We start from the raw sequence: 54,747 nt of genomic DNA, 5'->3' as shown, positions 1-54,747 counted from the left end.
CGCCATCTCCGCCGGCTCCGCGATCTTCTCGATGATCCCGGCGGAGGGCGACGACGGCTCGACCGACTGGAGCGGGCCCATCTGGGCGCGGTCCTGGGTCTCCGCCTACGGCGACAACCCCAACACCGACTGGCTGGTCGAGCGCCAGGACTTCGTCGTGCCCGGGCAGTTCCACGTCCCCGCGGGCTTCCTCGCCGACCTCTACGGCTTCGAGCCGGTCCCCTGGACCTCGCAGGCCAGCCACCGCCTCGCCGGCCTGATCGGGCTCTACCTCTACTCCAACGAGGTCTGGCACGGCGACCCCTACCGCGGCCTGTGGGGCACCCCTGACCTCTACACCATGGTCTACGACTGCCTCAAGGCCGCGTCGTCGAACTACGACCCCGCCGCCCCCGGCGAGGGCTGGAACGAGGAGACCGGCTGGGGCGTGCCCGACCCCGCCAAGATCGTGGACCCGGACTTTGCGGCTTGCCACGGACGGTGAAGTTGCCCGGTGAGCGCAGCGCCGAGCAACCCGAAATTATTACATAAAATAAGTTAGGTAACCCATCGGGTACGATTCGGGTATGGCCAAGATCCTGGTGCTCGTCAACAGCGGACCGACGGAAAAGCTCAAGGTGCGTTCGGGCCTGACCTTCGCCCGGGTGGCCCACGACCAAGGGGCCGAGGTGCGGGTCGTGTTTCTTGCCGACGGAGTGCGGGTCCCGCTCGCGCAGGACCCTGATTTCGACGAAGCCCTGACCGTACTGTCGGAGCGCGGGATCGTTCCCCTCGTCTGCCGGCGGATCCTGGAGACCAGCGGCGCTCCGCTCGAGCTGCCGGGGTTCGAGGTGACCTACGTCGGCGCCGACCTGGTGCGCGCGGTGGACGAGGGCTTCCAAATCCTCAGCTTCTGAAGGGGCCTAACCCCTAGCCAGACAGACAATCAGCCGTACCAGGCGCTCTGCGCCTCCCACATCTCGGCGTAGACACCCCTTCGCTCCAGCAGCTCCTGATGGGTCCCCGATTCCACCACGCGCCCCTGGTCGAGGACCACGATCCGATCGGCGTGCCGCACCGACGCCAACCGGTGGCTGACCATGATCGCGGTGCGCCCCTGGGCGATCTTCGCGAACTGTTCGTAGAGCCGCACTTCGGCCAGGGGGTCCAGGGCGGCGGTGGGCTCGTCCAGCACGACCAGCGGTGCTTCGAACCGGAAAAAGCCGCGCGCGAGCGCCACCTTCTGCCACTCGCCCCCGGAAAGCTCCGTGCCGCCAAACTCCTTGGTGAGCTGCGTACGCAGACCCTGCGGGAGCTTTTCGAGCAGATCCTCGGCCTGCGCCTGCCGCAACGCCTGAAGGATGCCCGGCTCGTCCTCGAGCCGCTCGTGGTCGGCGATGGACACGTTCTTCCCGAGCTCCAGCGCGTACTTTCCGTAGTCCTGAAACACCGCCGCGATGTGACGCCGCCAGGACACCACCTCGATCTCGCTCAGGTCGGTACCGTTGACGGTTATGCGCCCCTCGCTAGGTTCGTAGAAGCGCAGAAGCAGCTTGACCAACGTGGTTTTGCCGGCTCCGTTTTCGCCAACCAGGCCAACGAGTTCGCCGGGCCGGATGTGCAGGTCGATGCCGTCGAGAGCGCGCCGGCCGTCCGGATAGCTAAAGCCCACCGACTCGAAGGAAAGCTCGGGCGGACCCGCGAGCTTGAGGACGCGGCCCTTCCCCGCTACGGTGCGCGGCGCTTCTTCGAGGAAGGCGCGCACCTCATCGAAATAGAGCAAGGACTCGTAGAGCATGCTCGCATCGGAGACCAGCAGGGTAAGGTTTTGCTGCATGTACCCGAGGGTGGCCAGGAACATCGCCATGTCCCCGGCGCTTAGCCGTCGCTGGAAGAGGCCCCACAGCGCCACCGCAACCCCGAGCAGGCTCACGGCGACGAAGGCCATGTTCCCCACGAGCTGCTTGCTCCGCTGGCGCCGCATGGCCGAGTGGAGCCGGTTGAACCGTTCCAGGTAGAACTCGATCCAGAAGTTGCCGCTCCTGAAGAGGCGGTGCTCCTTTGCGTACTGGGGGTCGAGCAGCAGGTTCGAAGCGTAGTCCATGCGCCGTGCTTCCGGGTTGGTGGCACTCAAGGTCTCCCATACCGCGCGTTGCAGTTTGAACGAGACCCAGGCGTGCGGTGTCACCGCAAGGAGGAGTAGCAAAGGCAACCACCAGGCAAGGCTCCCGGTTACGATCAGCAACGGGATCAGGGTGAGCCCTTCCCGCAGCGCCGCGGTCAGGAAGATGATCAGGTTGGTGGGCTGGTAGGAGGCTTGTTCCCGCAAAAGGTTGAGCCGGTCGTAGAAGGCTTCGTCCTCGAAGGGGAGCAGGTCCTCGAAGCGGTTCACCTTCGACATCAACCGCGTGTTCAGGGAGGCGGTCAGGCGCTCGTTCAGGTTGCCCTGCACCATGGCCGAAACCGGACCCATGACCTGATCGATCAGCAGCACCAGCAGCCAGAACGCCCCCCAGTAAATCCAGCTGTCGGGGCTGGAAGCGACGACCGCGTTCACCAGTCCCTTTACGGCCCAGACGCTGAGTCCGGGCACGAGGGCTTGAACGAGCACCACGGCGAACAAGGCCATGGCCAGCCCGGGGGCGGACCGGTAGACGAGTTTGAGGGCGTAGAGGACCTTGCAAACGGAGTCGCGCATAGTACGAACCCAACCTTTGACCCACTGGGAGCCCATGGGCTCCCAGTGGGAAGCGAGTTAGCTTAGATTGTACCAGATCGAGGGTTTAGAAAACTCATTGAGAATGCGGTTTAGTTCTTCGTCCGAAAATGGTTGCAAGGACGTTACGGAATAGCGGCTACGCATGGGTTTCTGCGGATCGTGGCGCAGTACAGCTACATGCCCCCTGGGTACAGTGACGATATCGAAGTACTGTCCGGCCTCGTCGTACTCGAAGATCAGCATGTCGTCGTAGAGAGCGTAAAAAGCATCATCACGCTCATTAAGGTTCTCGATATAAGCCGAGGAAATTTTCCGGATGTAGCAGCTTGTGCGGTACTTGCCGTTCGCGGTTACGATGAAGACCCTTCCGTAGTATAGGGGCTCGAATCCTACCTGGGGAACTGGCACCCACTCGAACTCCGAATTCGGCCCCAGCCGGTAGATCTCGCCGTCGGGCCCGCGCAGCTCAACGTAACTACCGTTGCTCTCAACTCGATCTCCACGCGCCAGCGGGTCACCAGCCGTGAGTGGTTTTTCATCGCCCATTGGAGTACGCACAATGGGCATGGCGGAACCTACTGTATGGACGATGGTGGCACGGTATTCCCCCTTCTGATCTTCTAGGTGCCGTTGAGCTCTTTTGCCTTGAACCTGCGCGTTGTTCCTGCCCATAAATACCTCCTTGCTGCTTTGTAGCCCGGCCGGGACTGGAAATAATATATCAAAAAAAAAAAAAAAAATATGCTTGTCAAGTTTAAGTTTAAAATACGTGTTCATGTGCGGTGCCTTAGCAATGTTTTGATGCGTGCTACAATTTTCACGCGGGCGCCCGTAGCTCAGTCGGATAGAGCAAGCGCCTCCTAAGCGCTAGGCCGCAGGTTCGATTCCTGCCGGGCGCACCAACGAGCGGGCTGCGGCCCGCTTATGTTTTTATTTTCTCCAAGCCGGTTCCGGCGCTTTCTCATGCCCTGGCTGCCTATAATTTTTTCGTGCTCCAGCGCTACCTGCTGCGCGAGATCCTGACGCCCTACCTGCTGGGAACCCTGCTCTTCATCGGGCTCGTGACCACCGACCTGCTCTCGTCGCTCTCGGGGGTCTTCCTCAGCCGCGGCACCACCTGGACCCAGGTCGGCGAGCTGGTGCTCTACCGCATGCCCTACACCCTGGGGGTGGCGCTGCCGCTGGGCCTCGTCTTCGCGGTGCTGGTGGCGCTGGCCCGCTGGATCCGCGACTCCGAGCTCAAGGCCGTCTACGCTGCGGGCATCGCGCCGGTGCGGCTGCTCTGGCCGGTGCTGGGTCTGGCCGTCTTCGTGGCGGGAATCGCCTGGGTCAACGCCGGCTGGGTCAAGCCCGAGGCCCAGGCACGCTACGATGATCTGATCTACGAGATCTACTACGGCCACGCCCCCAGCGGCGTGCTCACCAACGCAGCCTACGCCCCCCCGGGGCTCGGGGTCTACTACGCCCGCCGCGTCTACCCCGACGACGCCGGGGGCGGCCGCCTTCAGGGGGTGCGGGTGGTCACCCCCGACGGCACGGTCTGGAGCGCCGAAGAGGGCGTCTGGAAGGACGCCAACTGGGTGCTCAAGAACGCCTGGAAGACGTCTCCGGGGGCGCGCCCCGAGTTCTGGGACACCATCCCGCTCCCGTTCCCCTCGCGCTTCGTGGAGAAAAAGACCACCTACGAGTCGCTGCCCATGGCCGAGCTGCGCGAGCTGGCCAAGGTGGACCCCCAAGCGCGCTTCCCGCTGCAGCGCCGGCACGCCGACGCCGTGGGGGTGATCGCGCTGGCCTGGCTGGCGGCGGTGGTGGGGCTCTCGCTGCGGGAGGCCGCCTGGGCCTTCGTGGCCGTGGTGCTGCTGATCTTCGGCTACTACGTACTCTGGACGCTGGCGGCGCAGCTGGCGCGGTTCGCGGTGGTGGGGCCTTACGGCGCCTGGCTGGCCGACGTGGTCTACTTCGCGCTGGCCCTCGCGGGCACCCGGAGGCTTTTGTGAACACCCTGAGCCGCTACCTGCTGCGCGAGGTGGGGGCCTACCTGCTCGGGGGGCTGGCCGTCGTCGTCCTGCTGTTGCTCGGCGGGGTGCTCTTCGAGGTGCTGGCGCCGCTTTTGGCGCGCGGCGCCGACCCGCTCTCGATCGGGCAGTACCTGGCTCACCGGGTACCCGAGGCGCTGGTGCGGGGGCTGCCCATCGCCTACCTGTTCGCGTTGCTGCTGGCGCTCAGCCGCATGGCCGAGGACTCGGAGCTCAAGGTGCTGCTCGCCTCGGGGATCCCGCGGGAGCGGGTGCTCGGGGTGCTCGTCGGCTTCGGGGTGCTGCTGGCGCTCGTGGGCTTCGTGGCCGGCGAGAGCTGGGTGCCGCGCGAGCTGCAGCGGGCCAACCAGGTGCTGCGCCAGGCGATCCTGGCCAAGCCGCGGGCGCTTTTGCAGCCGGGGACCTTCTTCCGCGACGCCTACGGCCGCACGATCTACGTGGGCCAGGTGGACGGGCAGGGGTTCGGCGACGTGCGGGTGCTCTCGGAGGGCGAGGTGCTGACGGCCAAGCGCGGCCGCTTCGAGCCGGGGCGGCTGGTGCTCGACGCGGGGATGCGCGTGACCTTCGACGGCTCGCGGCCGCGCACGATCACCGAGTTCGAACGGGGGCTGCTGCCGCTCGAGGACCTGGCCGTGAGCCCGCCGACCAAGCCGGCAGACCTGCCGCTGGCCGAGCTGCGCCGCCGCATCGTCGAGTACAAGAAGTTCGGCCGGCCCTACCACGCCGAGGCCACGGCCTACTGGCGCAAGTGGGCCGAGCCCGCGGCCAGCGTGGCCTTCGCGCTCTTCGCGGTGGCCCTGGCGTTCTGGATGCTGGGTGGCAGCCGCAGCCTGGGCATGGTGGGCGTGGTGACGCTGACCTTCTTCTATTACGCGACCTGGAGCGTCTTCCGCATCATGGGCGAGCAGGGGGTGCTGGCCCCCTGGTTCGCCGCCTGGGGGCCGGACCTGCTGTATGCGGGGGTGGCGGGGTTGCTGCTGCTTGGGGGCAAGCGGTGAGAGCGGCCGTCTGGGTGCTGCTGGCGCTGCTGGCGGGGTGGGCGCTGGCGGGGCGGATCGAGGTGACCCAGGCCGACCGGCTCGAGCTGCGCAAGGTGGGCGACCGCGAGCTGGTGGTGCTGGTGGGTGCCCCGGTCGTCCTCAAGCTGGAAAAGGGCGAGGAGGTGCGGGCCGACCGGGTGGAGTACGACCGCGCCGCCCGCCGCCTGATCCTGATCGGCCAGGTCTATTACCAGGACGCCCAGGGGCGGGTCACCGAGGCCGACTACCTGGAGCTCTACCTCGACGACGAGAGCCTCGACGCCCTGGAGGTGCACATCCAAAGCGGCGGCATCGACCTGTGGGGCCCCGAGGCGACCCGGGTGATGGGCCAGATCCTGCTGACCCAGGGGGAGTTCACCCCCTGCGCGCGCTGCGGCCAGGACCCCTACGACTACAGCTTCAAGGCGCGCAAGGTGATCCTCTACCCCGGTGACCGTCTGGTGGCCTACGACGTGACCGTTTACACCCGCGGCGAGGTGACCTTTTACTGGCCGGTGCTGCTTTTGCACTTCTCCCAGCGCCGCCCGCGCCTGGAGGTGGGCACCGACCCCAGCGACGGCTGGTTCGTGAGCGCCGACCTGCCCTACGTGACGCGCGGCGGCCTCGGCTTTACCCTGCTGCGCTGGTTCCAAAACCGCGGCTGGGGCCTGGGGTTCGACCACTGGGGGGTGGGCGCGGCCTACGAGCACTACCGCACCCTCTACCTGCCGCCCGAGGTGGGCGCCGAGCGCGGCAGCCTGGAGGCCCAGCTCGACTACCGCACGGGCGACAAGAACCTGCGCGACCTGCCCTACTACCAGACCACCACCTTCAAGTGGAAGAACGCCGCTCAGGCCGCCGACCCGCCGCGTTGGAGCCTCAAGACCGAGTACCGGCTCAAGGAGGACGGCTGGCGGCACGAGCTCAGCCTCGAACGGCGCGAGAACACCACCTCGGGGCGGGTGCGCCTGAAGCTGAGCAGCCGCGCCTTGGGGCGGGAGGAGCCGCGCGCCGAGTTCCGGCTGCAGAGCTACCTCGACCTGGGCGAGGCGGGGCCGCCGGCGGCGCGGGTCGTGCCCGAGATGGTGCTGCGCTGGACGCGGGGCTGGAGCGGCGGCGGCTTCAGCGTCAAGGGCAGCCTCTACGCCGGCGGCTACTTCGATCGCACCAACGAGCTCAACCGCTCGGCGCGGGCCGCGGGGGTCTGGGCCAGCGCGGGGCGGATCTACGTGGACCACCTCGACACCTTCCGGCCCCGGCCGCCGTGGAAGGGGTTCAGCCTGATCGCGGAAAACCGCTTCAAGGGCTGGTACTACGACACCGGCGAGCGCCAGGTCGACTGGCGCAGCACCCTTCGCGCCTCGCAGACGCTGGGCGGGCTGCGGGTGGAGGCGCGGCTCGAGCGGCGGGTGGCCGAGGGCGAGGCCTTCTTCGCCCGCGACTACATCCGCCCCGAACGCAAGCTCGACTTCAAGGCCAGCTCACGCTGGAGCGTGCTGCCGGGGCTGGTGCTCACCGCCTCGGGGGGGCGCGACCTCGAACAGGCCGTCTACGCGCCGCTCAAGGCGGGGCTCGAGGCGCGGCCGGGGCCGCTGACCCTGAAGCTCGACCACCTCTACGACCCGCAGGCGGGGCAGCACCAGGCCACCACCGGCCGCCTCGGCCTGCGCCTGGGCGACCTGGCGGCCAGCGTCCAGAGCGGCTACCGCTACCCCGACGCCGCCTACGACGACCTGCTGCTGCGGGCGAGCTACGCGCTCCCCGGCGGCAACCTGAGCCTGACGCACAAGCGCGACCTCAACCAGGGGCGGCCGCGGGAGACCCGCGCCGCCTTCGAGCTGCGCCCCGGCGGCGCGCGCTACAGCCTCAGCGAGACCTACGACCACGACGGCCGCCGCCTCAAGGGGCAGATCGGCGCCGGCTGGGGCCCTTTCTCGTTGCGGCTCGACCACACCTCGTTCTTCACCGACGACCCGGGCGACCCCAACTACCGCGACCACCAGCTCACCCTCACCGCGGCCTGGAAGGAGCACCGCCTTACCCTGCTGGAGCGCTGGGACGGGACGCAGGGGCGCTTCGGCCCCGGCTCGCTGCGCTTCAGCTCGCGCTTCGCCGACCTGAAGAGCACCTGGAACGTGGGCGCCGCCTGGCACCTGCCCGAACCCGGCGACGAGGAGGTCTACCTCAACGAGGCCTCGATCAAGGGGGGGTTCGACGTCTGGTCCGGCGGCGAGTCCTGGCCGGCGCTGAGCGTGCAGGGCGGCTTCGAATACACCCGTTACGACCCGGACGACCGCAAGTTTTCCTTCAAGGACTTCGGCTTTACCCTGGGCTGGCAGGGCGAGGAGAACACCCGCCTCTACCTGAGCGCGCTGCTGACCCAGGAGGTGCGCACCTCGGAGGGCTGGCCGCCGCTCCAGCCCCGCTTCGTCGTCACCCTCGACCGCTGCTGCTGGGCGCTGCGCTTCACCCTGGACGCCGCGGCGCCCTCGGCGCGGATCGCCTTCCTCTACGGCGACCAGAGCGCGCGCTTCCTCTTCGACGAAAGCGGCATCCGCATGCCTTGGGAGGGAGGATTGTGAAGCGACTTTGGGGACTCGCCGCGTTGGTGTTGTTGATCGCCGCCTGCACCGGCACCCAGGAGCCCCCGCTCGAGCTGCTGCTCGCGGTGGGCGAGGGGGAGCAGGTCGTCTTCTACCCCGCGGGCACCGAGCCCGCCGCGGCCATGGGGTCGTGGGACCTGGGCGCGACGGTGCTGGACCTGGCGCGGCCGGCGGGGGAGACCCGGCTGTGGGTGCTGGCGCCCGACGCGCTGCGGGCCTACCCGCTCGCGGGGGTGGACGTGGACCAGGCCCCGCCGGCCGCCCCCCCGACGGTGGAGCTGCCGCTGGGGACCGTCTGCGGAGCGGGCACGCTGCAGGTGGGCGAAAACCAGCTCCTCGTCGACTGCGGAGCCGCAGGCGTCTGGACGGTGGAGCTGGCGAGCCCGGCGCTCGAGCCGGTGGACCGCAGCGGCGACCCCGAGGGCACCCGCTACCTGCTGGGCCCAGACGACCGGGTGGTGCGGCTGCGCCCCGGGCTGCAGAAGTTCACCCTCGTCTACCCCAACCCTCCGGGCGACCCCATCGAGCACGAGGTCGGCGGCCTGGTCACCGTCGAGGCGCTGGCGGCCGACTGGGACCGGCAGCAGCGCCTGGGCATCGCCGTCGACCGCCTTTCGGACGTCGTGCTCTACACCTGGGAGGCCGGCAGCAGCGACGCCCCGGTCTACCGCGGGCCGGCGCTTGCGCTTTCGGGCCTGCGCTGGATCCGGGCGATGCCTAACGGCTGGATCGTGTCCGCCGACTCGGGCTACGCGCTGCGGCGCAGCGGTAAGGACGACCTGCTGCGCAGCGGCGACTTTCGCGACGCGGTCGTTACCCCCGACGACTACGCCTACCTCGTCGGGCCGGGCCGGCTGCTGGTGCTGGACCTGCTGGACCCCAACCTGAGCGAGCACAACCGGCTCGCCGGCGGCCAGGCGCGCGCGGTCGCCTACCTGCCCGCGGGTCCCTGAGCCGGGGCCGCCTCCCGGAAGAAGCGCCACACCTCCTCCACCGCCTCGATGTCGTGGTTCTGGCGGCCGAAGTAGCGTTCGTAGAGCGCCGAGTAGCGCTCGCGCAGGCTGGGGGCGGCGTGGCCGCCGCCCTCGACGGTGTAGAGCCGCACCCACAAAGCTCCCTCCCGCCGGTAGCTGAGGTAGCGAACGGTGCTGCCGTCGTCGGGGTCCAGGTCGGGGAAGGTGTGGGTCTCGGCGGCCTCGGCGCCGGCGAGCTGGCTCCAGAAGGCGGCCGAGCCGGGGGTGGAAAGCGCGGTTCCGTGCGTGGGGTCGGGCGGGTTGCCGATCACGCCGCCGTCGTAGGGCAGGTTGGGGTCGGCGGTGCCGTTCATGAAGAGCACGGGGACGGGCCGCCGCGCCAGCGGGCACTTGCTGGCGGCCGGCATGGCGGCGCCGATGGCTGCGACCGCGGCGAAGGGGTCCGGGACCTCGACGGCCAGCCGCAGCGCCATGAAGCCGCCGTTGGACATCCCCGAGGCGTAGACCCGCCCCCGGTCCACCGGGTGAGCCGCGGCCACCCGCTCGAGCACCGCCAGCAGAAAACCCACGTCGTCGGCGCTCGAGCTTACCGTGCTGTCGGCCCGGCAGTCGTTCCAGGTGGGCTTGCCGTAGGCCCCCGGCAGCCCCTCGGGGTAGACCACGTAGAACCCCTCGCGCTCGGCCAGGTCCATCCACAGCTTGAAGGGGCTCTTGAAGCCGCTCTGCCCCGTCTGGTCCTCCAGGGCGACCCCGCCGCCGTGGAGCGAGAAGACCAGCGGCAGCGCTGCGTCGCCCACCTGCGCGGGCACGTAAAGCGCATAGCGCCGCGCCTGCCCGTCGTGATCCAGGCTGAAGGTGTGCAGCCCCGTTTCCGGCGGCGCCGTCCCCCCGTCCGGCGGCGAGGCCTGGGCGCAGGCCGTAAGCGCGCCCAGCCACAACGCCAGCCCCGCCGCACGGAGCAAAACCCCGGCGCGGAGACGCAGAAACGGAATCTGTTTCAACGACTCTAGCCTATCACTGGCCGCATCCGCGGGCCGACCGTCCCACCTGACCAAAGGGCATTCTCCGCAAATCGGCAGCTATCCGATGGAGGGTAGCGCGAGAAGGTTGCGGGAAATATAGGCGACGAAGCATACGCCACCTTTCGCGACAAGGTGCGCTGCTTCCCCTACTCGCCCTGCCTCACCCCGGCGGCTACGAGATCTTTGAGGGCAATCAAGAAGACGGCGGCTCCAACACCTTCCCGGTCTGCAGCTGCTGCCTTGGCCGCAGGGTCTGGTGCAGCGTACGTAGTCCTCTTGGCATAGGTGCAGCAACACTAGTTGGAGCTCCCGCACCAAGGCACCCCGGCAGCCAATCTGAATTCCGTCGTATCGGGTGCGAAACGACTTACGCGAGTTTGGATGGGCATGCAGTAGAAGCCGGACGAAAAGGCAACACGAACATAGATCAGTATGAGTGGAAACATACTCAAATGACAACATGGTTTACTATGTAGTTCTTACAACAGAGGAGTGGAGCGGATGCGAGATTTAGGTATAAACCCTGCTAGTATCGCACCATGGTTCTCTGAATGTCGCCAGTCGTCCTATGTTCTAGTTTGTGTCTCAGACGAGCACGCTGCTGCTTGGGCGAAGGTGCTTGGTGCCCCAGTTCGCCGCTGCTACATCGATGATGCGCTGCTGGATAAGCGGGCCGCGGAAACCGGTTGCCCTAAATCTGAACTCGTCGCTGCCAAGCTGCCGGATCGCGGCTCAACCATGGCGGGTGATTTTGGTGAGATCCTGGTCTTCCTGTACCACTCAGCAAGGGAGCCTGGAGTAGAATTCATAGGGCCGAAGAAGTGGAGGTTAAAGCAGGACCGGACGAAGCCAGCGCCATACTCCGATGTTATTCAGTTCGTGCTACCGCACTGGCCCAAGCCCTCAACCGACGACCGCATCCTATGCTCCGAAGTGAAGACCAAGTCTACTGCGGGCAATTCGTCACCGATTAACTCAGCTATCGCTGACTGCGAGAAGGACCGAACAAGTCGACTGGCAAAGACGCTGGTGTGGCTCAAGGAGCGAGCGCTTTACGAAGACCTGGGCACCACGACCCTTGCTCATCTTGAGCGCTTCACCAAAGCCACCGACTACCCCGAAGCCCAAAAGCAGTTTCGAGCGGTTGCGGTTGTATGTGCCAGTCTCGTCGGTGACGTGCTTGCGGACGCGCCCGAGGAAGAGCCCACCGACTACACTGTCGTCGTGATCTCCGTTCCTCAGTTGAAGCAGCGCTATGAGGATGTCTATAACGCTGTTCATGCCACCGTTGCTGAACCCGGAGGTGCTACATGAGAGAGACTCTGGCCAAATGGGTCAGTGATGCAGATGCTCTCTATCACGTGGAGCGGTTCGGCTTTTCGCAGCCGCCGGAATTAAGCCATCTTCGTTCGCGCGGTGACGACTACTTCATCTCGCTAGTTAGTGAGCTCTTCGACCGCCTCCATGAGCCGTACAGCGATTCTACGGATTGGTCGCGCTTGGGCAACGCGATCACTCAGGCCGGTGGTGTCGGTGATGATCAGTCGCCATCTTATCACGGCATCCTAGCACCGGAAGCAGCTGTTTTTGCAGCAGCAGCGTTTTACTTCGGAGGCTACCCTGCCTCAGCGTATCTCACACTCAAGGCGGCGGACCCAAGCGCTTTCAATGGTATTCAGCGCGCGTGCTACGAGTTACTTTCACGACCATCGACGATAAGTTCGGAATATGTTAGCGAACTCGTTAGTGCTGTGCAAAAGGGTGATTTAGCCTCAATTCGCGCACAGGTCGAGCATGCTGCGAGGCATGAGAAATTAGCGCTAGAGTCTGGCCCCGACGAATGGGTAGGATGGCGCCTTTACAGACAGATAGTCTCCAAGTTCGCGGAGACCAACATCCGTGCCGTCCTTCCAGACGGCGAGTCGGAGTATTGGAACCCCCTTGTTCAGTCATTACTCGATCGATCCCCACCGGTATGGGACTTCTTCGCTTCTCAAATCAACGCGATCGAGAGTGGGTTGCTTGAAGAAGAGAAAACTTTTTCTGTGCAGATGCCAACCGGCTCTGGCAAAACGGCACTTTCGGAAATACTCCTCTTTCATCATTTAACACAACACCCTCGGAATGCGGCCGTACTGCTTGTTCCATACCGATCGCTTGCGGCAGAACTCAGAGGTACCATCGTTAGACGCCTAGGTCGTATGGGACTACCTGCACGTAGCGTGTACGGAGGAACGGTACCCACGGGCGATGAGGTTCGAGACTTGGACAAAACACGGGCAATTGTCGCAACTCCCGAAGCGTTGTCAGGTTTACTAAGCGCCGAAAAGGGTTTTTTCGATCGCATTTCGCTGGTCATCTGTGATGAGGGACATCTCCTTGACGGTGGGGCTCGAGGTGTAAGCTTGGAACTACTGCTTGCCCGAATGCGAGTTCGTGAAATCGGATCACCAAAAGTTGTTTTCGTTTCGGCTATCGTCCCTAACATCGAAGAAATCAATGCGTGGCTCGGTGGTACGGAAGAAACGGTAGTCCGCAGCGATTACCGCCCTGCACTCGCGGACTTTGCGGTACTTAGAGACGTTGGAAAAGGCGCAGATGCGGCGGTCACCTTAGAGCTCCATCCACATCAGCGCGAATCCAAGTTTTCGATCAAGCACTTTCTGAGTCGTAATGACTTTCGATATCGTAACTACCAAACAGGCAGGATTAACACATACGCATTCCGCTCCGTGAAAACCAAAGCTATCGCGACGGCACGGAAGGCATTGCCGATGGGAGCTGTTGCTGTGTTCGCTGCCAACAAACGTGGCAACCAGGGCGTCGTTGTACTCGCTGAGGAGCTACTGAAGCAGCTGGAATACTCATTGCCAATGGCCGCTCCGATGCAGTTCGTCGAAGACTCAGCAAAGCTCCAGGCTGCAGTCGAGTATTTTACCCTTGAGTACGGTGATTCGTGGATCGGAACGCGCACACTCGCCGCGGGAGCTGTACTTCATCACGGGGACATCCCGCAGGAAAGCAGGGAGGTCCTCGAAGGCTTGGTCCGCAATGAAGATGTTCGGCTAACGATTTGTACAAATACATTGGCTGAGGGTGTAAATCTGCCAATTAGGACGCTGGTCCTATATTCCTTGAAACGTCGTCAGCCAGACGGGGATGCGGAGGACTTACTCGCGCGTGACATAAAGAACCTTGTTGGGCGCGCTGGAAGAGCGGGTGCAACCACTAAGGGTCTCGTTATCTGCGCTAACCCCAGACAGTGGCGATTGATAGCTCCCGTAGCTCAGCAGCAACCGGGTGAGAGCGTTTCCGGGGCACTCCTTGAGTTGATGCGTCGCCTGCGGGCAGAGCTGAGCCAACAAAGCCTACCCCTCACAAACGACATCTTGGAGGGGATGCCCGCTTATCACGCGTTGACCGACGGCATCGACGCTACGCTCATTGATCTTGCCGCCGAAGAGCTTGGAGAAGAAGAGCTGGTTCGGATCGCCGAGGAACTATCCAGCCAGACCTTTGCGGCTCAGCAGGCCGAGCCCGAGATCGCAGACCTGATGAAACAGGCGTTCAAACTGCGAGCTCAACGGGTCGCAGCGATCAAGAATGCTGGGCGTCTCAGCTGGATCCGAGAAACCGGTACACGGGTGCGGATGCTTGAGTCCGTGGAGGTGAAGCTGCTGCCCATGCGGGATCGATGGGATAATGTCGAGGCCGCAACGGATCCAGATTTGGTGGAGGCGCTGCTAACGTGGGCTTGGGAGCTACCAGAGGTGGCCGAAGCGGTCAAAGCAGCGTACCGGGACGCACCGCCGTCGCGCTCGGACTTTACTCGGGTACTGGCGGCATGGATCGAAGGCCAGCCGTTTATGGAATTGGCGTTGCGGGCGGGCACCGATATTGACACGATGCTGGGCGTTCATGCTCGGTTGATTAGCTATGCCCTTCAAGTCGCCGTCGAACAGGGCGTCGGTCTGCTCAAGAAGCTGCTTGAGGCGAGCGACCGCGAACTTTCGCAAGCGGTTGTCGACTTTCCTGATCACCTGCGTTTCGGTGTCCCTACACCGGCCGCAAAGGAGCTTGCGGCCGGCGGTGTCCGGCACCGCCGAGCTGCGGTTGCTTTTGGCCGGAGCCCTGAACTTGAGGGGATAGTTGATCGAAAAGAGGTTTTCCGGGTTGCTCTACGCCTTATTCAAGATACTGAGCGGTGGCGTCATATGGGGATATTGGTGTTTGAAAATACCAAATTTGACTTGGAACAAGCCATTAATAACTTCGATACTGTGTAGTCAAGGACCTCGCGAAAATGTCTTTGACTGCCATTCTGCTACAATCCGGTTTATCTATGTCATCGCAAGTGACCCTCGCCATTGAGCCAGAAAGAGCCTGTGCTGATATTAATAAGTCGTCACCGACTCCGCCGCAGCGCCCGCCAGGTGTCGGGGTGGAAGAGGAGCAGCACCGGGATCAGCTCGATGCGGCCGGCCCACATCTGGAAGATGCCCACCAGCTTGGCCAGCGGGTGCAGGTCGGCGAACGAGCCCATGGGTCCCACCGTTCCCAGGCCGGGGCCGACGTTGCCAATGAAGGCCGCTGAAGAGGTAAAGGCCACGACCAGGTCGCCCTCGGTGAAGACGATCACCATCGTGCCCAGCACGAAGACGAAGAGGTAGAGGATCACGAACGACGAGACCGAGCGCAGCACGTCCTCGCCCACGGCTTTGGTGCCCAGCCGCAGCGGCAGCACCGCGTTGGGGTGGAGGGTGCGCTTGAGCTCGCGCAGCACGTGGTTGGTCATCACCAGCCAGCGCACCGACTTGACGCCGCCGGCCGCCGAGCCGGCGCTGCCGCTGATGAACATCAGGAAGATCAAAAGCGCCTGCGCGGGGACGACCCACTGGGTGTAGTCGACCGAGGCGTAGCCGGTGCTGGTGAGCAGCGAGGCCACCTGGAAGAAGGCGTGGCGCAGCGCCGCCTCCACCCCGTAGTCGTGCAGGTAGACGTGGTAGACCGCCAGCACCAGCGAGCCCGCAAGGAAGGCGCCGCTGTAGACGCGGAACTCGGGGTCGCGCCAGGGCGTGCGCGAGGCGCGCCCGAAGAGGGCGCTGGCGATGAGCAGGAAGTTGGCTCCGGCGAAGAACATGAAGACGACGGCCACCCACTGGGCCGCCGCCGGGTAGCCGGCGAAGCTGAGCGGGTTGGGGGAGAAGCCGCCCGCGGGCATCGTGGTGAGGGCGTTGGCCAGGGCGTCGTAGAGGGGCATGCCGGCGAGCCAGTAGCCCAGCACCGCCAGCCCCGTGAGCAGCACGTAGACCCGCAGCACCATCTCCGCGGTGTGGCGCAGCCGCGGGGTCAGCTTTTCCTTCTGCACCCCGGTGGACTCGGCGAAGAAGAGCTGGCGGCCGGCCACCGCGAAGTGCGGCAGCACCGCGACGAACAGAACGATGATGCCGACCCCGCCGAACCACTGGGTCAGCCCCCGCCAGAGGAAGAGGCTCTGGTTGAACAGGCCGAAGTCGGGCAGGATCGTGGCCCCGGTGGTGGTGAAGCCGCTCATGGCCTCGAAGTAGGCGTCGAGCAGCCCCACGTGGCCGCTGACCCAGAAGGGCAGCGCCCCCAGCAGGGGGACGAGCAGCCAGATCACCGCGACGATGAACAGACCCTCGGCGCGTTTGGGCTCAGCCTTGGGCGTGCCGGTCATGCGCAGCAGCTGCCCCAGGGCCAGCCCCACCCCGGCCCCCAGCAGGAAGCCGCGCACGTCCTCGCCCCAGGCCCAGGCGACGAGGACGAAGGCGAGCATCACCAGCCCCACCGCGCGCAGCGCGGTGCCCAGGGCGTAACGGACGAAGCCTCCCATGGTCAGCTCGTCTTGAACAGCTCGGCCACGTGGGCGACCTCTTCGCGCGCGGCCATCAGGATGAGCTCGTCGCCGGCCTTGAGCTGCAGCTCGCTGGCCGCCAGGACCACGCGCCAGCCGCGCATCGCCGCCACCACGGTGGTGTGCGGCGGCAGCTCCAGCTCGGCGACGCGGCGGCCGTCGAGCTCGGGGGGAACGCGCACCTCGATGACCTCGACGCTGTCCTCGATCAGGGCGATACGTTCGACGCCCTCGGGGTTCAGGTGGGCCAGCACCTCACGCACCGCCGCCTGGCGCGGGGTGAGGGGGATGTCCACCCCCACGCGCTCGAAGAGGGTGCGGGTCTCGCTGCGGCTCACCCGGGTGACCACCTTCTCCACCCCCAGCTGCTTGGCGAGCAGCGAGACGAGCAGGTTCTTCTCGTCGTTGTCGGTGACCGCGATCATGGCGTCGGCGTCCTCGATGCCCTCCTGCTCGAGCAGCGAGAGGTCGGTACCGTCGCCCTGGATCACCAGCACCCCGCCCAGCTCTTCCGAGAGGAACTCGCAGCGCTCCGGGTCCTGCTCGATGAGCACGACCTCGACGCGCGTCTCGCGCAGCCCCTTGGCGATCATGTAGCCCACGGTGCCGCCGCCCACGATGAAGACGCGCCGCACCTGCTCGCGGCCGGCGAAGAGGGCGTGCAGCACCGGGAAGGCCTCGGGGGTGGTGACGAAGACCAGGTGGTCGCCGGGCTCGATGACCAGGTCGCGGAAGTCCTCGTCCAGCGGCGTGACGAACTGCCCCTCGCGCAGCACCCCCAGGAGCTTCACCCCGCGGGGCCAGTCGAGGTCGGGCACCAGCCGGTGGGCGTAGCTCGACTCGACGTCGATCATGTACTCGATCAGGCGCAGGCGGCCGCCGGCGAGCAGCTCGGTGTCGAGCGCCTTGGGGATGAGCACCACCTCGAGCACTTCCTTGGCGAGCGCCCGCTGGGGCCAGAAGACGCGGTCGATGCGGGTGCCCAGGATCTCCATGGTGCGGGGGTCGGTGAGCACCTCGACGTAGTAGGCCTTGCCCAGGAAGGTGAGCGACTGGGCCGCCCCCAGCCCCTTGGCCAGCATGGCGGCGATCAGGTTCACCTCGTCGGAGTTGGTGGTGGCGATGAAGGCGTCGGCGTGGTCCACCCCCGCCTCGCGCAGCGACTCGGGGTCGGTGGCGTTGCCGGCGAGGACGCGCACGTCGAGCACCGCCATGCGCTCGGCTACCGACGGGTTGCGGTCGATGACGACGACGTCGTGGTTTTCGTGCAGCGACTGGGCGATCAGGGTGCCGATGTCGCCGCCGCCGGCGATTACGATGTACATACCGCTCCCTTCATATCACCTCCCGGCCGGGACGCGGGCGGAGACCTCGCCCTCGAGGTCGTAGACGTCCGCGGCCGTGATGCGCACCGGCACGATCTCGCCGACCCGCACGGTGCCGTCGCTCGTCACCCGCACGGTGCCGTCGATGCCGGGGCTGTCGGCGTAGCTGCGCCCCACGAAGACGCCGGGCTCGTCTGTGGGCTCGTCGAGGATCACCTCCAGCACCTGGCCCACCTTGGCGCGGTTCTTCTCCAGCGAGAGGCGCTGGGCGAGCTCCATGACCTGTGCCTTGCGCTCGGCCTTCACCTCCTCGGGCACCGCCCCGGGCAGCTCGTTCGCCGTCGCCCCCTCGACCGGGGAGTAGGTGAAGACGCCCACGCGGTCGAGCCGCGCCTCTTCCAAAAACTCGAGCAGGAGCGCGAAGTCCTCCTCGGTTTCGCCGGGGAAGCCGACGATGAAGCTCGAGCGGATGGCCAGCTGGGGCACCGCGGCGCGCCACTCCCGGATCGTCTTCAGGTGGCTCTCCGCGCCTCCGGGCCGCCGCATGGCCCGCAGCACCCGCGGGCTGGCGTGCTGCAGCGGCACGTCCAGGTAGGGGAGCAGCTTCCCCTCGGCCATCAGCGGCAGCAGCTCGCGCACGTGGGGGTAGGGGTAGACGTAGTGGAGCCGTATCCAGGGCACGAGCTCGCTGAGCTCGCGCACCAGGTCGGTCAGGTGCGCGCGCACGCGCTTGCCGGCCCAGTCGCTTTCGCGGTGGCGCAGGTCGACGCCGTAGGCGCTCGAGTCCTGGGCGATGACCAGCAGCTCGCGGGTGCCGCCCGCCGCCAGCCGCGCGGCCTCGGCCAGCACGTCGGCGGCGTCGCGGCTGGTGAGCCGGCCGCGCAGCTGGGGGATGATGCAGAAGCTGCAGGCGTGGTCGCAGCCCTCGGCGATCTTCAGGTAGGCGTAGTGGCGCGGGGTCAGCTTGACCTGTGGCGGCACCAGGTCCAGGAAGGGGTCGCGCTCGGGCGGGGCCACGGTGGCCACCGCCGCCAGCACCCGTTCGGTCTCGGCCGGCCCGCTCACGTCGATCACCTGCGGGTACGTTTCGCGGATCACCTCGGGCCGCGCCCCCAGGCAGCCGGTGACCACCACCCGGCCGTTCGCGCCCAGCGCTTCGCCGATGGCCTCGAGGCTCTCCTCGATCGAAGGGGTGATGAAGCCGCAGGTGTTGACGACCACCACGTCGGCCTCCGCGTAGTCGGCGGCGAAGCCGTAGCCCGCGGCCTTGAGGCGCGAGAGGATTTGTTCCGAGTCCACCAGGGCCTTGGGGCAGCCCAGACTGACGAATCCGACTTTAGCGGCCATAGACCTCCAACCGCACCAGTATACGCACTAGGGCGCGGGCGCGTCGAAGCGGCGTTCCACCACCAGCCCCTCGCCGCCCATGGGGCCCAGGTCCTCGCCGCCCAGGACCGCGCGCACCCCCGCGGCGTTGCCGGTGCGCACCACCACCGGAAGCGGGAACTCGAGCTCGCTGCCCACCTTGGGGATGCCCTCGTAGAGCTTGGCGCCCTCGGGGGTGGTGATGCGCACCCAGGCGCGCTCGCTGAAACGCAGCACCAGCTTGGGCGGACCCGCGGGAACGGGGGTCTCGGCGGCGGGAAGGGGCTCGAGCGTGACCTTGAGGTGGCGGGTGCCGCCGGGCTCGAGCAGGAGCGGCGCTTCGTAAGGCACGTAACCCTCGGCCTCGACCCGCAGCGTGCGCTCACCGGCCGAGAAGCGGCCGCTCACCGGCGCCTCGCCCAGGCGGAAGCCGTCGAGCCAGACGGTGGCGCCCGGAGGAACGGTTTCCACCGACAGCTCGGCCTCGCTCGGGGGCGGCGGCGGGGGTGGGGGCGCTTCCAGCTCGATGGCGGCGGGTTCCTTGGGAGCCGGGTTTTTCAGCACCAGCCAGGCGCCGGCGGCAAGCGCCAGCAGCACCGCGAGGACGACGATCCAGAACCAAGGCCGGCCGCGCCGGCGTTCGGGGGTAATGACGTCCTCGGGGGTAAAGGTGGGCCGCACCGGGTACTGCGCGAGCAGGGGCTCGGGGTCGAGGCCCAGCGCCTCGGCGTAGCGGCGCAGGTGCCCCTTGGCCAGGACCGCCTCGGGCAGGTCCTCGAAGCGGCACTCCTCGAGGGCGCGCAGGTAGTCGCTCTTGATGCCCAGCTCGCGGGCCCAGTCGCGGACCGAGCGACCGCTCTCCTCGCGGGCCACGCGCAGCATCCCACCGATCTCGCACATACCCCTACATCTTACCGCTCTGGCCGGCGGGTCGTTTTCCGTCCCGGCGCGCGGGCTAGCCCCTGTCGGGTGGGGATCGCCGCGAGCGCCACGCGCAGACCAGGAAGAGCACCCCCGGAACGGTTATCCAGAGCCAGACCCCGTAGGGCGCCAGCAGGTGGCGCGGAAACCCCTGCCAGGGGGGCCAGCGGACCAGCAGGAGCGGCAGCGTGGCCAGCTGCAGGGCGGTGGCCGCCAGCCCGCCGACCCATTCCCTGCGCCAGGCGGCGAGGAGGGCCGCGGCGCTGGCGAGGGTGAGGAGGGGCGGCAGAAACTCGACGGCCGGCGTCCCCGCGACCAAGCGGGGGTCGAACCGCCCGATCGCGATGCGGTTCCACAGGGCCAGCATCGCGGCGGCGAAGACGAACACGATCACCGTAAGGGCCCATGCCCGGGCCGTACGCCGCAGGCGCTCGGTTCCCGGGTCGGCGGCGCGGTCGGTTTCGGGCATCCATACCACCTCCGCACCGGAGTTTCCGGTTACCCCCATCGTAGCGCGAAGGTTCCCGGGCTAGGCGGACAACTTCCGGGCGATGCGCGCAGCCAGGCGGGCGTTCTCTTCGAGCAGGCGCAGGTTCACCGCGTCGGTACGCCCCTCCGAGAGCTCGCTGAGGCGGCGCAGCAGGTAGGGGGTCAGGTCCTTGCCACCGATCCCCGCGGCGCGGGCCTCCTCGTTCGCCTGGTCCACCCAGGCCTTGACCTGGCGGTAGGGGAGGCCCTCGCTCACCGGATGGAAGACCAGCGTCGCCGATTCGAGCCCCAGCGCCCGGGCGGCGCGCCAGGTCGCGGCGGCCTCGGCCTCGCTCCAGACGGTGGCGGGCAGCTCGAAGGGCGAGTCGGGCGCATGGAAGGCGGGCAGATGCTTCGTCCGGTAGCCGACCACGCCCACGCCGTAGCTCTCGAGCCGTTCCAGGGTGGCCGCCAGGTCGAGGATGCTCTTGGGGCCTGACGACACCACCACCACCGGGGTGCGCGAAAGTCCCAGCAGGTCGCCCGATTCGTCGAAGGGGACGGGGTGCACCCCGCCGATGCCGCCGGTGGCGAAGACGCGGATCCCGGCCCGGGCGGCCAGGTGCGCGGTGGTGGCCACGGTGGTGCCGGCCCACTGCCGGCGCGCCACGACCGCGGCCAGGTTCCAGAGGCTGGCCTTCTCCACGGCGTTGCGGGTGGCCAGGGCCTCGAGCTCGTCCGGGGCCAGCCCCACCCGCACCTCACCTTCGAGAACCCCGATCGTGGCGGGCACCGCGCCTTCTTCGCGCACCGCCGCCTCGAGCCTTCGGGCGGTTTCCAGGTTGACGGGCGCGGGCAGGCCGTGGGTGATGACGGTGGACTCGAGGGCGACGACGGGGCCGCCCGACTGCAAAGCGGTGTGAACCTCTCGAGACGTGCGCACGCGACAAGTCTACAACCTCAGGAATATGGAATGACACCTAAGTCACTATAAATACTGATCCCAACGGGAAAACCTAGGAGCATTGTCCCGGTTTTCCCGTCCTAGACTGTGCCTGTGGCCATCGTCGTGAATTCGGTCGTGCGGCTACCAAGGAGGAATTTATGCATAACCAACGAAGGATGTTCTTAGGTGCGTTGGCGGCGGGTCTGCTGCTGGTGGCCGGCTGCAGCACCCAGCAGGCCCAAGGCCCCGTAGGCGTCGAGGTTCAGGGCACGCTGGTCGACCTCTGCGGCCAGCCGGTTCCCTACAACACGGTCTACGTGCCCGGCAGCGACCCGGTGTTAACCGACGCCGAGGGGCACTTCACCATCACCGGGGTGCAGACCCCCTACGACCTGGTGATCAACAACGTCTACCTCTCCGAATTCGCGGGTGAAGGCGATGCCTCGCTGCTCGTCGTCCGCGGCCTCACCAGGACCGACCCCTACCTCGCGGTTAACCCCAGGAACGGCTCGAGCTGCGCCTCGGCCTCGGTAGCGGGCACCCTTACCCCGGCCTCGCCTTCCGACATCACGACCAAGGAGGCGGTCGCGCTGCTGCTGCCGCCGTACCGGAACCGCGATTTCTCCTACGACGACACCTTCTTCACGTCGCTGCGCTTCGACCCTGCGCTCGCGGGTGACGCCACGCTGCTGGGGCTGCGCTGGCAGACCGACGCCGACGACAACGCCGTCGCCTTTAGCGACCCGGCTCGCAGCGACCTGGGGGCCGCTGTCGCTAGCGTGACCCTGCAGGACGGTGGCGACGTCACCGGCCAGACGCTGGCCCTGAGCCCTGAGGGGATCTCCACCCGCACCGTGACCGCCTCGACGGAGCTGTCGGCGGTGATGAGCCTGGCGGAGGTAGGCCATTACGTGACTTACCAGGGCGAGGACACCCGTATCCGCACGGGCCGGTTCTCGATCGATGGAGGCACCGCTGAAACGTCGTTCAGCTTCGCCGCCCCCACCGGGTCCGACCTCGGTTCCCTGATCAGCGCCGAGGCTTACTACGGCGAGGGTAGGGGCATCTTTAAGTCGCTGGGCAACACCACCCCGCTCGACCTGAGCAGCATCGACGGCAGCGTCGTGGTCTGGCGGCAGGTGCCCTCCGAAGGCGACGCGGTCACCCTCAGCTTCCCTGATCCCGTGGTCCCCTACGCTCCCGTTTCCGGCAGCGTCGTCAAACCCTGCGAGACGGTCTTCCGCTGGACGGGCCCCGAAGGGGCGCTCTACGACGTGGTGTTCGGCCTCTGGTTCCCTTCGACCGACCAAAGTCTGGCCGTCGAGGTCCTTACCGCGGATACCGAACTTGCGATTCCGAGTTATGCCGACCTGGGCGGCGTTCCCGATGCCAACGCCTACGTTTGGTGGTTCCTCCAGGCTGCGGCGGGCGAGGCGCTCCCCACCAGCGTCGACGAGGTGGCCAGCGCCGCGGGGGCGCAGACGGCCGCCGCCATGAACATGGGCTACGCTCTGCCGGGGGCGTCGGGGTACCGCTTCTGGGTCGACGCCGGCCAGTTCTCCTTCCCTGACACCCAGGCACCCGGCTACTTCTAGTCGTATCGTGGAGGCCTACCCCGGGGCCCCGGCCCCGGGGTCTTACAATGGGGGCGTGTCCGTACCCGTCGTTTCCGTCTTCGGCTCCTCGCGCACCGCGCCCGGCACGCCCGCCTGGAAGCAGGCCGAGGCCTGGGGGCGGGCGCTCGCCGAGGCCGGCTTCGCCGTGGCCAGCGGGGGGTACGGAGGCAGCATGGAGGCGGTGAGCCGCGGCGCGAAGGCCGCGGGCGGGTTGGTGATCGGGGTGACCGCTCCCGACCTCTTCAAGTCGCGCAGCGGGGCCAACGCCCATGTGGACCTCGAGCTGCCGGCCCCCACCCTGACGGGGCGGATCGAGCGCATGCTCGAGCTGAGCCGCGCCGCACTGGCCCTTCCCGGCGGCCTGGGCACGCTGACCGAGATCCTGGTGGCCTGGAACCGGGCCTACATTCAGCGGCTCCAGGGCGAGCCCCCCTTCCCGGTCGGGGTGCACGCAGCCTGGCGGCCGCTGCTGCAGCCGCACCTGGAGCTCTCCACCCGGGAGCTCGACCTCCTCACCTTCCTGGAAGACTCCGCCGACGTCGCGGCCTTCCTGGTGCGGCTACATGCGGCCGAGTAGCAGCCACACGACTTCCAGCGCGATCAACGCCAGGATGGCCACCTCCACCGCCTGGCTGCGGCGGAACTGCATCTCCTCGCTGACCATCTGGTAGATGGCGCTGAGCGCCTGCAGCTTGGCCTGCACCGATGCAGCCAGCTCGGCGGCGCCGTAGACCTCGGTGGCGTCGCGGTAGATGCGGGCGTAGAAGAGGTCCTCGGTGATACGCAGCGCCCCGGCCAGCCGCGTCTGCACCTCGGTGATCTCGGCGCGGCGCTCCATCAGGTTGCGCCGCAGCCGCGCCAGCCGCCCGTAGCGCCCCCAGCCGAGCTCGCGCAGCACCTGCGGCGCCCCCTCGAGCGCCCGCGCCAGCACGTTGTCGTAGTAGTCGAGCTCCAGCAGCTCCGCGTGCACCCACTCAACCAGGTCGGCCACGTCCCAGATGCCTTCCTGGTCGTAGATGAAGACGCCGTCGAAGCCCAACAGCGCCAGGTCGCCGCTCGAGTAGCTGAAGGCGTGGCGGACCAGGTCGGCGCGCAGCTGCTGTGAGGCGGCTACCCGCTCCCCCAGCACCAGCGGGGCCAGGTCGAGCTCCTCGAGCAGGACGTCGGCTGAGCGCTCGGGATCGAACCCCTGAACGTGGACGGCGTAGAAACCCTCCTCACCCGGAGCCGCGAGCGGGCGGGCCAGGGCGGGGGCCAGCTCCCGGCGCAGCGGCGCCAGCCGCTCACGCATCCAGGCGTCGAGGCCGGGAGCGCCCACCAGCTCGAGCGCCGCGGACTCGAGCCCGTCCCAGGGCAGCCGCTCGCCGAGGCGCACCCGCCAGGCCAGCGCGACGACGCCGAAGGGGTAGACGCGGGCGCGCAGCCGCCCCGTGCGCCCCGCGAAGCCGTGGTCGCCCAGGTCGAGCTCCACCGGCGGTTCTTCCAGGCGTACCGCGCCGCTGCGGCTGCGCCGAAGCGCGAAACGCGTTCCCGCGACCCGGTCGGTGTCGATCTCGTCGGCCAGGTCGAAGAGGCGCCAGACCGCGACGTGCGGCTCGCGAACGGTGGGCACGGGGTTTACTCCAGGGGCCAGATTTCCCGCGGGGGCGGGCCGTTCTTCCAGGCCTCGAGCAGCTTCGCCAGCGCCCGGGCGCGGTGGGAGTGCTGCGCCTTCTCGTCGGGGGCCATCTCGGCGAAGGTCCGCTCCAGCTCGGGCAGGTAGAAGAGCGGGTCGTAGCCGAAGCCGCCCTCGCCGCGCGGGGCCTCGAGGATCACGCCCTCGACCTCGCCGCGGTAGCTCTCCACGTGGCCGTCGGGGTAGGCGAGCGCCAGCACCGCCACGAAGCGGGCGGTGCGCTGCTCGGGGGGCACCCCGCGCAGGCGCTCGAGCAGGTAGACGTTGCGGTCGCGGTCGTTCGTGCGCCCGCCGTAGCGCGCGGAGTAGATGCCGGGCTCGCCGCCCAGGGCGTCCACGACCAGCCCCGAGTCGTCGGCGAGCGCCGGCAGCCGCGTCTTCTGCGCCACCGTGGCCGCCTTCATGAGGGCGTTGTCCTCGAAGGTGGTGCCCGTTTCCTCGGGGAGCTCCACGCCGAAGTCGGGCAGGGGGCGCAGCTCCCAGCCCAGCGGTTCCAGACCCCGAGCCAGCTCGCGGTACTTGCCCGGGTTGGAGGTGGCGATCACGACCTGCATCATTCCTACGATACCCCTTCCGCCAGCTGCTTGTGCACCTCGGCGACGAGTCCAGGAATCTGCCGCAGCCCCTCGTCCACCATGCGGTCGTAGACCGCCCGCGGCACCGGCCGGCCCTCGCCGCCGCCGTGGATCTCGATCAACTCGCCCTCGGCGGTGCCCACCACGGTCAGGTCGGCGTGCACGCGGTCGTCCTCCTCGGCGTTCAGGTCCACCAGCACCGCGTCGCCGCCGGCCCAGCCGAGGCTGATCGCGGCGAACTCGGTGAGCGGCCAGTCGTCGAGCTTGCCCGCGCGAACCAGCGCGTCGAAGGCCTGCACCAGCGCCGCGTAGCCTCCCAGGATGGCGGCCACCCGGGTGCCGCCGTCGGCCTGGATCACGTCGGCGTCGACGACGATCGTCCGGTTCGGCAGCAGGTCCAGGTCCACCGCCGCGCGGAAGGCGCGGCCCAGGAAGCGCTGCACTTCCTGGGTGCGGCCGCCCAGCTTGAAGCGCTCGCGCTGGGTGCGGCTCTCGGTGCTGCGGGGCAGCAGGTTGTACTCGGCCATCAGCCAGCCGCTGCGCTTGCCCTGCATGTGCCGGGGGACCCCTGGGGTGAGGCTCACGGCCACGAGGACGCGCGTGCGCCCCAGCTCGACGAGGGCCGACCCCTCGGCGTAGTCGAGGTAGCGGGGGGTGATCTTGAGGGGGCGGCGCCCGGTGGGGCCGCGGCCGTCGGCTCGGTTCATAACGCTCCTAACTCTACTTTATGCACCTCGCCGGCGTGCACGCCCAGGCGCGCCGCCAGGGCGCGGTAGGCCTCGGGGTCGCCGGTGACGAAGTGCACCACCCGCCCCGAGCCGGGGCCCGCGGGCAGGCTGCCGGCCACGGCGCGCGCCGTGGGCTCGGCCGAGTCGATGAGCGTCAGCTCCGGGCGCAGGCGCTCGAGCAGGGGTTTCAGGTAGGGGTAGTGGGTGCAGCCGAGGATCAGGGCCTCGAGATCCTCCGGGGCCCCCTCCAGGTAGTGCCGCGCCACCAGCTCGGCCACCCCGTCGCTCCACAGCCCCTCCTCGACGATGGGGACGAAGAGCGGCGTGGCCAGCGACCAGACCCGCTTGCCCTCGGCCTCGAGCCGGGACTGGTAGGCCCCGCTGGCCACGGTGGCGCGGGTGCCGATCACCCCCACGTGGCCGTAGCGCCCGGCCTCGGCCACCGCGGGATCGATCACGCCGGTGACGGGCACCCCCAGGCGCGAGAGGTCGTCCAGGGCCACGCTCGAGGCGGTGTTGCAGGCCACCACCAGCGCCACCGCCCCCTGACGCAGCAGGAAGCCGCTGATCTCCCAGGCGAAGCGGCGCACCAGCTCGGGGGGTTTGGAGCCGTAGGGCACCCGCGCGGTGTCGCCGAAGTAGAGGAAGTCGCGGCCGGGCAGGGCCCGGCGCAGGGCTTCGAGGACGGTCAGACCGCCGACGCCGGAGTCGAAGACTCCGATGGGTTGTTCGAGGGGGGCGGGCGCATCTGGGCTCATCGTTGCGGCTTCCATCCTACCGCGCCGGTCGGATCAGCAGGGCCGCGCCCGAGAGCGCCAGCCCCGCCGCCAGCCCGAAGGCGATCACGGGGCCGTGCACCTGCCAGAGCCAGCCGAAGACGGCGCTGGCGGGGAAGAGCAGCACCCCTTCCACGGTGTGGAAGAGGCCGATCGCCCCCGCGCGCTCGCGTTCGGGCGCGACCTGCGCCAGGTAGGCCCGCCGCGCCGGCTCGAACAGCGCGATGAAGGCCGCGTAGGCGGCAAAGAGCACCAGCCCCGCCGCCACCCCCGGGGCGACGGCCCAGCCGAGGAAGACGAGGGCGTAGACGGCCATGGCCAGCGCGGTGGCGACGCGGGGGCTCAGCCGGTCGGCGAGGGTGCCCATCGGGTAGGCGAGCGCCGCGTAGAGCAGGTTGTACCCGGCGTAGGCGAGCGTCGTCTGCCGCGGCGAGAGCCCCAGCTCCCCCAGGCGCAGCAGCAGGAAGGCGACGGAGACGTAGCCCAGGGTGAAGACGGCCGAGGCCAGCAGGAAGCGCAGGTAGCGCGGCTGCCGCACCGCCGCCAGCAGCGGCTCGCGGGCCAGCGGAACGCGGCGCTCGCGTACGAAGAAGACGACGGCGCCCGCGGCCGCGGCCGCGGGGAGGAGCGAGAGCCAGAAGACGCCGCGGTAGCCGAGCCGCGGCAGCAGGGCGAAGGCGAGCAGCGGCCCGATTGCGGCCCCCAGGGTGTCGAGGGCGCGGTGCAGCCCGTAGGCCTTGCCGTAGTCGGCCTCGCGGCTGACGTCGGCGATCAGGGCGTCGCGCGGGGCGGTGCGCAGCCCCTTTCCGGTGCGGTCGAGCAGGCGGAAGCCCAGCACCTGTTCGGGGTGCACGGCCAGCGCCAGCAGCGGCCGCACCAGCGCCGGCAGGCCGTAACCGGCGATCAGGAAGGGCTTGCGCACCCCCAGGCGGTCGGAGAGGCGGCCGCCCACCACCTTGAGCAGGCTGGCCGTGCCCTCGGCCAGGCCTTCGATGAGGCCCACGGTCTCCTTGCCCGCGCCCAGCACCACGGTGAGGAAGAAGGGGAGAAGCGGGTAGACCATCTCCGAGGCGACGTCCATGAAGAAGCTGACGAGCCCGAGAACGACCACCGAACGGGGTACCCGCACGTCTCCAGAGTAATCCGGGGCTAAGCTTGGAGCATGAAGATGCGCGCGGCGTGGGTCGCCGGGTGGCTTACGCTCCTCCTTCTGGGGGGCTGCCGCGAAGCGCCTGTGGAGCGCGAGGTGCGCGTCGTCGTCTCCGGCCCCGGCCGGATGGCGCGCGCCCAGGCGTTCGCGGAGCGGTTGCGCGGCTACGGGCTCGCGGGCGTGCGCGTGCGGGTCTGCGACGCGGAAGGCGAGGCGGCGCGGCTCGCCGACTGCCTGGGCGACCCCGTGGCCCTCTACGTGACCGTCGGCGGGGTGGAGACCCGCACTGCGGTGGAGGGAGGCGGCGAGGCGCCGGTGCTCTACGTCGGCCTCGCCGCCTCGCTGGACTGGGGCTTCGTCGAGCGGCTCAGCCGGCCCGGCGGCCGCGTCAGCGGGGTGGACAACAACTACGCCGAGCTCTCGGGCAAGCGGCTGCAGCTCTTGCGGCTCGCGCTGCCGCAGGTGCGGCGGGTGCTGGTGCTCTACCAGCCGGGGGTGGTGCCCACCGCGCGGGGCCTCGCCTCGGTGCGCGGGGCCGCGGAGGCGCTGGGGCTCGAGCTGACCTACCACCCGGTGCGCGCGGTGGGCGACCTGGAAGGCCTGGAGGCGCGGATCGCGCAGACGGGGGCCGGGTCCGTGCTGCTCCTGCCCAGCTACGTGCTGGAGAACCACCTGGACGACGTGCTGGCGCGTACGAACGCCGCCGGCGTGCCCCTGGTGGGGCTGGACGCCGCCCAGGTACGGGCGGGCGCGCTGCTGGCCTACGGGGCGACGGGCGCGGCCATGGGCCGCCAGGCCGCGCGGATGGCGCGCCAGCTGCTGGAGGGCTACCCCGTATCCGAGATGCCGGTGGAGCGGCCCCAGCAGATGAGCCTCGCGCTCAACCGGGGGGTGGCGCGGCGTTTGGGGCTGGAGCTGGACCCGCGGCTGCTGGACCTTGCGGACGAGGTGGTCCCGTGAGGCGTGCTTCCTGGTTTTCCCGGCTCGAGGGGCGGTTCACCCTGGCCGCCGCGGCGGCGGGACTGCTGCCGCTGGTGCTGGTGGGCGCGGTGGCCTGGTACGGCCTCAGCCGCAGCTACCTGGGCCTGGCGGGGGCACGGATCGAGAGCGAGGCGGCGCGCTTGCAGGGCAGCCTCGACGGCCGCCTGGAAGCGATCGCGGGCGTGCTGGGCGAGGCGCTGGACGCCTCCGGGGACGGGGCGTGGCCGCTGCGCTTCGCCGCGGCGCGGCTGCCCGAGGTGGTGGTTTTGCAGGTGCGCGAGGCGGGTGGCGTGCGGGCGCGCTGGTCGCGGTTCGAGGTGGATCCCGCCCCGCTTGCGCCGCTGGCCCGCGCCGGCGCGCCGGAGACCTGGGGGGCGGTGCGCCGCGACGACTGGGGCGAGCCGCAGCTGACGCTGGGGCTGGCGCGGCCGAGCGGGCGCTTCCTGGAAGCCGTGCTGCGCGCCCCGGTGCTCTGGGACGCGCTGGTGGAGCTGCGCGACCCGGAACTGCACGCCTACCTGACCGACGGTTCCGGGCGCATCCTCGCCAGTTCCGACCGCGTCGAGGTGCTGCGCGGTGAGCGGGCCCCGCGGGAGGCGCAACACGGCGTGGCCGGGCGGGTCTTCCGCTACCGCGACGACCGCGGCGCCTGGCGTCTGGCGGTCGCGCGCGACGTGGACCGCCTCGGCGGGCGGCTCGTGGTGGAGGCCCCGGTGCAGGGGCTGCTGGCGCCGCTTTCGGGGCCGTTGCTGACGCTGCTTGCGGCGCTGCTGCTGGCGATGACGGCCAGCTACCTTCCGGGCTGGCGGCTGGCGCGTTCGGTGACGCGGCCGCTCGACGAGCTGGCCCGGGGAGCGCGCGAGCTCGAGCAGGGCCGGCTCGAGCGGCCGCTGGCCGAGTCGGGCCCGCCGGAGGCGCGGGCCGCGGTGCGCGCCTTCAACCGCATGGCCGCCGAGCTCGAGCAGGGTCGGCTGGAGCTGGAGGACTACGCCCAGCACCTCGAGGACCGCGTCGCCGAGCGCACCGAAGCCCTCAGGCTGGCGCTCGAGCGGGCGCTCGAGGCCGACCGTGCCAAGACGCGCTTCCTGGCCTCGGTCTCCCACGAGCTGCGCACCCCGCTGGCGAGCATCAAGGGCTTCGCCAGCACCCTGCTGGCTCCCGACGTGGCCTGGAAGCCCGAGGAGGCCGCGGAGTTCCTGCGCATCATCGAGAGCGAGGCCGACCGCATGCACTACCTCGTTAACGACCTGCTCGACCTGGCGCGCGGCGAGCGGGGCGCCTTCGCGGTGAGGCCCGCGCCCCGCGATCCGGCGCGGCTGCTGCGCGAGCTCGAGCCGCGGCTGCAGCGCCTGGCGCGCGGCCGCCCCTTCCGCGTGCGCCTCCCCGAGGGGTCCCTCTGCGTGCGCCTGGATGCCGAGCGGATCCGCAGCGTCCTCGTCAACCTGGTGGAGAACGCCGTCAAGTACGGCCCCGCAGACGGCGAGGTGACGGTGGAGCTGGACGAGCTCGCCGAGTCCGTGCGCTTTCGCGTGAGCGACACCGGACCCGGGGTTCCCGAGGGGTTGGAAGCGCGCGTCTTCGAGCCCTTCTTCCGGGCCGACGACGCCACCCGCGGCTCCGGCCTGGGGCTCGCCATCGCCCGCACCATCGTGGAAGCGCACGGGGGTGCGATCGGGTTGACGCGCGAGGGCGGGCGCACCGTCGCCTGGTTTACCCTGCCCAAAGGGGGGTGCGAGGATGCCTGAACGGGTGCTCGTGGTGGACGACGACCCCAACCTGCTGCGCCTGGTGGAGGCCAACCTGCGGGCCCGCGGCTACGCGGTGGATACCGCCGCGAGCGGGGAGGCGGCGCTCGAGCGGCTGCGCGCCGCTGGCTACGCCTGCGTGCTGCTCGACCTGATGCTCCCGGGGGTGGACGGGATGACCGTGATCCGCGAGGCGCGGGGTTTCTGCGACGTGCCCATCGTGGTCATGAGCGCGCTCGGCGAGGAGGAGCGCAAGGTCGAGGCCCTCGACCTCGGGGCCGACGACTACCTGGTCAAGCCCTTCGGGGTGGCCGAACTGCTGGCGCGGGTGCGCGCGGCGATCCGGCGTTACGGGGTTCAGGGGCGCACGGAGGGGTTGCGGGCGGGGCCGCTCGAACTCGACCCCGGCGGCGGCTACGCCCTCGTCGCGGGCCGGCGGGTGCGGCTCACCCCCATGGAGTACGCCCTGCTGCGCCAGTTCGTGCTTGCCCGGGGGCGGACGCTCACCCACGAGGAGCTGCTCGACGCGGTCTGGGGACGCGGCGCCGGCGAGGACCACTACCTGCACGTCTACGTGGGGCGGCTGCGCCGCAAGCTGGGGCCCTCCGTGGTCATCGAGAGCCTCCCCGGGGTCGGCTACCGCCTCGCCGTTTAGGACTTGTTGAGCCACCTGGGCGTGAAATGTGCCTGAGGTGATGCCGATGAGAAAAGCGTACCTGAGTTTACTGGCGCTGGCCGTCCTGGCTTTGGGCGTCGTCGCGGCGGGCGGCTTCCCCTGGCCCAGCCAGAACTTCCCGAAGGAAGTCCCCAATCCGCCCGCTTCCTACCCGCCCGGTGAGCTGGGCGAGATGGTCAAGCTGGGCGAGGCCATCGTGATGAACACCAACACCCACCCGCTCACCAAGGACTACGTGGGCAACGACCTGCAGTGCAAGAGCTGCCACCTGCAGGGCGGCAAGGGTAAGAACCGCTACGCCACCTTCGTGGGCGTGGCCACCTCCTACCCCGCCTACAGCCCCCGCGAGAAGGCCGTGGTCAGCCTCGAGGACCGCATCCTCAACTGCTTCATGCGCTCGATGAACGGCACCCGTCTGCCGGTGGGCTCCAAGGCCTCGATCGCCATGGCCGCGTACATCACCTGGCTCTCGACGGGGCTGCCCGTGGACCAGAACCCCAACAAGCCCATCGGGGCCTACAACACCCCCTGGCCCGACCCGGCGATCGTCAAGCTCGTCAAGGCCGGAAGCGTGGACGCGGACCACGGCAAGCAGGTCTACGAGGCCCAGTGCGCCGCCTGCCACGGCCCCGATGGCCAGGGCGTGGGCGCCTTCCCGCCGGTCTGGGGCGACCGCTCCTACAACGCCGGCGCGGGCATGGCCAACGTGATCAAGGGCGCGAGCTGGGTCAAGTACAACATGCCCCTGGGCAACGCTCACCTGAGCGACCAGGACGCCGTGGACGTGATGGCTTACGTCAACAGCCACCCGCGGCCCAGCTTCAAGCTAACCGACCACCTGGCCCCCGCGGGTCAGGCGGGCGTGTACAACAGCAACGTGCCCCAGCAGATCATCGAAGCGCCCACCTGGCCGCCGAAGAAGAAGTAAGGCGCCCTACCTCCCAGCATGCGGCGCCTCAGGGCGCCGCGTGTTCCTTTTCGGACGGCGCCTCGACGCGCAGGCGGAGCCGACCGCTTGCGGGGTGGAAAGGGGCAGGTGGGAGGTGGGGTGTAGGAGCGCCGAGGATTGACGCCGGGCGTCTGCCTCCTGCAACGTCCAGAGCCCCGGTCCCCCGAAGGGGCGGGCGTTCTTGTTCAATCGGCTCGATCGCGGGTTGCAAAGCGCAAACAACGGAGTTCCATTCCCCTCCCAAGGGGGTTAGGTTTCCTAGTCAGCGAGCCACAAGCCACAGGCCACTCGCTACTTGCCGCCTTTTCCCGATTCCCCGGACGAGGCCGGCCCTGCTGGCCGAGAACCGGGGTCCATGCCGGAAGCGAAGCCGGGGTTCGGACAGCCATCCGTAGGCGGTTTGCAGAAGTGGAAGCGAAAGATCTAAGCGTCGTATGCGTCAAGGCCGGTGACGTGCACAAGGCGCTTGGTCTTTCGCGTCAGGTTCCCAACGTCGTACAGGTCATGAAGCAGCTTTTGAACGAAATCACCGCGATTTCGTCGCCGAAGAGCCGCCCAGCGGTCAAGGCGCGGACGTGATCTACGCCTACCGACTGCCCCGCCCTTAGACGTTGAAGAGGATCAGCATCACGTCGCCGTCCTGGACGACGTAGTCCTTGCCCTCGGTGCGGACCCAGCCTTTCTCCTTGGCCGCGGCCCAGCCGCCGGCCCGGACCAGCTTGGCCCAGTCGATCACCTCGGCGCGGATGAAGCCGCGCTCCATGTCGGAGTGGATCACCCCCGCGGCCTGGGGGGCCTTGGTGCCGCGCCGCACCGTCCAGGCGCGTACCTCCTTCTCGCCTGCGGTCAGGAAGGTGATCAGGTCGAGGGCGCGGTAGCCGGCCAGCACCAGCCGGTCGAGGCCCGACTGCTCGAGCCCCAGCTCGGCCAGGTACTCGCGCGCCTCCTCGTCCGAAAGCTCGGCCAGCTCGGCCTCGATCTTGGCCGAGATGACGACCAGTTCGGCCCCCTCGCGCGCCGCCAGCTCGCGCAGCCTTTCCACATGTTCGTTGCCGGCGGGCAGGTCCTCCTCGCCCACGTTGGCCACGTAGACCACCGGCTTGGCGGTGATGAGGCCGTACTCCTTGAAGACCCGGCGCAGGAGCTTGTCGTGCTCGGCGTTGCCGGTCTCGAAGGTGCGGGCGGGCTCGCCAGCTTCCAGGTGGGCCACCAGCGGTTTCAGCAGCTCCACCAGCGCCGCGTCCTCCTTGCTCACGCGGGCGCTGCGCTCGAGCTTTTCCAGCCGCCGCTCGAGCGTGCCCAGGTCGGCCAGCGCCAGCTCGGTGTTGATGATCTCGGCGTCGCGCAGCGGGTCCACCGAGCCGTCCACGTGGACCACGTTCGGGTCCTCGAAGCAGCGCACCACGTGGGCCACCGCCGCCACCTCGCGGATGTTGCCGAGGAACTGGTTGCCCAGCCCCTCGCCCTTGTGGGCGCCCTTGACCAGGCCGGCGATGTCCACGAACTCGACGTAGGTGGGCACGACCGGGGGCCGCCGCCCGCCCTTGGTGAAGACGTCCGCCAGCTTTTCCAGCCGCTCGTCGGGCACGGTGACCACGCCGACGTTCTTGTCGATGGTGGCGAAGGGGTAGTTGGCCGCGAGCGCGCCCGCCTTGGTGATCGCGTTGAAGAGGGTGGACTTGCCCACGTTGGGGAGGCCGACGATGCCGATGGAAAGGTTCGCCATACAAAGGCCCAGTATACGACCGGGCTCAGTCGAAGGCCAGCGCCATCTGTTCCAGCACGGGTTCGATGTCGAACTCCGCCGACTGCAGGTGGTCCAGCAGCGCGCCGAGCAGGAAGAGGTAGCCGGCGGTCGTCGTGACCTTGCCCACGGCGTAGGCGGTCTCGTGCCCCAGCTTGGCGTAGCGCTTTACCTCGTCCGCGTAGGCGGGGTGCGCGGCCACGAGCTGGGGGGCGCGCCCCAGCTCGCCCAGGAAGACCGGGCCGTTGGCGCCCAGGAAGACGGCCTCCAGCCGGGGCCAGACCTCCTCGAGCCAGAGCTCGATCTGCAGGTCGCGCGCCGCGCGGGCGAGCCCTTTGCTTCCCGGGACGACGAGCACGTCCAGCTCGGGGCGGGCGGAGAGGGCGTACTTGGCCGTCCAGACGGTGCCCGCCGCCCCCTCGAGGGCGTGGCGGCTCTTGGCCAGCGTGAAGGCCTCGATCCCGGCCCCCGCCTCGCGCAGGATGCGCACCGCGTCGAGGACCGGCGCGGCCTCGGCTTCCAGGAACCCCATGGTGAGCAACACCCCGATGCGCATGGCTCCATCTTCGCACACCCGGCGCCTGGGAAGGATGGGAAATCGCGCACGAAAACCCGCCCGCAGGAAGGCGGGCGGGTGCGGCGGGTGCGGGGGCTAGCCTTCGAAGAAGAAGCGCTCTTCGCCAAAGGCGGGCTCGAGCTCGTCGAGCCAGGTGGCCTCCTCCGAGAACCGGGCGAAGAAGGGCCGGCCCACCCAGGCGGGGTCGCGCGCCTGCAGGAACTCGAGGACGAAGACCTTCTCTCCGGCCACCTCGGCGGTGCCGACGATGCGCACCTTGCCGGGGAAGGCCGACATGCTGGGGCCGCGCACGGTGCGGGCGAGGCCCGAGACCTGGCGGTAGGCGTCTTTGAAGATCCGCTGCGCCTCGGCCAGCGGTACCTCGAAGTAACGCTTGGGGCCGGTGTCGCGCTCGACGAACATGTAGTAGGGGATCAGGCCCAGACGCACCTCCTGGCGCCACTTCTCGGCCCAGAGGTTGGCGTCGTCGTTGACGTGGCGGATCAGCGGCGCCTGGGTGCGCACCACCGCGCCGGTGGCAAGCAGGTTTTGGATGGCCGTCTGCACCTGCTCGGTCTCGAGCTCGCGCGGGTGGCTGAAGTGGGCCATGAAGGCCAGCTGCTTGCCGGCGGCCACCACGCGCTCGAAGAGGCGCAGCGCCTCGGCCGCGTCGGGGTCGGTGGTGAAGCGCATGGGCCAGTAAGCCAGCGACTTGCTGCCGATGCGGATCGAGCGCAACGTCTCCACCTCGAGCAGGGGCTCCAGGTAGCGCGCGAGCAGCCGGGTTTTCATCACCATCGGGTCGCCGCCAGTGACGAGCACGTCGGTGACCTCGGGGTGGGCGCGCAGGTAGCGCACCAGGTCGTCGACCTGGCTCGACTCGAACCGCAGCTCGCGGTGGCCCACGAACTGGGCCCAGCGGAAGCAGTAGGTGCAGTAGGCGTGGCAGGTCTGCCCCCCTGCGGGGAAGAAGAGCACGGTCTCGGCGTACTTGTGCTGCAGGCCGTCCAGCTTCCGCCCGTCCAGCTCGGGCACGTTGTGGGTGAGCTGTCCGGCGGGGTGGGGGTTCATGGCGTGGCGCGCGTTCCAGACGGCTTCGCTGAGCGCCTCCTGCTGGCCCGAGGCCAGGGCGGCCTCGACGCGCGCGTAGGTCTCGGGATCGAGCATGCCCCGCTGGGGGAAGACGAGCTGGAAGATCGGGTCTTCGGGGACCCGGTCCCAGTCGATCAGCTCGTCGAGGACGTAAGGGTTGGTGCGGAAGGGCAGCACCTGGGCGGCCACCTCCAGCTCGCGTCGCAGGCTTTCGGGGAGCCGCCGGTAGGCGGGGTGGCGGTGAATGTTCTTCAGGGTTACCGGTTCGTAACGTCCGTACGCGTCCACGGGCGTGGGGTACATGTACGACCTCCTTTCGTGGTCTGGGTCGACACGGGCGCGCGCGCCGAAGCGCGAGGCGGGCCCGGTTGGCTTCTTCCCGAATCAGTATACCACGCGTCCTGAAATTCTTATGAAATATGCGTCCTGGACGGCGCTCAGGGCAGGCGCGCCTTGGCCTCGCGGTACTCCCGGACCAGCCGTTCGACGAGCTCGGCGGCCGGGGGCACGTCGTCGATGAACGCGACCCCGTGCCCCGCGCTCCAGACGTCCTTCCAGGCCTTCGAACCCTCAGCGCGGAAGCGCTCGAGCGAGCCGCGCAGGAAGTTCGCCGGCACCCCGGTGACCTCGGGGGTGTAGACCACGTCCTCGGGTCGGGCCTGGACGAGCGCCCGCTTGTAGGCCTCGGAGGCGCCGGCCTCGCGGGTGGCGATGAAGCGGGTGCCGAAGTAGCCGCCGTCGCCCAGGGCCAGCGCCGCGAGCAGCTGCGCCCCGGTCGAAAGCCCCCCGGCCACCAGCACCGGCAGCCCCGTTTCCTCGCGCAGCCAGGGCGCGAGGACGAAGGGGCTGGTGGTGCCCGCGTGACCGCCGGCCCCCGCGGCCACCGCCACCAGCGCGTCGGCCCCGGCCGCGGCGGCCTTGCGCGCGTGGCGCAGCCCCACCACGTCGCACCAGACCACCCCACCGTAGCCGTGCACGGCCTCGATGACCGGCGTGGGGTCGCCCAGGCTGGTGACCACGAGGGGCACCCGGTGCTCCACCGTGGCCGCCAGGTCCTCGGGGAGGCGGGGGTTGTCCTTGAGGATGAGGTTCACCCCGAAGGCGAGGCCCGCGGGCCAGGCCTCCAGAAAGGCGCGGTAGTCGGCGTGGCTGCGGAAGTTGAGGGTGGGAACGAGCCCGATCGCGCCCGCGCGGGCCACGGCCTCGAGCAGCGGCCGGTTCGAGACCAGGAACATCGGCGCCACCACGATGGGGTAGCGGATGCCCAGCATGCGGGTGACCCGGGTTTCGATCGCGTCCATGCCCGAATTGTACCCGGTCAAAGGAGGCTTCAGTTGGCCACGCTGCTGCGCCAGTCGCCGTAGGGCATGAGCCGGCGGGCGTCGTAGTAGAAGACGAGCGCGTCCCCGTCTTCGTCCACCAGCAGGCAGCGCACGGTCAGGGGTTCGCGGAAGTAGGGCGAACCCGAGTCGGCGGTCTGGTCGTAGACCGGCTCGCTCAGCACCTCGACGACCACCATGGGCTCGCCGTAGTCGGGCATCTTGCGGTTGCGCAGGCCCGGCTTCCAGGTCACCAGGTCGCCCTTCCGGAAGGTGTGTTCGTGCATGTAATGTTCGGCGAGCTGGTTGAGGTGGGTGAGGTCGCTCATAGCTAACCCCGATTATAGCGAGCGCGCGTGAAGCGGGTGTAAACGCCTCAGTCTTCCCAGGGCCAGGCGGGCACCGGCGCGCCCTCCAGCGCCCGCGCGCAGCCCTCCAGGAAGGGGCGCAGGTCGCGGCCGTGGTAGCGAAACCCCAGGGCGGCCCATTTGGCGCGGGCCTTGGCCAGGTTGGCGCGTGCGCCCCGGGCGCGGCCGCGGCGCCGGGCCTCGAGCGCCGCGGCCAGCTGGATGAGGCCGTGCAACAAGAGGCGCTCCTCGCCGCGGGAGGCCATCCAGGCGGGCTCGAGCGCCTCGTGCACCTCCCAGAAGGCCCCCTCTTGCCACAGGCGGGCGGCGCGGTCGAGGGCTTCGCGGTTCGGTTGGCGCATGGCTGCCTCGATGCTACAGTAAAGGTCGTATGGCGAAACCGATCGTGGTGACCGACAACAGCTTCGACCAGGAAATCAAAGACGGCCTCGCGCTGGTGGACTTCTGGGCCGAGTGGTGCGGGCCGTGCCGGATGATCGCGCCGATCCTCGAGGAGCTGGCGCAGGAGTACGAGGGCAAGCTCAAGGTGCTGAAGCTGGACGTGGACGAGAACCCCAAGACCGCGATGCGGTTTCGGGTGATGAGCATTCCCACCGTCATCCTCTTCAAGAACGGTGAACCCGTCGAGGTGATCGTGGGGGCCCAGCCCAAGCGCAACTTCGTGGCGCGCATCGAGAAGCACCTACCCCAGGCCTGAGGAGATGAATGCCCCCGTCGCCCTCGACGCCATGGGCGGGGACCACGCGCCCCGCGAGACCGTGGCGGGGGCGCTGCTCGCGGCGGCCGCGGGGGTGCCCGTCGTCCTGGTGGGCGACGAGGCTCGCCTGCGCCAGGAGCTGGCCGCTCAGGGCGGCGAGCTGCCGGTGGTGCACGCGCCCGAGGTGATCGACATGCACGCCCACGCCACCGAGGTGCGCCGCCGGCGCCAGGCCTCGATCAACGTGGCCATGCGCCTGGTCAGGGAGGGCGAGGCCGAGGCTGCCGTCAGCATGGGCCACTCGGGGGCCACGATGGCCGCGGCGCTCTTCACCCTGGGGCGGGTGCAGGGCATCGAGCGCCCCGCCATCTTGGCCGAGATTCCCTCCGAGGCTCCTTCGGGACGGGTGCACCTCATCGACGCGGGCGCCAACGCCGACGTGCGGCCCCAGCACCTGCTCCAGTTCGCGCGCATGGGCGCGGCCTACGCCGAGCGGATGAGCGGGGTGGCGCGGCCCCGCGTAGGGCTGCTCTCGATCGGCGAGGAGCCCACCAAGGGCAACCAGCTCGTCCTGGAGGCCCACCCGCTGCTCGCCGAGTCCGGCTTGAACTTCGTCGGCAACGTCGAGGGGCGCGACGTCCTGGCCGACGCCGCCGACGTGATCGTGACCGACGGTTTCACCGGTAACGTGGTGCTCAAGCTGGCCGAGGGCGAGGCCAAGATCCTCTTCGGCTGGATCAAGCAGGCGCTGACGAGCAGCCTCAAGGCCAAGCTGGGGGCGTGGTTGGCGAAGGACGCCCTGCGGTCGCTGGCGGCGCGCATGGACCCCGCCGAGTACGGGGCGATGCCGCTTTTGGGCGTGCGCGGGCCGGCCTTCATCGGCCACGGCGCCTCGGACCGGCGCGCGGTCAAGAACGCCCTCTTGCGCGCCCACAAGATGGCGCGCTCGGGCCTGGTCGAAGCCCTGGCCGCCGTAGAATAGCCGTATGGAACCCTTCAACCCGGTGCAGCTGCAGGGGACCCAGCAGTGGATCAAGTTCCTGCTGGCTTTTTTCGCCCTCGGCGTCGCCTACACCGTCGGCCGCGCCGGTTCGCGGCTGGCTCACTGGGTCGCCCGGCTGACCCCCGACCGCCGCGATGACGCCTTCTGGCGGGTCGTGGGCTGGGTGTGGTGGGCCGTCGTCGCCTTCGCGCTCGTCTCCTTCGGGCACTTCCTCTTCGAGATCAAGGTCGAGCCGCTCTACACCTGGGGCCTGCTGCTGGCGCGCTGGATGGGCTCGCGGGGGCTGGCGGTGCTGCTCATCCTGGCGGCCACCTACTTCGCCTACCGCCTCGTCGAGGTGCTGGTGCGCCGCATCAAGATCCCCCAGAAGCCCGAGTTCGAACGCGAGCAGGTGCGCATCCAGACGCTGATGACGGTGATCGAGTCCACCCTCAAGGGTGGGGTGATCAGCGTGGGGGTGCTGCTCGCCCTCGCCAACATGGGGCTCAACATCGGGGCGCTGATCGCCGGGGCGGGCATCGCTGGCCTGGCGATCTCGTTTGCCGCGCAGAACCTGGTGCGCGACGTGATCAACGGGTTCTTCATCCTGCTCGAGGACCAGTACGGCGTGGGCGACGTGATCAAGGTCGGCGACATCGCCGGCGGGGTCGAGCGCATGAACCTGCGCCTCAGCGTGCTGCGCGACCTGGAAGGCAAGCTCCACTTCGTACCCCACGGGCAGATCAGCACGGTGACCGTGCTGAGCCACGTCTGGGCGCGCGCGGTCGTCGACGTGGGCGTTGCCTACGGCGCCGACGTGGACCGGGCGATCGCGGTGATCGAGGACGAGGCGCAGAAGTTCTACGACGACCCCGAGTGGCGCGAAAAGTTCACCGACGAGCGCCCCCAGGTGCTGGGGGTCAACGAGCTGGGCGACAGCGCCGTGGTGATCCGGGTGATGTTCACGGTGCAGGCCAAGCAGCAGTGGGGTGTGGGGCGCGAGTTCAAACGGCGCATCAAGAACCGCCTCGACGCCGAGGGGATCGAGATTCCCTTCCCGCAGCGCACCGTCTGGCTGCGCCAGGATCAGGAACCTTCTGCATGAAGCGGGTCCTGCTCGCGCTGGTCCTGCTCGCCGGCCTGGCGCAGGCGGGAACCGAGGCCGTACGGCTGCGGCTGCCGGGCGGCTGGGTGCAGGGCTACGCCGAAGCCGACGTCCTCGTCTTCAAGGGGCTGCCCTACGCCCACGCCGATCGCTGGCGGGCCCCGCAGCGGGTGGACGCCTGGCCGGGGGTGCTGCGCGCGCAGCAGCCGGGGCCGATCTGCCCCCAGAAGGGCTCGATCACCGTGCGGCTCGGGCGGCTCGCCGGCCGCTACCTGCCGCCGGCGAGCGAGGACTGCCTGAACCTCAACGTCTGGGTTCCTGTTCAGGACCCGCCCGCGGGGGGCTGGCCGGTGATGGTCTTCGTCCACGGCGGCAGCTTCACCGGCGGTAGCGGCTCCGAGCCGATCTACGACGGCGCGCGGCTGGCGCGGCGCGGCGTCGTGGTGGTGACCTTCAACTACCGGCTGGGCCCCTTCGGCTTCTTGGCGCTGCCCGAACTGGCGCGCCGCGACCCGCACGGCAGCACCGGCAACTACGGTCTGCTCGACCAGATCGCCGCCTTCGCGTGGGTGCGGCGGCAGATCGCCGGTTTCGGCGGCGACCCGCGCAACGTCACCGCCTTTGGCGAGTCGGCGGGGGCGATGGCGCTGTGCACCCTGCTGGCGAGCCCGCTGGCGCGCGGCGCCTTCGACCGGGCGGTGCTCGAGTCGGGAGGGTGCAACTACGTCTACACCCCGGAGGAGGCCTACGCCCGCGCGCGCCGGTTTTCCGAGCAGGTGGGCTGCGCACTCGACGACCTGGCCTGCTGGCGGGCGCTGCCGCCGGAGGAGCTGGTGGCGCTGGTGCCCTCGGAGACCGACTTCGAGAAGGTGCCCTTCAAGCCCGTCCTCGACGGCTACGTCCTCACCGAGCCTCCGGAGCGCGCCCTGGCCGCGGGGCGCGCCGCCCGGGTACCCCTCTTCGTGGGCACGACCGCGGACGAGTACCGGCTCGACGCGACCGCTCCCGACGACCCCGCCAAGTCCACCTGGGCGGGGGTGGAGGCCCTTATCCGCAGCAAGGAGGGGAGCCGCGCCGCGGAGGTGATCCGCCACTACCGCGCCCGCTTCGACCGCGCCCTCGACGCCTACTACGCCTACATGGGCGAGCGGATCCTGATCTGCCCCACCTACCGCGCGGGGCGCCTCGCCGCCCGCTGGGCTCCGGTCTACGGCTACCGCTTCGGGTACCAAAGCCCGCTCTGGCCCGAGCTGGGCAGCATGCACGGGATGGAGCTGCCCTTCGTCTTCGACACCCGCACCATCTGGCCCTTCTGGGCCTTCTTCGCCACCGCGGACGTCCAGGAGCAGAGCGACGGGCTCGCCCGCGCGGTCCAGCAGGCCTGGACGGCGTTTGCCCGCGGCGAGGCGCCGCGGGCGGGCTGGGCGCCGGCGCCGCGGCTCGGAGGCGGCTGGCTCCTGGGCTTCGACCGCCGCTGGGGCTGGCGCGCCGACGACTGGGACACGCGCTGCGCGCTGTGGGGGGCGGACGAACCAATACCGAACCGCTAACGTACCAAAGCCTGCCGCCAGGCTTGGAGTAAGCTGAGAGCATGCCGGTGCTCGAGCTCAACCAAGAGGACCAGTACCTGGTCGCCAGCGGCGACACCCCGTTGCTCGAGGTGTACGCCGCCCTGCCCGAACGGCTCTACCCGCCCTTTCCGCCCGTCGAACTGCCCGGCGGCGTGGGCGGGCTGGTCGAGCGGGGCGGCTTCGCCCAGACCTTCTTCTTTCCCGCGGACGTGCTGGGCGTGACCTTTGAGACCCCGTCGGGTCAGCGGATCGTCGCGGGCGGGCGGGTGGTCAAGAACGTTCAGGGTTACGACCTGGTGCGCCCCTTCGTGGGCAGCTTCGGGGTGCTGGGGCGGGCGCTCGAGGTGGTGCTGCGGCTGCGCCCCGCGCGCGCGGCGGCGTTGTGGCGCTACCGGCGCGAGGGGGAGCGGCGCCCGCGCTTCCTTTGGGAGGCGGAGGGCGAGCGCCTGGCCTTCCACTGGGGGCACCCGCGCGAGCTCGAGCGCGCGGGTTGGTCCACGGAGCTGGAGCTGCAGCCGGGAATCGACTACACCGCCCTCTTTCCGGGGGGCATGGGGGTGGGCGCCGACGGCCCCCTGCGCGACGAGCGCTTCGCCTGGGCCGACGGGGGCGGGCGGCCGCCGCTGCCGCCCGCCTTCGCCAAGCTGGCGCAGGCGCTCGATGGGGGTGGGGCATGAGCGCGGTCAGCGGCCGGGTGCTCCTGCCCGCGGGCTGGGTCGAGGGGCGGCTCGAGCTGGAAGAAGACAAGGTGGCCCGCTTCGTCCCCGACCGCGCCCCGGCCCGTTACGTGGTGCCCGGCTTCATCGACCTGCACGTGCATGGCGGCGCCGGCGGCGACGCCATGGCCGGCGAGGCGGCGGCGCGCACCGCGGCGCGCTTCCACGCCGCCCACGGCACCACCCGCATGCTGCTGGCCACGGTGACCGCCCCCGAGGAAGACCTGACCCAGGCGCTGGACGGTATCCACGCCGTCATGGAGAGCCCCGGCGAGGACGAGGCGCGGGTGATGGGGGTGCACCTCGAGGGGCCCTTCATCAGCCCCGAAAAGCTGGGGGCCCAGCCCCCCTACGCCCGCGACCCCGACCCCGGAGAGCTGCGGCGGCTGATGGCCCACGCCAGCCTCCAGGTGGTGACGCTGGCGCCGGAGCGGCCGGGGGCGCTCGAGTTCATTCGTTTTCTGCGCGCCCACGGGGTGCGGCCTCAGATCGGCCACACCGTGGCCACCGCCGAGGAAGCGCTGAGGGCGCTCGAGGCCGGAGCCAAGGGGTTCACCCACCTCTACAACGCCATGAGCCCCCTGCACCACCGCAACCCCGGGGTGGTGGGCGCGGCCTTCGCCCGCGGCACCTGGGCCGAGGTCATCGCCGACGGGTTGCACGTGGATCCGGTGGCCGTGCGCGCGGCGATGCGCGCCGTTCCCAACCTCTACGTGGTCACCGACGCGGTCGCGGCCGCGGGAATGCCCGAAGGCCCCTACCGGCTGGGCCGCTACACGGTGCACAAGCGGGGGAACGGGGTCTTCCTCGAGGACGGCACCCTGGCGGGCAGCGCCCTGACGATGGACCAGGCGCTGCGCAACCTGGTGGACTGGGGGTTCGACCTGGCCGAGGCGGTGCGCCGCCTCAGCGGTCTGCCCGCGCGCTACATGGGCTGGGCCGACCTGGGCCGCATCCAGGCCGGGGTGCAGGCCGACCTGGTGGTGCTCGACGGGGATTTGCAGGTGGAGGAGGTGTACGTCGGTGGAAGACGCGTCTTCGCCCGCGCCTAGCCGCATGTTCGCCGAGGCGCTACAAGCGCCGACGGCGGCCGAGCGGTTGCTCGCCGAGAACGCCGCCGAAGTGCGCTCGCTGGCGCGCTTCCTGCGCCGGCGCCCCCCGACGCTGGTGCAGACGATCGCCCGCGGCAGCTCCGACCACGCTGCGCTCTTCGGCAAGTACCTCTTCGAGGTGCGGCTCGGCTGGGTGACCGCGAGCGCCGCGCCCTCGGTCGTCACGGTCTACGGCGCCCGGCCCAACCTGCGCGGGGCGCTGGTGCTGGCCCTGAGCCAGTCGGGGGCGAGCGAGGACCTGGTGGCCTCGCTCAAGGCGGCCCGCGCCTCCGGTGCGCTCACCGTGGCCCTCGTCAACGTCGAGGACTCGCCGCTGGCGCGGGCGGCCGAGGTGGTGCTGCCGCTCCACGCGGGCGAGGAGAAGAGCGTGGCCGCGACCAAGAGCTACCTGACCATGCTCGTAGGGCTTGCCCAGCTCGTGGGTGCGGTCGAGGAGGCGACGGACCTCGAGGAAGCGCTGCCGCAGCTTCCCGAGCGCATGGCCGCGGCGGCGGGTAGCGACTGGAGCGCGGGGCTCGAGCTGTTCGCGCCCGCGACCGACGCCTACGTGATCGGCCGGGGCTACGCCTACGCCGCGGGGCAGGAGGTGGCCCTCAAGCTCAAGGAGACGAGCGCGCTGCACGCCGAGGCCTTTTCCACCGCGGAGCTGCTGCACGGCCCGGTGGCCATCGTGGGTCCCGGCTACCCCATCCTGGCGCTCGCGCCCTACGACCGGCCCTACCCGCAGGTGCTCGAGCTCCTAGGCAGCCTCAAGGCCAAGGGGGCCGAGCTGGCCGTGGCCGCGAGCGAGCCCGAGGCGCTGGGGCTGGCCGATGCGCCCCTGCCGCTGCCCGGCCGCTTCCACCCCGTCCTCGACAGCGTGCTGGCGGTCCAGGCCTTCTACCCCTTCGCCGACGCGCTGGCCCGCGCTCGCGGCCACGACCCCGACCGCCCGCGCAACCTGCACAAGGTGACACGTACTCGGTAAAGGCAAAAAGTTGACGCGGTAGTACGCTTGTAACATACTATCCCTGTCGGGACACCCCATCACCCTACGCTTACGCTTCGAGTTCCAGACCCTCCCCGCGGAAAGGAGTAGCCATGCAGGGAGTCGCAGCGGCCCTGTTCATCGGGGCGGTCGCGGGCCTGGTCGACGTGGCGCCCATGCTGGCTCGGGGAAGCGGCGCCCGGGCCAATGTTTCGGCGTTCGTTCACTGGCTGGTACTGGGCCTGGTCATCCCCTACCTCCACTGGGGGCTGGCGTCCTGGCTGACGGGGGCGCTGGCCGCGCTGTTGCTGGCCTTGCCGGTCATCATCATCGTTACCGAGGAGGAGCCGGGAGCCTGGCTGCCCATCGGGGTCATGTCGGTTTTCCTGGGGGCGCTGGTGGGATGGGCGGGTGCGCTCTGGGTGTGAACTCCAGGAGCGCGCCCCACGGACCGGCTCAGGGCCGCAGCCCGCGCCCCGCAAGGCTGCAGAACCCGGCGGCGAGCACGACCAGCCCCGCCACCAGGTAGACGCCCGCCCAGGCGGGGGAAGGCGCGGCGAGGGCGAGGACCAGCGTGAGCACGCCGTGCAGCGCCAGCAGCGCGCCAAACCTACGGTTCAGGCGGGCGCCTTGCTCGGGGGTCGGTACGGGCTGGCCGGGCAGGCCGCAGAGGGGGCGCGTAGGTGTGGAACGCGAGAGCACCGGCAGCGCCCAGCCGACGGCCACGAGGAACAGGCCTGCGCCGGCGCTTAAGAGACGGGTCAGCGCGGCTCCGTTACCGGGAAACCACAAGGCACCGAGCGGAAACAGCACGGCGAATAGGCCGCCCCACAGCACGAACGCAGCCGCAGCCCTGAAGACCTCCTCGCCGCCTTCGAGCGGGGCCGCGTAGAGGAGGAGCGCGGCCAGCAGCGCCACGAAGGTAAAGATCAGGGGCAGGCTCAGAACCTCGAGTTTCGATCCCCAGCGGGTTACCCGCCCCGCGGCGTCCATGTGCGCGGGCACGGTCTCGGGCAGCAACGGGTAGACGAGGACGACCACGGTCCAGACGAAGAGCAGCGTGGCGAGCAGCAGCAAGCCCAGTTTGGTACGAGGGTTCATGGGAAGCCTCCCTTCGTTGGTGCGGCACGGGCCGCGTAAGCTAGCCGGAGCAGCAGCACGATTCCAAAGAACCAGAGGACGCGCGGCAGGTCCAAGCCGTGCGCCGGAGGCGCGTCCGTGTGCCGGGAATAGGGGTAGAGGGCGCGCGCGAGCAGAGCGAAGGTAAGCACGAAGCCCCAGCGCAACCCCTCATGGGGCAGGGTACCGGCCAAGACCGCGGCCGCCGCGCCCAGGACGAGCGTGGCGGTCAGACGCAACGCGGGCGGACGCCCACGCAGGCCGAAGAACAACGCCAGCGCCGCTAACAGAGGGGGTAGGAGTGTCGTGAGGTTCATGCCTTTTCCTTCCTGCCCGCCCCTGCGGATTTCGCGCCGTTCGGGAGTCGTCCGACCCGGGCCGCGGGGAGGGTCCGAGCCGTCTTACGGCCATGAAGACGAGAGGCTACGGCGACCGGTCCCATGCTTCAGCTCCAGAACACCCGCGCCAGCTCGCCCACACCCGGCGCCGCGACGATCCAACCCAGGATGCGCAGCCGGGGTCCTTTTGTGCCGGGTGCCGGGCCGTACACCAACCCAGCCACAGCATCAGCGAACCCACGGCGAGGCCCCGCGCCTGCGGCCACCAGGGCGCGGGCAGAAAGGCGTAGGTCAGGGTCAGCCCCAGGGCGGCCGCAAGGGCGGCCAGGGGTAGGTTGGCTGCGCGCCAACGCGAGACGTCGCGGCCCGTCGCCTTCGCCAGCGCCATCAGGATCCACGCGCCCAGCACGAGGCCGGTGACGAGGCCTTCCAGCATGGTTTGATTCTACTTCACGGTCCGGCTAGGTTCCACCCAACCCCGGCTTTCCGCGAATCTTGGCCTTGGGGATGACCTGGGTCTCGCCGTCGTCGGCCGGCTCCGCCTCTCCTTCGGTCTCCGGCTCCTCGAGCGGCTCCCCGGCGAGGACGCGCTGGAACTGTTCGGCGTTCAGCGTCTCCACCTCGAGCAGCGCCGCGGCCACGCGCTCCAGCTCGGCCCTCCGGTCGCGCAGCAGCTGCAGGATGCGGCCGTACTGTTCGTCGATCAGCTCCTTGACGGCTTCGTCGATGCGGCGCGCGGTCTCCTCGGAGTAGTTGCGCACCTCGTACCCGCCCAGGTAGGTGTCCTGCCGTTCCTGGTAGGCCACCTGGCCGAACTCGGGGTGCATCCCCCACTCGGTGATCATCCGCCGCGCCAGCTCGGTGGCCTGGCGGAAGTCGTTTTCGGCCCCGGTGGTCACGTCGTCGAAGACCAGCTCCTCGGCCGCCCGGCCCGCCAGCGCCACCGCGATCTGGTCGAGCAGGCGCTTGCGGCCCCAGTGCAGCACGTCCTCGCGGTCGGGCATCATGAAGCCCAGCGCCCGGCCGCGCGGCATGATCGTGATCTTGTGCACGCCGTCGGCGTGTTCCAAGAAGTGGGCCGCGAGCGCGTGCCCCGCCTCGTGGTAGGCGGTGATGCGCTTGTCCGCCTCGGTGAGCACCATGCTCTTCTTGGCGGGGCCCATCATCACCCGGTCTGCGGCCTCCTCCAGGTCCTTCATGGTGATCTTGCGCCGCCGCTCGCGCGCCGCGAGCAGCGCCGCCTCGTTGAGCAGGTTCTCCAGGTCGGCCCCGACGAAGCCGGGGGTGCGCCGCGCCACCAAGGCCAGGTCCACGTCCTCGGCCAGCGGCTTGCCCACCGCGTGGATGCGCAGGATCTGTTCGCGCCCGCGCACGTCGGGGGCGTCGATGGCCACCTGGCGGTCGAAGCGGCCGGGGCGCATCAGCGCCGGGTCGAGCACGTCGGGCCGGTTGGTCGCGGCCATCACGATCACGCTCGTTTCCTTGTCGAACCCGTCCATCTCGACGAGGAGCTGGTTCAGGGTCTGTTCGCGTTCGTCGTTGCCGCCGCCCATGCCGCTGCCGCGCTTGCGCCCCACGGCGTCGATCTCGTCGATGAAGATGATGCAGGGGGCGTTCTTCTTGGCCGTCTCGAAGAGGTCGCGCACCCGCGCCGCGCCCACGCCCACGAACATCTCCACGAAGTCGGAGCCGCTGGCGGTGATGAAGGGTACCCGCGCCTCGCCGGCCACCGCGCGGGCGATGTGGGTCTTGCCCGAGCCCGGGGGCCCCACGAGCAGCACCCCCCGGGGGATGCGGGCGCCCATGCGGTGGAAGCGCTCGGGCGACTTGAGGAACTCGACGATCTCCTCGAGCTCCTCCTTGGCCTCCTCGGCGCCGGCCACGTCTTCGAAGGTGGTCTTGGGCGCCTCGGCCAGCACCCGCGCCCGGCTCTTGGTGAAGTTGAAGGTGCCCGAGCCGTCGCCGCCGCGGCTGCCGCGCGAGAAGTACCAGAAGGCGAGGAAGACCAGCCCCACCACGAAGAGGGGCAGCAGGATGCTGGCCAGGGGGCTGGCGCTGCGCGGCGGCTGGGCGCTCACCTCGATGCCGCGGGCGATCCAGCCTTCCACGGTGTCGGCGCTGGGCGGTGCGGGCAGGTAGGTGGTGAAGCGGCTGCCGTCGTCGAGCACGCCGCGGACGCGGTTGCCCTCCACGACGAGCTCGCGGACCTTACCCGACTGCACCTCGTTCATGAAGGTGGAGAGCTTCAGGTCGGTCGTGGGGCTGGCGGGGCTGGTGAGGGCGATGTTGATGGCCCAGACCGCTCCGATGATGACCAGGAGGACGATCCATACGTTGAGGGGTGGTGTCTTCATCTTGACTCGACTCAAGCCTACACCTTCCGCGCATGAGGAGTCCAAAGGAAGGGGCGGTTCAGATATGATATGAATACGCTCAAGTCTGTTGACAGCCGCATGCCACGGTGATATACTTCATGTGGAGTTAAGAAAGGAGCGTGAATTATGGCTAAAGCCGTGGGAATCGACCTGGGAACGACCAACAGCGTGATTGCAACCATGGAGGGCGGGCAGCCCGTCGTCCTTGAAAATGCCGAAGGGGAACGCATCACCCCTTCCGTGGTGGCCTTCAAGGAGGGAGAGACCCTCGTAGGGCGTCTGGCCAAGCGCCAGGCGGTGCTCAACCCCGAAGGCACGATCTTCGAGGTGAAGCGCTTCATCGGCCGCCGCTGGGAGGAGGTGCAGGAAGAGGCGGGCCGCGTGCCCTACCGCGTCGAGAAGGGCCCGGACGGGGGCGTGCGCATCCGCGTGGGCGACAAGCTCTACACCCCCGAGGAGATCAGCGCCTTCATCCTGCGCAAGCTGGTGAGCGACGCCAGCAAGAAGCTGGGCCAGGAGGTCAAGCAGGCGGTCATCACCGTGCCCGCCTACTTCAACAACAGCCAGCGCGAGGCCACGGCCAACGCCGGCAAGATCGCCGGGCTCGAGGTGCTGCGCATCATTAACGAGCCCACGGCCGCGGCGCTGGCCTACGGCCTCGACAAGAAGGGCAGCGAGACCGTGCTCGTCTTCGACCTCGGCGGCGGCACCTTCGACGTGACCGTGCTCGAGGTCGGCGAGGGCGTCTTCGAGGTCAAGTCGACGGCCGGGGACACCCACCTGGGCGGCTCCGACATGGACCACAAGATCGTCGACTGGCTCGCCGGGGAGTTCAAGAAGGAGCACGGCGTCGATCTGAAGGCCGACCGCCAGGCGCTGCAGCGCCTCATCGAGGCGGCCGAGAAGGCCAAGATCGAGCTCTCCAGCACCCCGGAGACGACGATCAGCCTGCCCTTTATCGCCATCGACCCCAACACCAAGACCCCGCTGCACCTGGAGCAGAAGCTGACCCGGGCGCAGTTCGAGGAGCTGATCCAGGACCTCCTCAAGCGCGTGCGCGGGCCGGTGGAGCAGGCCCTGAAGGACGCCGGTCTGAGCGCGAACCAGCTCGACGAGGTGATCCTCGTGGGCGGCGCCACCCGCGTGCCCGCGGTGCAGCGGATCGTGAAGGAGATGCTGGGCAAGGAGCCCAACCAGCAGGTCAACCCCGACGAGGCGGTGGCCCAGGGCGCGGCCATCCAGGCGGGCGTGCTCACCGGTGAGGTGGAGGACGTGGTGCTCCTCGACGTCACCCCGCTCAGCCTGGGGGTGGAGACCAAGGGCGGCGTGATGACGGTGCTCATCCCGCGCAACACCACCATCCCCACCCGCAAGTGCGAGACCTTCACCACCGCCGAGCACAACCAGACCGCGGTGGAGATCCACGTGCTCCAGGGCGAGCGCCCGATGGCCGCGGACAATAAGTCGCTGGGCCGCTTCAAGCTCGAGGGCATCCCGCCGATGCCCGCCGGCGTGCCGCAGATCGACGTCTGCTTCGACATCGACGCCAACGGCATCCTGCACGTGACGGCGAAGGAGAAGACGACCGGCAAGGAGGCCTCGATCAAGATCGAGAACACCACCACCCTCTCCGAGGAGGAGATCGAACGGATGGTGAAGGAGGCCGAGGCCCACGCCGAAGAGGACAAGCGGCGCAAGGCGCACATCGAGCTGAAGAACAACCTCGACACCGCCCGCATCCAGGCCGAGCGGCTGCTCGAAGAGAAGAAGGCCGAGGGCGAGCCCAAGACCCGGCTCGAGGCCGCCATCGCCAAGGCCAAGGAGTTGGTGGAGAAGGACGCTGCCGACGAGGAGCTCAAGTCCGCCACCGAGGAGCTGCTCGCGGCGGTTCAGGCCTACGAGCAGGCCGCGGGCGCGGCCGCTGCGCAGGCGGGCGCCGAGGCCAAGGGTCCCGAGGGCGAGGACGTGATCGACGCCGACTTCAAGCCCGCGGAGTGATCCGCGGGGCCGGGCGCGGAGGTCCGCGCCCGGCCGGCCCTGGGGGTGAACCATGGCGAAGGAGCAGACCTCGAAGCCCGAAAACGACCTGAACGCGCGCGTCGAGGCCGAAGAGCGCGAGGTGGCCCGGGAGGCCGAGAAGGTGGCCGCGGAACTGGAGCGCGCCGAAGGCGAGCTCGCCAAGGCCCGGAAAGAGATCGAGATCTTGAAAGACAAGTACATGCGGCTTCTGGCCGACTTCGACAACTACCGCAAGCGCATGCAGGCCGAGGTGGAATCGGCGCGCCGGGACGGCGAGATCAAGGCCATCCGCGCCCTGCTGCCCGTGCTCGACGACCTGGAGCGGGCGCTCGAGCACGCCGGTGCCAAGCCCGAGACGATCGCCGAGGGGGTGCGCGCGGTGCACCAGGGCTTCCAGCGCATCCTCAGCGGCCTGGGGGTGGAGCCGGTGCCCGGCGAGGGCGAACCCTTCAACCCCAGCGTCCACGAGGCCGTCGGCATCGTGGAGGGCGAGGAGGACGAGAAGGTGGCCGAGGTCTACCAGAAGGGCTACCGCTACGGCGAGCAGCTGATCCGCCCCGCCCGGGTGGCGGTAACAAAGAAGAAGGAGGTGGGAGGTGGGAAGTAGGGGGTAGGTATTATCCCACGCCCCACATCCCACACCCCACACCCGAAAAACCATGGAATACAAGGACTACTACGCCATCCTCGGAGTACCGCGCACGGCCAGCGAAGAAGAGATCAAGCGGGCCTACCGCAAGCTGGCGCGCAAGTACCACCCCGACGTCAACAAGGACCCGGGGGCCGAGGAGAAGTTCAAGGAGATCGGCGAGGCCTACGCGGTGCTCTCGGATCCCGAGAAGCGCAAGATCTACGACCAGTACGGCACCACCCAGGCCCCGCCGCCCCCGCCCCCCGGCGGCTGGCACGTCGAGGGGAACGTGGAGGACTTCTCCGACTTCTTCCAGACCCTCTTCGGCGGCGGGCTGGGCGACCTCTTCGGCGCCGGGAGCCGGCCCGCGGCGCGGGGCCCGCGCCGCGGGCGCGACTACGAGGCGGAGATCGCCATCCCCCTGGAAGTGGCCTACCACGGGGGCGAGCAGACGATCCAGCTGAACGGCGAGCGCCTGAGCGTGACGATCCCGGCCGGCGTGCGGCCCGGGCAGCGGATCCGCCTGCCGGGCAAGGGCGGCCCCGGCCAGCCCCCGGGCGACCTCTACCTGACCGTGCGCCTCGCGGCCAGCCCCACCTTCCGGCTCGAGGGTGACGACGTCTACACCACCATCGACGTGCCCGCGCCGATCGCCGTGGTGGGGGGCAAGGTCAAGGTGCCGACGCTGGACGGCTTCGTCGAGCTCACCATCCCGCCGCGCACCCAGGCGGGGCGCAAGCTGCGCCTGCGCGGCAAGGGCTGGCCCAGGCGGGGCGGCGGCCGCGGGGACCAGTACGCCGAGGTGCGCGTGGTGATTCCCGAGCACCCGACGCCCGATGAGGAGCGCCTCTACCGTGAACTCGCCGAACTGTTGAGGAAGCAGGGGGTGGTCGCGTGACCGCGCTGGTGCTGCACGAACGCTATCCGGCGGAGCTGCTCAGGCGCGAGGGTCTGGCGCTTTCCACCCTCGAGGCCTACGTCGAGATCGGCTTCGTCGAGCCGGTGGTGATCGCCGGCGAGTGGTACTTCACCCGCGAGCAGGTCGAGCGGCTCTACCGCGCCGAGCGCATCCGTCGCGAGCTGGGGGCCAACCTCATCGGGGCGGCGCTGGTGGTGGAGGTGCTCGAGCGGTTCGGTTCCTGACGCCGATTCACGCTTCTTTCGAACCAGGGAGGGCGCTTTGCGCCGTCCCTGGTTCGTTGGCGGCGGTCAGGCTCCGCGTTCGTCCGTGCGCGCCAGGAGCTCGCTAAAGACCTTCATCGCGCCCAGCGCCCGCGGAAAGCCCAGGAAGAGCGCGCTGTGGATGATCGTCTCGCGCACCTCGCGCTCCGTCGCTCCGTTGGCCAGGGCGCCGCGCAGGTGGGTCTTGAGCTCGCCTGGGTTGCCCAGGGCGATCAGCGCGGTGATGGCCAGCAGTTCGCGGGTCTTCAGGTCCAGCCCCGGCCGCGCCATCACCTCCTCGTAGGCGAAGTCCTGGATGTAGCGCGCCAGGTCGGGGTCGAGGCGCTCGAGCGCCTCGGCGATCCGCTCGGCGTTCTTGCCCCAGATCTTCTTGCGTACGCTCATGCCACCTCCAGCACCGTGCGCAGGTCGCGCTGCGGGTCCACGGGGTCGACGAGCAGCGGGGTGATCCCTACCGCCGCCGCGCCCCCGGCGTCGGCCTCCGGGCTGTCGCCCACATGCAGCGTCGCCTCGGGCCGGGCTCCGGAGCGCGCGAGCGCCTCGTTGAAGATGCGGGCGTCGGGCTTGGCCGCCCCCACCAGGGCCGAGACCACCACGGCGTCGAAGTAGGGGGCGAGGCCCACCACCTCGAGCACCCGCGGCAGCAGCCCGTCCCAGTTGGAGACGACGACCAGCTTCTTGCCGCGCGCCTTCAGGGCCGCGAGCACTTCGTGCGCGTGGGGAGCCAGCGGCCAGATGGCCGGGTCGTCCCAGGCGGCCACCAGCCGGTCCGCGACCTCGTCCGCGTCTTCCACCCCAAGACCCTCGAGGATCGTGCGGTCGGTGGCGCGCCAGAGCTCCAGGGCTTCCTCGAACGAGCGGGCCTGGAGGTGGTGGGCGTTGTAGAAGTCGAACGCCGGCGGCGCGGCCTCGGCGAGGCGGCTCCAGTCGGCGGCCACCCCCCAGCGGTCGAGGACGGGCTTCAGCCAGTGGAGCGGGTGGGCCAGGATGAGCGTGCCCCCCACGTCGAAAAAGACGGTATCGGCCACGTGCCCATCGTACAGGATGGCGCGTGCCTGCGCGGAAAAACCGCCTTGACATGGCCCAGGCGCTTCTTTATGATGAATTCCGCTGCTCCGGCCGCGGCCGGCAGCACAATGCGTCTGGCCCCGTGGTGTAGTCGGTTAACACACCCGCCTGTCACGTGGGAGATCGCGGGTTCGAGTCCCGTCGGGGCCGCCAGAGGTGCCGAGGTAGCTCAGTTGGTAGAGCATGCGACTGAAAATCGCAGTGTCGGCGGTTCAATTCCGCCCCTCGGCACCAAACTTTTTCTCTAGATGCATAGTGCAGGGGGACCGGCGCCGGTCTCCCTGTTTTTTCGGGTCCCGAGCCCCGTTTCGCCGCGGGTAAACTGAACCCCATGGGCTTCTTCGACGCCATGGGGGCGCTCTTTGCCCTGACCGCCCTCTTCGCCTACCTGAACTACCAGTACGTCAGGCTGCCCACGCCCATCGGCGTCATGCTCGCGGGGCTGCTGCTCTCGCTGGGGCTGCTGCTCGTTGGCGGGCCCGCGGAGGCCTGGGCGCAGGAGCTGGTGGCCTCGGTGCCCTTCGAAGAGGTGCTGATGCAGGGGATGCTGGCCTTCCTGCTCTTCGCCGGAGCGCTGCACGTCAACCTGGAGGACCTGCGCCGGCGCTGGGTCTCGATCCTCACCCTCGCCACCCTGGGGGTGTTGGTGAGCACCTTCGTGGTGGGCACCGGCGTCTACTACCTGGCGGCCTGGCTCGGGCTCGAGCTGCCCTACGTCCACGCCCTGCTCTTCGGGGCGCTGATCTCGCCCACCGACCCCATCGCGGTGCTGGGGCTGCTCAAGCGGGCCGGCGTTCCCAAGGACCTGGAGGTGCTGATCTCGGGCGAGTCGCTCTTCAACGACGGCGTGGGGGTCGTCGTCTTCGCCGTCATTCTCAGCCTGGTTCAGACCGGGGGGCACGGCGCCGAGGCCTCGGCGGCCGCCGTGGCCGCCTTCTTCGCCCAGGAGGCGCTGGGCGGGCTGGCCCTCGGCCTGGGGCTGGGGCTGGTGGCCTTCTACATGCTCCGGCGCACCGACGACTACTCGGTCGAGGTGCTGATCACGCTGGCGCTGGTCAGCGGCGGCTACGCGCTGGCGGCGAACCTGCACACCTCAGGGCCGCTGGCCATGGTGGTGGCCGGGCTGCTCATCGGCAACCACGGAAGGGCGCTGGCCATGAGCGAGCGCACCCGCGAGCACCTCGACACCTTCTGGGAGATGACCGACGAGATCCTCAACGCCCTGCTCTTCGTGCTGATCGGTCTGGAGGTGCTGCTCGTGCGCTACACCCCCGGCTACCTCGAGCTCGCGGCCCTCAGCGTTCCGCTGGTGCTCGCGGCGCGCTTCCTGAGCGTGGGCCTGCCCATCGGGGCCTTGCGGCTGGTGCGGCCGTTCGCCGGCTACACGGTGCGGCTCATGACCTGGGGCGGCCTGCGCGGCGGCATCTCGGTGGCGCTGGCGCTGGGTCTGCCGCCGGGGCCAGAACGCGAGCTGATCCTGGCCATGACCTACGGCGTCGTCGTCTTCAGCGTGCTGGTTCAGGGCCTGACGATCGGCCGTCTGGCCCGTTTCGCCGCGGGCCGCTAGCTGTAACCTCCCAACACGTTGTTCACTGGAACCCCGTACCCTGGTGCCTGTGAAGGAATGGCTTTTGGCACGAGAGGAGGGGCCCCCGCCTTCGCG

55 protein-coding genes and 3 tRNA genes (1 of these 58 only partly in view) are annotated in these 54,747 nt (G+C 69.3%); 32 read left to right on the top strand and 26 right to left on the bottom strand.

What is annotated here, in order from left to right; genetic code table 11:
* The 3 genes from HNQ05_RS10715 to HNQ05_RS10705 form a co-directional block, all read left to right on the top strand.
* On the top strand, window positions 1-35 hold the end of the coding sequence (locus HNQ05_RS10715; protein ID WP_147147933.1) for a hypothetical protein. Its footprint begins 1,354 nt before the window's first position; only the last 35 of its 1,389 coding nucleotides appear in the window; its start codon lies beyond the left edge, outside the window; it ends in the stop codon at window positions 33-35.
* Window positions 32-484: a type 2 periplasmic-binding domain-containing protein gene (locus HNQ05_RS10710; protein WP_147147935.1), complete on the top strand. Its 453-nt coding sequence runs from the start codon at window positions 32-34 to the stop codon at window positions 482-484. The genes HNQ05_RS10715 and HNQ05_RS10710 overlap by 4 nt, the downstream gene beginning before the upstream one ends.
* Before the next feature lie 82 nt (window positions 485-566).
* The gene (locus HNQ05_RS10705) at window positions 567-896 is read left to right on the top strand and encodes a DsrE family protein (protein WP_147147937.1); all 330 of its coding nucleotides are present in this window, start codon (window positions 567-569) and stop codon (window positions 894-896) included.
* Between the two features lie 29 nt (window positions 897-925).
* Here HNQ05_RS10705 and HNQ05_RS10700 read toward each other — a convergent pair whose 3' ends face one another.
* A complete protein-coding gene (locus HNQ05_RS10700) occupies window positions 926-2,677 on the bottom strand; it encodes an ABC transporter ATP-binding protein (protein ID WP_183677811.1) in 1,752 nt (583 codons plus the stop codon).
* 57 nt (window positions 2,678-2,734) lie between these two features.
* Window positions 2,735-3,475, bottom strand: coding sequence for a FecR family protein (locus tag HNQ05_RS10695; RefSeq protein ID WP_147147941.1), 741 nt, complete (start codon window positions 3,473-3,475; stop codon window positions 2,735-2,737).
* A gap of 48 nt (window positions 3,476-3,523) precedes the next feature.
* Between HNQ05_RS10695 and HNQ05_RS10690 the strand changes: the two genes are divergently transcribed.
* From HNQ05_RS10690 to HNQ05_RS10670, 5 genes are all read left to right on the top strand, one after another.
* Window positions 3,524-3,600, top strand: a tRNA-Arg gene (locus HNQ05_RS10690).
* Between the two features lie 87 nt (window positions 3,601-3,687).
* Window positions 3,688-4,695 carry an LptF/LptG family permease gene (locus tag HNQ05_RS10685; RefSeq protein WP_147147943.1) on the top strand — a complete coding sequence of 336 codons (1,008 nt, stop codon included), beginning with the start codon at window positions 3,688-3,690 and terminating at the stop codon, window positions 4,693-4,695.
* Window positions 4,692-5,732, top strand: a complete 1,041-nt coding sequence (locus HNQ05_RS10680) for an LptF/LptG family permease (protein ID WP_147147945.1) — start codon at window positions 4,692-4,694, stop codon at window positions 5,730-5,732. Before HNQ05_RS10685 ends, HNQ05_RS10680 begins: the two co-directional genes overlap by 4 nt.
* A complete protein-coding gene (locus HNQ05_RS10675) occupies window positions 5,729-8,335 on the top strand; it encodes an LPS-assembly protein LptD (protein WP_147147947.1) in 2,607 nt (868 codons plus the stop codon). The genes HNQ05_RS10680 and HNQ05_RS10675 overlap by 4 nt, the downstream gene beginning before the upstream one ends.
* The gene (locus HNQ05_RS10670; protein ID WP_147147949.1) at window positions 8,332-9,309 is read left to right on the top strand and encodes a hypothetical protein; all 978 of its coding nucleotides are present in this window, start codon (window positions 8,332-8,334) and stop codon (window positions 9,307-9,309) included. Before HNQ05_RS10675 ends, HNQ05_RS10670 begins: the two co-directional genes overlap by 4 nt.
* Here the strand turns inward: HNQ05_RS10670 and HNQ05_RS10665 are convergent.
* Complete coding sequence (locus tag HNQ05_RS10665; RefSeq protein WP_183677809.1) at window positions 9,288-10,331, bottom strand: CE1 family esterase; 1,044 nt, start codon at window positions 10,329-10,331, stop codon at window positions 9,288-9,290. The two genes, HNQ05_RS10670 and HNQ05_RS10665, sit on opposite strands and share 22 nt — an antisense overlap.
* A 522-nt stretch (window positions 10,332-10,853) precedes the next feature.
* Here HNQ05_RS10665 and HNQ05_RS10660 point away from each other — a divergent pair.
* Together HNQ05_RS10660 and HNQ05_RS10655 are read left to right on the top strand one after the other, a co-directional pair.
* Complete coding sequence (locus tag HNQ05_RS10660; RefSeq protein ID WP_147148042.1) at window positions 10,854-11,666, top strand: Hachiman antiphage defense system protein HamA; 813 nt, start codon at window positions 10,854-10,856, stop codon at window positions 11,664-11,666.
* Entirely contained in the window at window positions 11,663-14,638 is a 2,976-nt protein-coding gene (locus HNQ05_RS10655) for a DEAD/DEAH box helicase (RefSeq protein ID WP_147147953.1), read from the top strand. The genes HNQ05_RS10660 and HNQ05_RS10655 overlap by 4 nt, the downstream gene beginning before the upstream one ends.
* 119 nt (window positions 14,639-14,757) lie before the next feature.
* Here HNQ05_RS10655 and HNQ05_RS10650 read toward each other — a convergent pair whose 3' ends face one another.
* From HNQ05_RS10650 to HNQ05_RS10625, 6 genes are read right to left on the bottom strand one after another with little or no spacing between them, the layout of a single operon-like run.
* Entirely contained in the window at window positions 14,758-16,206 is a 1,449-nt protein-coding gene (locus tag HNQ05_RS10650) for a TrkH family potassium uptake protein (protein WP_147147955.1), read from the bottom strand.
* A 2-nt stretch (window positions 16,207-16,208) separates the two neighbouring features.
* Window positions 16,209-17,552, bottom strand: coding sequence for a Trk system potassium transporter TrkA (trkA, locus tag HNQ05_RS10645; RefSeq protein ID WP_147147957.1), 1,344 nt, complete (start codon window positions 17,550-17,552; stop codon window positions 16,209-16,211).
* A gap of 15 nt (window positions 17,553-17,567) precedes the next feature.
* Window positions 17,568-18,899, bottom strand: a complete 1,332-nt coding sequence (rimO, locus tag HNQ05_RS10640) for a 30S ribosomal protein S12 methylthiotransferase RimO (RefSeq protein WP_147147959.1) — start codon at window positions 18,897-18,899, stop codon at window positions 17,568-17,570.
* Between the two features lie 27 nt (window positions 18,900-18,926).
* A complete protein-coding gene (locus HNQ05_RS10635; RefSeq protein WP_147147961.1) occupies window positions 18,927-19,817 on the bottom strand; it encodes a helix-turn-helix domain-containing protein in 891 nt (296 codons plus the stop codon).
* A gap of 55 nt (window positions 19,818-19,872) precedes the next feature.
* Window positions 19,873-20,307 (bottom strand): DUF7670 domain-containing protein, encoded by a 435-nt coding sequence (locus tag HNQ05_RS10630; protein WP_147147964.1) that lies wholly within the window; start codon window positions 20,305-20,307, stop codon window positions 19,873-19,875.
* A gap of 60 nt (window positions 20,308-20,367) precedes the next feature.
* On the bottom strand, window positions 20,368-21,249 hold the full coding sequence (locus HNQ05_RS10625) for a pseudouridine-5'-phosphate glycosidase (protein ID WP_147147966.1): 882 nt from the start codon (window positions 21,247-21,249) through the stop codon (window positions 20,368-20,370).
* A 161-nt stretch (window positions 21,250-21,410) separates the two neighbouring features.
* Between HNQ05_RS10625 and HNQ05_RS10620 the strand changes: the two genes are divergently transcribed.
* Window positions 21,411-22,847 carry a peptidase associated/transthyretin-like domain-containing protein gene (locus HNQ05_RS10620; protein WP_147147968.1) on the top strand — a complete coding sequence of 479 codons (1,437 nt, stop codon included), beginning with the start codon at window positions 21,411-21,413 and terminating at the stop codon, window positions 22,845-22,847.
* A gap of 55 nt (window positions 22,848-22,902) precedes the next feature.
* Complete coding sequence (locus HNQ05_RS10615; protein ID WP_147147970.1) at window positions 22,903-23,445, top strand: LOG family protein; 543 nt, start codon at window positions 22,903-22,905, stop codon at window positions 23,443-23,445.
* Here the strand turns inward: HNQ05_RS10615 and HNQ05_RS10610 are convergent.
* The 5 genes from HNQ05_RS10610 to HNQ05_RS10590 are packed head-to-tail and all read right to left on the bottom strand — an operon-like array spanning window position 23,428 to window position 27,751.
* Window positions 23,428-24,480: an RMD1 family protein gene (locus tag HNQ05_RS10610; protein ID WP_147147972.1), complete on the bottom strand. Its 1,053-nt coding sequence runs from the start codon at window positions 24,478-24,480 to the stop codon at window positions 23,428-23,430. The two genes, HNQ05_RS10615 and HNQ05_RS10610, sit on opposite strands and share 18 nt — an antisense overlap.
* 5 nt (window positions 24,481-24,485) lie before the next feature.
* The gene (locus HNQ05_RS10605) at window positions 24,486-25,097 is read right to left on the bottom strand and encodes an XTP/dITP diphosphatase (RefSeq protein ID WP_147147975.1); all 612 of its coding nucleotides are present in this window, start codon (window positions 25,095-25,097) and stop codon (window positions 24,486-24,488) included.
* A 5-nt stretch (window positions 25,098-25,102) separates the two neighbouring features.
* The gene (rph, locus tag HNQ05_RS10600; RefSeq protein WP_147147977.1) at window positions 25,103-25,825 is read right to left on the bottom strand and encodes a ribonuclease PH; all 723 of its coding nucleotides are present in this window, start codon (window positions 25,823-25,825) and stop codon (window positions 25,103-25,105) included.
* Window positions 25,822-26,604: a glutamate racemase gene (gene murI, locus HNQ05_RS10595; RefSeq protein ID WP_147147979.1), complete on the bottom strand. Its 783-nt coding sequence runs from the start codon at window positions 26,602-26,604 to the stop codon at window positions 25,822-25,824. The genes rph and murI overlap by 4 nt, the downstream gene beginning before the upstream one ends.
* A 16-nt stretch (window positions 26,605-26,620) precedes the next feature.
* Window positions 26,621-27,751, bottom strand: a complete 1,131-nt coding sequence (locus HNQ05_RS10590) for an MFS transporter (protein WP_147147982.1) — start codon at window positions 27,749-27,751, stop codon at window positions 26,621-26,623.
* Window positions 27,752-27,784: 33 nt separating this feature from the next.
* On the opposite strand from HNQ05_RS10590, the gene HNQ05_RS10585 reads away from it, so the two are divergent.
* The 5 genes from HNQ05_RS10585 to HNQ05_RS10565 all read left to right on the top strand — a co-directional run bounded on the left by HNQ05_RS10585 (window position 27,785) and on the right by HNQ05_RS10565 (window position 32,702).
* A complete protein-coding gene (locus HNQ05_RS10585; RefSeq protein WP_147147984.1) occupies window positions 27,785-28,732 on the top strand; it encodes an ABC transporter substrate-binding protein in 948 nt (315 codons plus the stop codon).
* Window positions 28,729-30,498, top strand: a complete 1,770-nt coding sequence (locus HNQ05_RS12370) for a sensor histidine kinase (protein ID WP_147147987.1) — start codon at window positions 28,729-28,731, stop codon at window positions 30,496-30,498. Before HNQ05_RS10585 ends, HNQ05_RS12370 begins: the two co-directional genes overlap by 4 nt.
* On the top strand, window positions 30,491-31,153 hold the full coding sequence (locus HNQ05_RS10575) for a response regulator transcription factor (RefSeq protein ID WP_147147989.1): 663 nt from the start codon (window positions 30,491-30,493) through the stop codon (window positions 31,151-31,153). Before HNQ05_RS12370 ends, HNQ05_RS10575 begins: the two co-directional genes overlap by 8 nt.
* Window positions 31,154-31,199: 46 nt before the next feature.
* A complete protein-coding gene (locus tag HNQ05_RS10570; RefSeq protein WP_147147991.1) occupies window positions 31,200-32,102 on the top strand; it encodes a c-type cytochrome in 903 nt (300 codons plus the stop codon).
* Window positions 32,103-32,531: 429 nt separating this feature from the next.
* Complete coding sequence (locus HNQ05_RS10565; RefSeq protein WP_183677806.1) at window positions 32,532-32,702, top strand: hypothetical protein; 171 nt, start codon at window positions 32,532-32,534, stop codon at window positions 32,700-32,702.
* Between the two features lie 25 nt (window positions 32,703-32,727).
* On the opposite strand, the gene ychF is transcribed toward HNQ05_RS10565, so the two are convergent.
* From ychF to HNQ05_RS10535, 6 genes are all read right to left on the bottom strand, one after another.
* Window positions 32,728-33,849 (bottom strand): redox-regulated ATPase YchF, encoded by a 1,122-nt coding sequence (gene ychF / locus HNQ05_RS10560; protein ID WP_147147993.1) that lies wholly within the window; start codon window positions 33,847-33,849, stop codon window positions 32,728-32,730.
* A gap of 25 nt (window positions 33,850-33,874) precedes the next feature.
* A complete protein-coding gene (locus HNQ05_RS10555) occupies window positions 33,875-34,423 on the bottom strand; it encodes a type 1 glutamine amidotransferase family protein (RefSeq protein WP_147147995.1) in 549 nt (182 codons plus the stop codon).
* 96 nt (window positions 34,424-34,519) lie between these two features.
* On the bottom strand, window positions 34,520-35,818 hold the full coding sequence (locus tag HNQ05_RS10550) for a KamA family radical SAM protein (protein ID WP_147147998.1): 1,299 nt from the start codon (window positions 35,816-35,818) through the stop codon (window positions 34,520-34,522).
* Window positions 35,819-35,952: 134 nt separating this feature from the next.
* Window positions 35,953-36,807, bottom strand: a complete 855-nt coding sequence (locus HNQ05_RS10545; RefSeq protein WP_147148044.1) for an NAD(P)H-dependent flavin oxidoreductase — start codon at window positions 36,805-36,807, stop codon at window positions 35,953-35,955.
* A gap of 38 nt (window positions 36,808-36,845) precedes the next feature.
* The gene (locus HNQ05_RS10540; RefSeq protein ID WP_147148000.1) at window positions 36,846-37,163 is read right to left on the bottom strand and encodes a hypothetical protein; all 318 of its coding nucleotides are present in this window, start codon (window positions 37,161-37,163) and stop codon (window positions 36,846-36,848) included.
* Between the two features lie 47 nt (window positions 37,164-37,210).
* On the bottom strand, window positions 37,211-37,543 hold the full coding sequence (locus tag HNQ05_RS10535; RefSeq protein WP_147148002.1) for a DUF309 domain-containing protein: 333 nt from the start codon (window positions 37,541-37,543) through the stop codon (window positions 37,211-37,213).
* Window positions 37,544-37,572: 29 nt separating this feature from the next.
* Here HNQ05_RS10535 and trxA point away from each other — a divergent pair, with 29 nt between their 5' ends.
* From trxA to HNQ05_RS10495, 8 genes are all read left to right on the top strand, one after another.
* Window positions 37,573-37,899 carry a thioredoxin gene (gene trxA, locus HNQ05_RS10530; RefSeq protein ID WP_147148004.1) on the top strand — a complete coding sequence of 109 codons (327 nt, stop codon included), beginning with the start codon at window positions 37,573-37,575 and terminating at the stop codon, window positions 37,897-37,899.
* 4 nt (window positions 37,900-37,903) lie between these two features.
* On the top strand, window positions 37,904-38,881 hold the full coding sequence (gene plsX, locus HNQ05_RS10525; RefSeq protein ID WP_147148006.1) for a phosphate acyltransferase PlsX: 978 nt from the start codon (window positions 37,904-37,906) through the stop codon (window positions 38,879-38,881).
* A gap of 4 nt (window positions 38,882-38,885) precedes the next feature.
* The gene (locus HNQ05_RS10520) at window positions 38,886-39,986 is read left to right on the top strand and encodes a mechanosensitive ion channel family protein (protein WP_147148008.1); all 1,101 of its coding nucleotides are present in this window, start codon (window positions 38,886-38,888) and stop codon (window positions 39,984-39,986) included.
* On the top strand, window positions 39,983-41,536 hold the full coding sequence (locus tag HNQ05_RS10515) for a carboxylesterase/lipase family protein (protein ID WP_147148010.1): 1,554 nt from the start codon (window positions 39,983-39,985) through the stop codon (window positions 41,534-41,536). Before HNQ05_RS10520 ends, HNQ05_RS10515 begins: the two co-directional genes overlap by 4 nt.
* A 41-nt stretch (window positions 41,537-41,577) precedes the next feature.
* On the top strand, window positions 41,578-42,234 hold the full coding sequence (locus HNQ05_RS10510) for an FAD-binding oxidoreductase (RefSeq protein WP_147148012.1): 657 nt from the start codon (window positions 41,578-41,580) through the stop codon (window positions 42,232-42,234).
* Entirely contained in the window at window positions 42,231-43,325 is a 1,095-nt protein-coding gene (gene nagA / locus HNQ05_RS10505) for an N-acetylglucosamine-6-phosphate deacetylase (RefSeq protein WP_147148014.1), read from the top strand. The genes HNQ05_RS10510 and nagA overlap by 4 nt, the downstream gene beginning before the upstream one ends.
* 4 nt (window positions 43,326-43,329) lie before the next feature.
* Window positions 43,330-44,352 (top strand): SIS domain-containing protein, encoded by a 1,023-nt coding sequence (locus tag HNQ05_RS10500; protein ID WP_147148046.1) that lies wholly within the window; start codon window positions 43,330-43,332, stop codon window positions 44,350-44,352.
* Between the two features lie 113 nt (window positions 44,353-44,465).
* Entirely contained in the window at window positions 44,466-44,780 is a 315-nt protein-coding gene (locus HNQ05_RS10495) for a hypothetical protein (protein ID WP_147148016.1), read from the top strand.
* Window positions 44,781-44,808: 28 nt separating this feature from the next.
* On the opposite strand, the gene HNQ05_RS10490 is transcribed toward HNQ05_RS10495, so the two are convergent.
* From HNQ05_RS10490 to ftsH, 4 genes are all read right to left on the bottom strand, one after another.
* Window positions 44,809-45,453: a DUF1648 domain-containing protein gene (locus HNQ05_RS10490; protein WP_147148018.1), complete on the bottom strand. Its 645-nt coding sequence runs from the start codon at window positions 45,451-45,453 to the stop codon at window positions 44,809-44,811.
* Window positions 45,450-45,788, bottom strand: coding sequence for a hypothetical protein (locus HNQ05_RS10485; protein WP_147148020.1), 339 nt, complete (start codon window positions 45,786-45,788; stop codon window positions 45,450-45,452). The genes HNQ05_RS10490 and HNQ05_RS10485 overlap by 4 nt, the downstream gene beginning before the upstream one ends.
* 106 nt (window positions 45,789-45,894) lie before the next feature.
* On the bottom strand, window positions 45,895-46,245 hold the full coding sequence (locus HNQ05_RS10480; protein WP_147148022.1) for a hypothetical protein: 351 nt from the start codon (window positions 46,243-46,245) through the stop codon (window positions 45,895-45,897).
* 25 nt (window positions 46,246-46,270) lie between these two features.
* A complete protein-coding gene (ftsH, locus tag HNQ05_RS10475) occupies window positions 46,271-48,163 on the bottom strand; it encodes an ATP-dependent zinc metalloprotease FtsH (protein ID WP_147148024.1) in 1,893 nt (630 codons plus the stop codon).
* A 147-nt stretch (window positions 48,164-48,310) separates the two neighbouring features.
* On the opposite strand from ftsH, the gene dnaK reads away from it, so the two are divergent.
* The 4 genes from dnaK to HNQ05_RS10455 are packed head-to-tail and all read left to right on the top strand — an operon-like array spanning window position 48,311 to window position 51,977.
* Entirely contained in the window at window positions 48,311-50,182 is a 1,872-nt protein-coding gene (gene dnaK / locus HNQ05_RS10470; RefSeq protein WP_147148026.1) for a molecular chaperone DnaK, read from the top strand.
* Window positions 50,183-50,234: 52 nt separating this feature from the next.
* Window positions 50,235-50,810, top strand: a complete 576-nt coding sequence (locus HNQ05_RS10465) for a nucleotide exchange factor GrpE (RefSeq protein ID WP_147148029.1) — start codon at window positions 50,235-50,237, stop codon at window positions 50,808-50,810.
* A 52-nt stretch (window positions 50,811-50,862) separates the two neighbouring features.
* Window positions 50,863-51,732, top strand: a complete 870-nt coding sequence (locus tag HNQ05_RS10460) for a DnaJ C-terminal domain-containing protein (RefSeq protein WP_147148031.1) — start codon at window positions 50,863-50,865, stop codon at window positions 51,730-51,732.
* Window positions 51,729-51,977 (top strand): chaperone modulator CbpM, encoded by a 249-nt coding sequence (locus HNQ05_RS10455; protein ID WP_147148033.1) that lies wholly within the window; start codon window positions 51,729-51,731, stop codon window positions 51,975-51,977. The genes HNQ05_RS10460 and HNQ05_RS10455 overlap by 4 nt, the downstream gene beginning before the upstream one ends.
* 66 nt (window positions 51,978-52,043) lie before the next feature.
* On the opposite strand, the gene HNQ05_RS10450 is transcribed toward HNQ05_RS10455, so the two are convergent.
* Window positions 52,044-52,400 carry a carboxymuconolactone decarboxylase family protein gene (locus tag HNQ05_RS10450; protein ID WP_147148034.1) on the bottom strand — a complete coding sequence of 119 codons (357 nt, stop codon included), beginning with the start codon at window positions 52,398-52,400 and terminating at the stop codon, window positions 52,044-52,046.
* Complete coding sequence (locus HNQ05_RS10445) at window positions 52,397-53,044, bottom strand: HAD family hydrolase (protein WP_147148036.1); 648 nt, start codon at window positions 53,042-53,044, stop codon at window positions 52,397-52,399. The genes HNQ05_RS10450 and HNQ05_RS10445 overlap by 4 nt, the downstream gene beginning before the upstream one ends.
* 116 nt (window positions 53,045-53,160) lie before the next feature.
* Between HNQ05_RS10445 and HNQ05_RS10440 the strand changes: the two genes are divergently transcribed.
* The 3 genes from HNQ05_RS10440 (at window position 53,161) to HNQ05_RS10430 (ending at window position 54,651) form a co-directional block, all read left to right on the top strand.
* Window positions 53,161-53,237: transfer RNA gene (locus HNQ05_RS10440), tRNA-Asp, on the top strand.
* Between the two features lie 5 nt (window positions 53,238-53,242).
* Window positions 53,243-53,318: transfer RNA gene (locus HNQ05_RS10435), tRNA-Phe, on the top strand.
* 97 nt (window positions 53,319-53,415) lie between these two features.
* Window positions 53,416-54,651, top strand: a complete 1,236-nt coding sequence (locus tag HNQ05_RS10430; RefSeq protein ID WP_147148038.1) for a cation:proton antiporter — start codon at window positions 53,416-53,418, stop codon at window positions 54,649-54,651.
* Window positions 54,652-54,747: the final 96 nt, after the last annotated feature.

The sequence above is a fragment of the Oceanithermus desulfurans genome, from assembly GCF_014201675.1.
In the GTDB taxonomy this organism is placed as follows: Bacteria; Deinococcota; Deinococci; order Deinococcales; family Marinithermaceae; genus Oceanithermus; species Oceanithermus desulfurans.
This window is presented reverse-complemented; position numbering and strand designations above follow the sequence as displayed.

Bases quoted from the DNA above. Each gene is read 5' to 3' on its own strand.
- HNQ05_RS10710 (WP_147147935.1), top strand. From the start codon at position 32: ATGATCCCGGCGGAGGGCGACGACGGCTCGACCGACTGGAGCGGGCCC.
- HNQ05_RS10705 (WP_147147937.1), top strand. From the start codon at position 567: ATGGCCAAGATCCTGGTGCTCGTCAACAGCGGACCGACGGAAAAGCTC.
- HNQ05_RS10700 (WP_183677811.1), bottom strand. From the start codon at position 2,677: ATGCGCGACTCCGTTTGCAAGGTCCTCTACGCCCTCAAACTCGTCTAC.
- HNQ05_RS10695 (WP_147147941.1), bottom strand. From the start codon at position 3,475: ATGAACACGTATTTTAAACTTAAACTTGACAAGCATATTTTTTTTTTT.
- HNQ05_RS10660 (WP_147148042.1), top strand. From the start codon at position 10,854: ATGCGAGATTTAGGTATAAACCCTGCTAGTATCGCACCATGGTTCTCT.
- HNQ05_RS10655 (WP_147147953.1), top strand. From the start codon at position 11,663: ATGAGAGAGACTCTGGCCAAATGGGTCAGTGATGCAGATGCTCTCTAT.
- HNQ05_RS10650 (WP_147147955.1), bottom strand. From the start codon at position 16,206: ATGGGAGGCTTCGTCCGTTACGCCCTGGGCACCGCGCTGCGCGCGGTG.
- trkA (WP_147147957.1), bottom strand. From the start codon at position 17,552: ATGTACATCGTAATCGCCGGCGGCGGCGACATCGGCACCCTGATCGCC.
- rimO (WP_147147959.1), bottom strand. From the start codon at position 18,899: ATGGCCGCTAAAGTCGGATTCGTCAGTCTGGGCTGCCCCAAGGCCCTG.
- HNQ05_RS10635 (WP_147147961.1), bottom strand. From the start codon at position 19,817: ATGTGCGAGATCGGTGGGATGCTGCGCGTGGCCCGCGAGGAGAGCGGT.
- HNQ05_RS10630 (WP_147147964.1), bottom strand. From the start codon at position 20,307: ATGCCCGAAACCGACCGCGCCGCCGACCCGGGAACCGAGCGCCTGCGG.
- HNQ05_RS10620 (WP_147147968.1), top strand. From the start codon at position 21,411: ATGCATAACCAACGAAGGATGTTCTTAGGTGCGTTGGCGGCGGGTCTG.
- HNQ05_RS10605 (WP_147147975.1), bottom strand. From the start codon at position 25,097: ATGCAGGTCGTGATCGCCACCTCCAACCCGGGCAAGTACCGCGAGCTG.
- rph (WP_147147977.1), bottom strand. From the start codon at position 25,825: ATGAACCGAGCCGACGGCCGCGGCCCCACCGGGCGCCGCCCCCTCAAG.
- murI (WP_147147979.1), bottom strand. From the start codon at position 26,604: ATGAGCCCAGATGCGCCCGCCCCCCTCGAACAACCCATCGGAGTCTTC.
- HNQ05_RS10585 (WP_147147984.1), top strand. From the start codon at position 27,785: ATGAAGATGCGCGCGGCGTGGGTCGCCGGGTGGCTTACGCTCCTCCTT.
- HNQ05_RS10575 (WP_147147989.1), top strand. From the start codon at position 30,491: ATGCCTGAACGGGTGCTCGTGGTGGACGACGACCCCAACCTGCTGCGC.
- HNQ05_RS10570 (WP_147147991.1), top strand. From the start codon at position 31,200: ATGAGAAAAGCGTACCTGAGTTTACTGGCGCTGGCCGTCCTGGCTTTG.
- ychF (WP_147147993.1), bottom strand. From the start codon at position 33,849: ATGGCGAACCTTTCCATCGGCATCGTCGGCCTCCCCAACGTGGGCAAG.
- HNQ05_RS10555 (WP_147147995.1), bottom strand. From the start codon at position 34,423: ATGCGCATCGGGGTGTTGCTCACCATGGGGTTCCTGGAAGCCGAGGCC.
- HNQ05_RS10550 (WP_147147998.1), bottom strand. From the start codon at position 35,818: ATGTACCCCACGCCCGTGGACGCGTACGGACGTTACGAACCGGTAACC.
- HNQ05_RS10540 (WP_147148000.1), bottom strand. From the start codon at position 37,163: ATGAGCGACCTCACCCACCTCAACCAGCTCGCCGAACATTACATGCAC.
- HNQ05_RS10535 (WP_147148002.1), bottom strand. From the start codon at position 37,543: ATGCGCCAACCGAACCGCGAAGCCCTCGACCGCGCCGCCCGCCTGTGG.
- trxA (WP_147148004.1), top strand. From the start codon at position 37,573: ATGGCGAAACCGATCGTGGTGACCGACAACAGCTTCGACCAGGAAATC.
- plsX (WP_147148006.1), top strand. From the start codon at position 37,904: ATGAATGCCCCCGTCGCCCTCGACGCCATGGGCGGGGACCACGCGCCC.
- HNQ05_RS10520 (WP_147148008.1), top strand. From the start codon at position 38,886: ATGGAACCCTTCAACCCGGTGCAGCTGCAGGGGACCCAGCAGTGGATC.
- HNQ05_RS10515 (WP_147148010.1), top strand. From the start codon at position 39,983: ATGAAGCGGGTCCTGCTCGCGCTGGTCCTGCTCGCCGGCCTGGCGCAG.
- HNQ05_RS10510 (WP_147148012.1), top strand. From the start codon at position 41,578: ATGCCGGTGCTCGAGCTCAACCAAGAGGACCAGTACCTGGTCGCCAGC.
- nagA (WP_147148014.1), top strand. From the start codon at position 42,231: ATGAGCGCGGTCAGCGGCCGGGTGCTCCTGCCCGCGGGCTGGGTCGAG.
- HNQ05_RS10500 (WP_147148046.1), top strand. From the start codon at position 43,330: ATGTTCGCCGAGGCGCTACAAGCGCCGACGGCGGCCGAGCGGTTGCTC.
- HNQ05_RS10495 (WP_147148016.1), top strand. From the start codon at position 44,466: ATGCAGGGAGTCGCAGCGGCCCTGTTCATCGGGGCGGTCGCGGGCCTG.
- HNQ05_RS10490 (WP_147148018.1), bottom strand. From the start codon at position 45,453: ATGAACCCTCGTACCAAACTGGGCTTGCTGCTGCTCGCCACGCTGCTC.
- HNQ05_RS10485 (WP_147148020.1), bottom strand. From the start codon at position 45,788: ATGAACCTCACGACACTCCTACCCCCTCTGTTAGCGGCGCTGGCGTTG.
- HNQ05_RS10480 (WP_147148022.1), bottom strand. From the start codon at position 46,245: ATGCTGGAAGGCCTCGTCACCGGCCTCGTGCTGGGCGCGTGGATCCTG.
- ftsH (WP_147148024.1), bottom strand. From the start codon at position 48,163: ATGAAGACACCACCCCTCAACGTATGGATCGTCCTCCTGGTCATCATC.
- dnaK (WP_147148026.1), top strand. From the start codon at position 48,311: ATGGCTAAAGCCGTGGGAATCGACCTGGGAACGACCAACAGCGTGATT.
- HNQ05_RS10465 (WP_147148029.1), top strand. From the start codon at position 50,235: ATGGCGAAGGAGCAGACCTCGAAGCCCGAAAACGACCTGAACGCGCGC.
- HNQ05_RS10460 (WP_147148031.1), top strand. From the start codon at position 50,863: ATGGAATACAAGGACTACTACGCCATCCTCGGAGTACCGCGCACGGCC.
- HNQ05_RS10450 (WP_147148034.1), bottom strand. From the start codon at position 52,400: ATGAGCGTACGCAAGAAGATCTGGGGCAAGAACGCCGAGCGGATCGCC.
- HNQ05_RS10430 (WP_147148038.1), top strand. From the start codon at position 53,416: ATGGGCTTCTTCGACGCCATGGGGGCGCTCTTTGCCCTGACCGCCCTC.